Origin of the sequence: Actinocatenispora thailandica (assembly GCF_016865425.1) — a bacterium.
GTDB classification, from domain to species: domain Bacteria; phylum Actinomycetota; class Actinomycetes; order Mycobacteriales; family Micromonosporaceae; genus Actinocatenispora; species Actinocatenispora thailandica.
In genome coordinates this window covers 3,447,214-3,504,884 of record NZ_AP023355.1, presented here as the reverse complement: position 1 = coordinate 3,504,884, position 57,671 = coordinate 3,447,214, and the positions used below count along the sequence as shown (strand labels likewise).

35 protein-coding genes and 3 pseudogenes (2 of these 38 only partly in view) are annotated in these 57,671 nt (G+C 72.4%); 20 read left to right on the top strand and 18 right to left on the bottom strand.

Annotation, left to right across the window (positions count from 1 at the left end; translation table 11 throughout):
* The 11 genes and pseudogenes from Athai_RS15535 to Athai_RS15485 form a co-directional block, all read right to left on the bottom strand.
* Nucleotides 1–1,339 carry the start of a right-handed parallel beta-helix repeat-containing protein gene (locus Athai_RS15535; protein WP_203962135.1) on the bottom strand. Its footprint begins 1,991 nt before the window's first position, so only the first 1,339 of its 3,330 coding nucleotides appear in the window; the start codon lies at nt 1,337–1,339; the stop codon falls past the left edge of the window.
* A 76-nt stretch (nt 1,340–1,415) separates the two neighbouring features.
* Nucleotides 1,416–4,310: a hypothetical protein gene (locus Athai_RS15530; RefSeq protein ID WP_203962134.1), complete on the bottom strand. Its 2,895-nt coding sequence runs from the start codon at nt 4,308–4,310 to the stop codon at nt 1,416–1,418.
* Between the two features lie 3 nt (nt 4,311–4,313).
* Nucleotides 4,314–5,669 (bottom strand): type VII secretion protein EccB, encoded by a 1,356-nt coding sequence (gene eccB / locus Athai_RS15525; protein WP_203962133.1) that lies wholly within the window; start codon nt 5,667–5,669, stop codon nt 4,314–4,316.
* A 5-nt stretch (nt 5,670–5,674) separates the two neighbouring features.
* Entirely contained in the window at nt 5,675–7,087 is a 1,413-nt protein-coding gene (gene eccD / locus Athai_RS15520) for a type VII secretion integral membrane protein EccD (RefSeq protein WP_203962132.1), read from the bottom strand.
* Nucleotides 7,088–7,100: 13 nt separating this feature from the next.
* Entirely contained in the window at nt 7,101–11,045 is a 3,945-nt protein-coding gene (gene eccCa, locus Athai_RS15515) for a type VII secretion protein EccCa (RefSeq protein WP_203962131.1), read from the bottom strand.
* Complete coding sequence (locus Athai_RS15510; RefSeq protein ID WP_203962130.1) at nt 11,042–11,437, bottom strand: hypothetical protein; 396 nt, start codon at nt 11,435–11,437, stop codon at nt 11,042–11,044. The genes eccCa and Athai_RS15510 overlap by 4 nt, the downstream gene beginning before the upstream one ends.
* On the bottom strand, nt 11,430–13,466 hold the full coding sequence (locus tag Athai_RS15505; RefSeq protein WP_203962129.1) for a hypothetical protein: 2,037 nt from the start codon (nt 13,464–13,466) through the stop codon (nt 11,430–11,432). The genes Athai_RS15510 and Athai_RS15505 overlap by 8 nt, the downstream gene beginning before the upstream one ends.
* A complete protein-coding gene (locus tag Athai_RS15500) occupies nt 13,463–14,428 on the bottom strand; it encodes a hypothetical protein (protein WP_203962128.1) in 966 nt (321 codons plus the stop codon). The genes Athai_RS15505 and Athai_RS15500 overlap by 4 nt, the downstream gene beginning before the upstream one ends.
* Before the next feature lie 62 nt (nt 14,429–14,490).
* A complete protein-coding gene (locus Athai_RS15495; RefSeq protein ID WP_239157509.1) occupies nt 14,491–15,411 on the bottom strand; it encodes a hypothetical protein in 921 nt (306 codons plus the stop codon).
* A gap of 98 nt (nt 15,412–15,509) precedes the next feature.
* Nucleotides 15,510–15,806: pseudogene (locus Athai_RS34805) on the bottom strand (WXG100 family type VII secretion target); the annotation flags it as partial.
* Nucleotides 15,807–15,850: 44 nt separating this feature from the next.
* Nucleotides 15,851–16,180 (bottom strand): WXG100 family type VII secretion target, encoded by a 330-nt coding sequence (locus tag Athai_RS15485; protein ID WP_203962125.1) that lies wholly within the window; start codon nt 16,178–16,180, stop codon nt 15,851–15,853.
* A 331-nt stretch (nt 16,181–16,511) separates the two neighbouring features.
* On the opposite strand from Athai_RS15485, the gene Athai_RS15480 reads away from it, so the two are divergent.
* From Athai_RS15480 to Athai_RS15440, 9 genes are all read left to right on the top strand, one after another.
* Entirely contained in the window at nt 16,512–16,931 is a 420-nt protein-coding gene (locus Athai_RS15480; protein ID WP_239156959.1) for a YbaB/EbfC family nucleoid-associated protein, read from the top strand.
* Between the two features lie 61 nt (nt 16,932–16,992).
* A complete protein-coding gene (locus Athai_RS15475) occupies nt 16,993–17,913 on the top strand; it encodes a WXG100 family type VII secretion target (RefSeq protein ID WP_203962124.1) in 921 nt (306 codons plus the stop codon).
* 9 nt (nt 17,914–17,922) lie between these two features.
* Nucleotides 17,923–22,278, top strand: a complete 4,356-nt coding sequence (locus tag Athai_RS15470) for a WXG100-like domain-containing protein (RefSeq protein WP_203962123.1) — start codon at nt 17,923–17,925, stop codon at nt 22,276–22,278.
* Nucleotides 22,223–26,521, top strand: coding sequence for a hypothetical protein (locus Athai_RS15465; protein WP_203962122.1), 4,299 nt, complete (start codon nt 22,223–22,225; stop codon nt 26,519–26,521). Before Athai_RS15470 ends, Athai_RS15465 begins: the two co-directional genes overlap by 56 nt.
* A complete protein-coding gene (locus Athai_RS15460) occupies nt 26,425–29,736 on the top strand; it encodes a hypothetical protein (protein WP_203962121.1) in 3,312 nt (1,103 codons plus the stop codon). The genes Athai_RS15465 and Athai_RS15460 overlap by 97 nt, the downstream gene beginning before the upstream one ends.
* A 4,143-nt stretch (nt 29,737–33,879) precedes the next feature.
* Complete coding sequence (locus tag Athai_RS15455; RefSeq protein ID WP_338028143.1) at nt 33,880–34,455, top strand: type VII secretion system-associated protein; 576 nt, start codon at nt 33,880–33,882, stop codon at nt 34,453–34,455.
* Complete coding sequence (locus Athai_RS15450) at nt 34,452–35,096, top strand: type VII secretion system-associated protein (RefSeq protein ID WP_203962119.1); 645 nt, start codon at nt 34,452–34,454, stop codon at nt 35,094–35,096. The genes Athai_RS15455 and Athai_RS15450 overlap by 4 nt, the downstream gene beginning before the upstream one ends.
* A gap of 32 nt (nt 35,097–35,128) precedes the next feature.
* The gene (locus tag Athai_RS15445; protein WP_203962118.1) at nt 35,129–35,443 is read left to right on the top strand and encodes a YrhB domain-containing protein; all 315 of its coding nucleotides are present in this window, start codon (nt 35,129–35,131) and stop codon (nt 35,441–35,443) included.
* Nucleotides 35,440–36,360 carry a GlcNAc-transferase family protein gene (locus Athai_RS15440; protein ID WP_203962117.1) on the top strand — a complete coding sequence of 307 codons (921 nt, stop codon included), beginning with the start codon at nt 35,440–35,442 and terminating at the stop codon, nt 36,358–36,360. Before Athai_RS15445 ends, Athai_RS15440 begins: the two co-directional genes overlap by 4 nt.
* A 226-nt stretch (nt 36,361–36,586) precedes the next feature.
* Here Athai_RS15440 and Athai_RS15435 read toward each other — a convergent pair whose 3' ends face one another.
* Nucleotides 36,587–37,195: a TetR/AcrR family transcriptional regulator gene (locus tag Athai_RS15435; protein ID WP_203962116.1), complete on the bottom strand. Its 609-nt coding sequence runs from the start codon at nt 37,193–37,195 to the stop codon at nt 36,587–36,589.
* Nucleotides 37,196–37,278: 83 nt separating this feature from the next.
* Between Athai_RS15435 and Athai_RS15430 the strand changes: the two genes are divergently transcribed.
* Nucleotides 37,279–38,040 (top strand): SDR family oxidoreductase, encoded by a 762-nt coding sequence (locus Athai_RS15430; RefSeq protein WP_203962115.1) that lies wholly within the window; start codon nt 37,279–37,281, stop codon nt 38,038–38,040.
* Nucleotides 38,041–38,253: 213 nt separating this feature from the next.
* Here the strand turns inward: Athai_RS15430 and Athai_RS15425 are convergent, their stop codons facing one another.
* The 6 genes and pseudogenes from Athai_RS15425 to Athai_RS15400 all read right to left on the bottom strand — a co-directional run.
* Nucleotides 38,254–39,114, bottom strand: a complete 861-nt coding sequence (locus tag Athai_RS15425; protein ID WP_239156957.1) for an LLM class flavin-dependent oxidoreductase — start codon at nt 39,112–39,114, stop codon at nt 38,254–38,256.
* Nucleotides 39,115–39,268: 154 nt separating this feature from the next.
* Nucleotides 39,269–41,826: pseudogene (locus Athai_RS15420) on the bottom strand (ABC transporter permease).
* On the bottom strand, nt 41,826–42,602 hold the full coding sequence (locus Athai_RS15415; protein ID WP_203962114.1) for an ABC transporter ATP-binding protein: 777 nt from the start codon (nt 42,600–42,602) through the stop codon (nt 41,826–41,828). The pseudogene Athai_RS15420 and the gene Athai_RS15415 overlap by 1 nt, the downstream one beginning before the upstream one ends.
* Nucleotides 42,603–42,860: 258 nt before the next feature.
* Entirely contained in the window at nt 42,861–43,547 is a 687-nt protein-coding gene (locus Athai_RS15410; RefSeq protein WP_275422480.1) for a response regulator, read from the bottom strand.
* A gap of 46 nt (nt 43,548–43,593) precedes the next feature.
* Entirely contained in the window at nt 43,594–44,823 is a 1,230-nt protein-coding gene (locus Athai_RS15405; RefSeq protein ID WP_203962113.1) for a sensor histidine kinase, read from the bottom strand.
* Nucleotides 44,824–44,988: 165 nt separating this feature from the next.
* Nucleotides 44,989–45,882: pseudogene (locus Athai_RS15400) on the bottom strand (RecB family exonuclease); the annotation flags it as partial.
* Between the two features lie 425 nt (nt 45,883–46,307).
* Here Athai_RS15400 and Athai_RS15395 point away from each other — a divergent pair.
* The 10 genes from Athai_RS15395 to pafA form a co-directional block, all read left to right on the top strand.
* Nucleotides 46,308–47,483, top strand: coding sequence for a site-2 protease family protein (locus Athai_RS15395; RefSeq protein ID WP_203962111.1), 1,176 nt, complete (start codon nt 46,308–46,310; stop codon nt 47,481–47,483).
* Between the two features lie 2 nt (nt 47,484–47,485).
* A complete protein-coding gene (locus Athai_RS15390; RefSeq protein WP_203965762.1) occupies nt 47,486–48,397 on the top strand; it encodes a tRNA (adenine-N1)-methyltransferase in 912 nt (303 codons plus the stop codon).
* 214 nt (nt 48,398–48,611) lie between these two features.
* Nucleotides 48,612–50,387 (top strand): proteasome ATPase, encoded by a 1,776-nt coding sequence (arc, locus tag Athai_RS15385; protein ID WP_203962110.1) that lies wholly within the window; start codon nt 48,612–48,614, stop codon nt 50,385–50,387.
* 172 nt (nt 50,388–50,559) lie between these two features.
* Nucleotides 50,560–52,029, top strand: coding sequence for a hypothetical protein (locus Athai_RS15380; RefSeq protein WP_203962109.1), 1,470 nt, complete (start codon nt 50,560–50,562; stop codon nt 52,027–52,029).
* Between the two features lie 217 nt (nt 52,030–52,246).
* A complete protein-coding gene (gene dop / locus Athai_RS15375; RefSeq protein ID WP_338028140.1) occupies nt 52,247–53,764 on the top strand; it encodes a depupylase/deamidase Dop in 1,518 nt (505 codons plus the stop codon).
* A 189-nt stretch (nt 53,765–53,953) separates the two neighbouring features.
* Entirely contained in the window at nt 53,954–54,169 is a 216-nt protein-coding gene (locus tag Athai_RS15370; protein WP_203962108.1) for a ubiquitin-like protein Pup, read from the top strand.
* Nucleotides 54,170–54,213: 44 nt separating this feature from the next.
* A complete protein-coding gene (locus Athai_RS35295; RefSeq protein ID WP_420829785.1) occupies nt 54,214–54,732 on the top strand; it encodes an endonuclease domain-containing protein in 519 nt (172 codons plus the stop codon).
* Nucleotides 54,733–54,749: 17 nt separating this feature from the next.
* On the top strand, nt 54,750–55,493 hold the full coding sequence (gene prcB / locus Athai_RS15360) for a proteasome subunit beta (RefSeq protein ID WP_203965758.1): 744 nt from the start codon (nt 54,750–54,752) through the stop codon (nt 55,491–55,493).
* A 96-nt stretch (nt 55,494–55,589) separates the two neighbouring features.
* Nucleotides 55,590–56,438 (top strand): proteasome subunit alpha, encoded by an 849-nt coding sequence (prcA, locus tag Athai_RS15355; RefSeq protein WP_203962106.1) that lies wholly within the window; start codon nt 55,590–55,592, stop codon nt 56,436–56,438.
* 227 nt (nt 56,439–56,665) lie between these two features.
* Nucleotides 56,666–57,671: the 5' portion of a Pup--protein ligase gene (gene pafA / locus Athai_RS15350; protein WP_203962105.1), read on the top strand. It continues 353 nt past the right edge of the window; 1,006 of the gene's 1,359 nt are visible here — the first part of the coding sequence; its start codon is at nt 56,666–56,668; the stop codon falls past the right edge of the window.

Genomic DNA, 57,671 nt, shown 5'->3' with positions numbered 1-57,671 from the left:
GCACCTGGTGGGCGGTCGCCGTGCTGCCGGCGCCGACCCGCAACCCGTCCGCGGGCGCCTCGACCACCTCGACGTCGCGCAGCCGCAGGTCCGCCCGCTCACCCAGGTCGAGTCCGGCGCCGCGGAGGCCGGCCGATTCGAGCAGCAGTGACGAGCCGGCGCCGACCGTGACGCAGCTGTCGGCGGAGCCGGTGAACCGGGCACCGCGTACGGTGCCGCGGGCGTCGTCCTGCAGTTGCAGCGCGACCGCGCCGCCCGACTCGAACGTGAGGTCGGCGCCGGTCACCGTGGAGCCGTCCGTGGCCAGTACGCCGGCGCCGGCGGTGATGGTCGCCTGCAGCCGGCGCAGCTCGATCGAGGAGTTCTCGCCGACCAGCGCCACGTGCTCGGTGGTGCCCGAGACCGTCATGCCGTCGAACGTCGGCGCGCTGCGGCCGTCCACGGTGACCGCGAAGCGGGAGTTGGTGAAGACGCAGTCGACGAACCCCGGCCTGCCGCCGTCGGCGACGTGCACCGCGCTGTACCCGGCCGAGTCGAAGGTGCAGCGGCGAAACCGGGGCCGGGCCCCGTCCATCACGTACACCGCCTGCTGGCCGGCGCCGGACAGGTCTGCCTCGGACACGGTCAGATCCACCTCGCCGCGGCAGAACACGTCGGCGAGCGCACTCTGCCGTACCGTCAAGCCGTCCACCCGGGCCCGGCCCCGCTCGTCGACGACGAACGCCGGCTTGCCGGAGCCCACGATCGTGCACTGCTCGGCGACCAGGTTGCCGTCGCCGTTGACGCAGATGCCGTTCGCGGTCGGGTTGGCCACCCGGCAGCGCCGCAGCGTCAGGGCGCCCTGCTCGCCGACCACGACACCGCTGGTGCCGACGTCGTGGATGGTGGTGTCCTCGACCGTACTCATCGACGGCGACGTCAGCACGATCCCCACCCCGGTGGGCGCGCCGATCTCGCAGTTGCGCAGCGCGATGGAGCCCTGCAGTCGGCTGAGCAGGGCGGTCCACGCCGCGCCCTCGACCCGGCAGCCGTCCAGCGCCGCCTCACCCGAGTACACGTCGACGGCGGCGAGCTTCGCGTCGTCGCTGGACAGCGAGATCCCGTGCAGCTGGGCGCCCTCACCGCCGACCGTCAGCACGCTTCCCGCCGGTACGTGCACGTGCACCGTGCCGGGTTCGGCGGCACTGATGGTGACCCGGGTGGCCAGCACGAGCTTCTCCTCGTACCGGCCGGGGTGGACGGTGATCGTGGCGCCCGGCTCGGCGCGGGCGAGGGCGGCACCGATGGTCGGCAGCGCGCCCGGCATGCCACCGCCCACCGTCAGCAGTTGCGCACTCATCGGCGTTCCTCCTCCGTCGGAACACCGATGAGGCACCAAGGCAGGCAACGCCCACGGTTCGCTCGCTCACGCTCACTCATGGCAAGGCCACCTCCATCTCCCGCACCGGGCCGGCCAGGCCGGGAAGCACCCCGAACCGGGCCGCCGTCGCCGTGCCGGTACGTTGCCGACGCTCGCCGTCGGTCCACCGCTCCACGCTGCGCCGCAACGACTTGATCGCGAGCTCGTCCAGCGACAACCGGTTGCGGTCCACGTTGCCCTCCTCGTCGATCTCGCTGCTGCCGATCTCCCGGAGCAGGACCGCGCCGCGCCGCTCGGGCGTGCCCGCCTCGACCGCGAGCACCTTGAAGTTGGTACCGGGCAAGAAGACCACCCGGTCGTCGACGTGCTCGTCGCCGTCGGGTTCCAGCAGCGCGGTGCGCCGGGCGGTCATCGACCAGACCAGCACGTCGGTGTCGCCGCGCTGGTTCGCGCACGGCGCCGACAACATGTTGACGAAGCTCCAGTCGGTCACCAGCCGCCGGTCCCGGTAGAAGGCCCACTCGCTGTCGGTCAGGTCCGCCCGCAGCACGGCGGTGCCCCGGAACGACGGCAGCCGGCTCAGGCCGGCCGCGGTGCACCGGGCGAACGGTACGTGCGGGCCGCCGCGGCCGGACCGCAGTCCGGCGTCGATGCCGATGCCGCGGGAGCTGAGGTAGAGCCGGACCGCGACCGAGTCGACCAGCACGTCGTCGTTGTTCGTACCGGCGCCGCCGGTCATGCCGGGATGCTCGGACATGATCCGGGCGACCGAGCTGGCCAGCGTGTCGAAGTCGCGGCTCAGCGACCGGCGCAGCCAGCTCCGTTCGTTGTCGAGTCCGCGCCGCGGGATCAACGCCGACGCCTTGGCCGCCGGTACCGGCTGGGGCCGGGCCACGGTGCCGGTGGGCACGGTGGCCGCGGGCCCGCCGGCGGCCACGTCGCCCAGTACGGCCGGCGGGTCATCCGGCCGGATCTGCTGTGCGCCCGGCGGGGTTGGCGCAGTCCCGTCCTCGGTGGACGCCGCGCCGGGCGCGGTGGGCTCGGTACCGGCCCGGAGGTGGGCGCCGTCGCCGGGCGGCGCGGCACCGGTGTCGGGGGCGCCGTCACCGGCCGGCGGCGGGAACGGTGCGTCCGGCGGCAGGCTCGGGCTCGGCGGCCGGCCCAGGCTCGGCATCGGGTTCTGCTCCCGCGCCGGGTGGGCGGTCGTCGAGCCGGCCGCGTCCGCTTCGGCCGGGCGTCCGGCGTCCGGGGGCGGGTCGTCCCGGCTCCCGGTCGGTTCGGTGACCGCCGGGTCGGGGGCGCCCGGCCCGCCGGCCGCCGGGGCAGCGGCGGCACCGCCGGCGTGCCCCGCATCGCCCGGCTCCCGATTGTCGTCCTCGGGTGCCGAGCCGTCGGGCTGTCCGGCGGGAAGCCACTCCGGCGGCGCCCAGCCCAGGGCGGCGTCGCTCAGCACCGCCGGGTGCGGCTGTTCGGGCGCGGCGGGCGCGACCTGCGCTGGCCCGGCCGGCGTGTCCCGGCCGGCCGGGGCGTCGTCCGCACCGCGGGGGGACAGGGTGCCGTCGGCGGGGGCGGCCGGAGCGCGCGGCCCGAGGGTCGCCGGGGCCTGGTCGGCCGCCTCCAAGCGGGCCACCGCCGGCGCGGGCGCCAACGTCGCGAGGGCGGCGGCAACCGATGGCGGCAGCTCCCGCCTGGTCGCCAGGGCGGACGCGGCGCACAGCACGCTCGCCGCCCCGACGGAGCGGTCCAGCTGCCCGGCCAGGTCCTCGGCCAGCACCCGCATCCGCTGCGCGCGCGCCGGTACCGCGTCGTCGAAGATCAGCGCGGCGACATCGGGATCGAGCGGCACCGACCGGACCTGCGCCGCGTTGGTCGGTTCCGCGGGCGGCCGGACCCACAGCCCGGACTGGACGATCTCGATGACGGCATCCGGTGCGTACCAGTAGATCCGGGGGCTGACCTCCTCCGCTCGGGGCAGCGGGATGCGGTGACTCAACAGGGCCGGCCCGAGGCCCGCGGCGGGCGAGCCGTTGCGCGGTTGATAGCCCAGCTCCAGGACGAACGGGCGCCAGCCCGGCCGGGCGTTGGAGGCGATCGTCCGGATCTCGAACACTGCCGGCCGGCCGATCGGCATGCCGGTGTAGCAGACGATCCCGGTACCGAGGAAGTCGGCGAGTGCCTGCCCGAACGCCTCGCCACCGGGCACCCGCACGTCGCCGTACCGCACGAAGCGCACCCGCGCCCGGACCGACTCGTCCAGGCCGTGCCAGAAGCGGGCGGCGTCGTCGAGCGACACCGGCGCGGTACCGGGGCAGCCCAGCAGTACGGTCAGCACCTCCGGCTGGCACGGCACGTTGGCGCTCAACAGCCCGCGGTGCGCCGCGATCACCTCCGGCGCGCGGACATCGTGGATCCAGACGCCGCTCGGCATCGGTTCGATCCCGGTGGTGGAACTCGACGTCCAGTACTCCGAGGCGGCCGAGTCCCACCGCGGTGTCGGGTAACGCTTGGAGTCCCAGACCGGCACCCGCCCGGGGCGCAGCCGCATCCACCCGCTGTCCGGCTTGGAGTAGACGAACAGGACGCCGCCCGGGCCGCGCACCAGGTCGCCGTTGGGCGCGAGCACGGTGCGGTTCAGGCGCTGCGCCAGCCACTGACCGATCATGATCGACGCGCCGCGCTGGCCGCCGTGCGCCAGCAGCCGGATGCCGCGCCGCCGGCTGCGTGGCACCGCACTCGCCACCGACTCCCACGCCACGACTGGCAGCTCGTCCTGCAGGTCGAGCAGCACGATGTCGTTGTCCGGATCGGCGGCGAGGGGCAATGCGAGCGCCTGCAGCGCGCTGCTCGGCTCGCTGCGGGACAGCACATGGGCGTGCCCGACGGAGTGCTCGACGATCGGCTCGCCCGGCTCGTACTCGCCGTTGCGCAACAGTCCGCGGATGGACGGCATGCGCTAACTCCCTCCGAGCTGGGTGACGGCCGAGCGGCTCAGCGCCGGACCCTGCTGCAACGACGACAGCAACGCGGTCGGCAACGGGATCGTGGCCGAGGTGTCGAGCCGCAGCGCCTGGATGGTGTCGTTGCCGCGCAACGGGTACGCGACCCCGTTGTCCGAGATCAGGTAGGGGTGCTGCGCGCTGGTCCGGGTCACCGGTGCCGGCACCGCGAGCAGCCCGGTACCGGGCGCGACCAGCACCGAGGTACGGCCGCTGGCGGACACCCCGGCGTTCGCCCGGGTCGTGAACACCACCTGGCTGTGCACCGAGGTGCCGGCCGGGCGCTGCCGCACGCACAGCACGCCGCCGTCCGGGTGCTGCCAGTGCAGGCCGCTGAGGTCCGGTAGCCGGCCGACCAGCGAGCGGTCGCTGGAGCGCTGCGCGGCGACCGCGTCCACCGCGTTCAGCGGTACCGGTCGGGTGTGCGTCACGGCGGTCGCGAGCAGGAAGTCCATCCGGTCGATCGGGGCGAGCCCGTCGTCGCGCAGCACGAACAGCTGCTCCGTACCGCCCGTGGCGCGCTGCCGGAAGAGCGTGCCCACCGGGTACTGCCGGCCCGCCACCTTCGGCCCGGCCGCGCCGGCGTTCGGGATCTTCGGCGGGCTCAGCGTGGCGCCGGTGGGCAGCCACTTCAGCCAGGCGTCCGGCGCCACCGCCGGTCGCGCGCCGCCGGCGCCCAGCGCGGCCAACACCGCGTCGCCGGTCACCGGGTACTTGTGGCCCCGGGCGACGACGTAGGCGGTGCCGTCGCCGGACTGGGCCAGGGAGAACGAGTCACCGTGCAGCGCGGTGGCCGGTGCCGACGGGTTCAGGTTCAGGCCCATCCCGTCGCCCGGCCGCGCCACGACGGACCCGGGCAGGCAGGCCAGCCACGGGCCGCGCACCAGGTCCGCCGGCTGCGGGACCGTCTGCGGTGCGCCGGCGATGCCGATCGCCGGCCCGCGCGGTACGTGCTTGAGCGACTCCCGCGAGATGAGTTTGACGGTCGCCGACGGGCCCTGCACCAGCAGCGCCGAGGTCAGGTTCGGGACCGGATGCAGCTGCCCGTTCAGGTAGACGTAGCGGGTGCCGCTCTCCTTCTCCACCAGGATGGCGCCCTGCTGCTGGTACGCCTTGCTGCCGCCGGGTTTGATCCAGCCGTAGACGCCGAACCCGGCGACGATCAGCACCGCCAGGATCACCCCGAGCAGCAGGCCGGTCAGCGGCCGGCGGCCCGGGATCTGCGGGTTGGTCGAGTTACCCTCGACCAGCGCCGAGGAGATGCGGCCCATGTTGAACGAGTACGCGTGTACGTGGTCGCGCTGAGTCTGCATGGCGGCTACCCGAACAGCCCGCGGGCCCAGCCGTACAGGCCGAGCACCTGCGCGAGCACGGGCAGCACCGCGACCGCGGTGGCGACGTCGAGGAACCGGGCGGTGTACTCCCAGATCGGCAGCATCCGGCGCGGCCAGGGCCGCAGCGCCGACAGGATCAACGGCAGCACCAGAACGAACAGCAGGCTCAGCAGCAGCCAGCGGCCGGTCGACCCGGACGTCGCGGCGAGCCGCACGATCACCATCAGGCTGCCCACCACGCCGAAGAACACCAGCGCGCCGCGCTGCCAGACCCCCAGGAAGGTGCGCGCCCGCAGCAGCACCGAGACCGACAGCAGCAGCACGAACATCCAGCCGGACCAGCCGCCCACCCGCATGACGACGTGGCACAGCACCGGCGCCACCAGCGCGCCGCCGAGCAGCCCCACGGTCAGGTACGCATCGGCATCGCCGGTGCGCTGGTCGATGTGGGCCGCCGCATCGGGTTCGATGTCGTACGACATGTCCTCGCTGGTCTTCGGCAGCTGGGGGGCGCGCAACCCGGACAGCTTCACCGCCATCCGGGGTGCGAGTACGACCACGGCGAACAGCGCCAGGGTGACCAGCGCCGCGGCGTGCGGGGCGGTCAGGCCCGGGCCGAGCCACAACAACACCGTCACGGCGGTGACCACGCCGACGAAGCCGGGGATCACCAGCCCGGCCAGCGGGATGTGCGGGCCGAAGGTGCGCTCGGCGGTCAGCAACAGGACCGTCACCCCGATCACCGCCGCGGCGGCGGCCAGCAGCGGAGTACCACCGGCCGTGACCCGGCTGGCGTCACCGGCGATCCCGGCGGCGACGGCGATCGCCGCGAAACCGGCCGCGCCGTAGCCGAACAGCAACGCGAACGCACCGTCCCGCAGCGCGCGACCGCACACCAGCGCGGCCGCCAGATAGATCACCCCGACCACGATGCCGACGCCGACCTGCTGCCCGGTCGTTCCGTAGCCCACCAGCACCGCGGCGAGCGCGCCCGTGGCCACCAGCGACAGCAGCAGGAACAGGATCCGCCGGTACGCGGGGCGCCACCGGTCGGAGCGACGGTTGATGGCGTCGGCCACCCCGTCCGCGAGGTCGTCGTAGTCCAGGCTCGGCAGCGGATCCTCGGCGCGCCGCAGGTGCAGTTCCTCGCCCTCCAGCCAGTCCAGGCTGTCCGGGGTGCCGGTCGGCGGGAACGGCGACTGGCCCAGCCGCTGCAGCACCCAACCCGCGTCCGGCCTGCCATGCGCCGCCCGAAGCTGCGCGGGATCCACGGTGTGCTGCACCAGCAACGGCAGCAGCGCGGCCACCGTCGTGGTGACCGGTACGGCCAGGTCGATCCGACGATCGGGACCGGTCACGGTGATGCGGCACAGTTCTTCGCTCAACGTCGTACTCATCGGCGGCCTCCTCTCATACCACGAGTCCCGTCTGGATCAACCGGACGCCTCGCCGGGTCACCAGCTGGGCCCGGCCGGGCGGCAGCCGCCGTGGCGCCGCTTCGCCCAGGAACTTACCTTCCTCCCGGGGGTACGACAGCAGCGTGGCCGGCGTCCCCAGCTCCCACATCCGGCGGATCGCGGGCTCCATCACGCCGCGCATCGCACCCGAGGTACTGCGCGCGACGATCACGTGCAGGCCGATGTAGGTGGCCTGTGCCAGCAGCGGCAGGACCGGGTCCAGCACCGAGCCGGGCCGGCCGTGGCTCATCAGGTCGTAGTCGTCGACGATGACGAACAGTTCCGGACCGGTCCACCAGTCGCGTCGGCGCATCCGTTCCGACGAGATGTCCTCGCCGGGGATGCGCGGGTTCATCGAGACCGCGGTCTGCCCGGCCAGCTCGTACAGCTTGTCGCCGGTGAAACCGGAACCGACCTGGTAGTCCGCGGTGATGGCGGTGTCCAGGTCGCGCCGGGAGTCGCCGAGCACCACCTTCGCCTGCGCCGGGGTGTACCGGCGCTGGATGGCGCGCAGTACCAGCCGCAGGATGTTCGACTTGCCGGTCTCCGAATCGCCGAACACCAGCAGGTGCGGCGTGGTCGAGAAGTCGTGCCACACCGGCGCGAGCCGCCGTTCGTCCAGCCCGATGCAGACCTTGAACTCGGGCGTCGGCTCGGGCAGCTGTTCGACGGGCAGCTGGGTCGGCAGCATCCGCACCCCGGGCGCCGGGCGCCCGGGCCAGAAGGTACCGATCTCCTCCACGGTCGACTTGGTGGCCTCGGACAGGTCCTCGTTGGAGGAGCTGCCGTCCATCCGCGGCAGCGCGGTCAGGAAGTGCAGCCCGGCGGCGGTGAGGCCGCGGCCCGGCTGGTTGGGCACGGTGGCCGCCTGCCGGGAGGTCACCTCGGACTCCATCGGATCGGCCAACCGAAGTTCCAGCCTGGTACCGAGCATGTCCCGCAGCCAGGTGCGCATCTCCGACCAGCGGGTGGCCGACACCATCACGTGCACGCCGAAGGACAGCCCGCGCGAGACCAGCTCCTGGAACTTGCCGTCCAGATCCTCGAAGTCCTGCTTCATCGTGTACCAGCCGTCCACGACCAGGAACACGTGTCCGTGCGGATCCTCGATCTCACCGCGCGCTCGGGCCGCCAGGTACGCCGACATCGAGTCCAGGCCGTGCGCGGCGAAGATCTGCTCCCGGCGCTCCAGGACCTGCATGACCTCCTCGATGGTGCGCACCACCCGGTCGCGTTCCAGGCGGGTGGCGATCGAACCGACGTGTGGCAGCCCACCGATCGACGACAGCCCACCGCCGCCGAAGTCGAGGCCGTAGAACTGCACCTCGTCCGGCGTGTTGGTCAACGCCAGCGCCAGGATGATGGTGCGCAGCAGCGACGACTTGCCGCTCTGCGGTGCGCCGACGATACCGACATGGCCCTCGGCGCCGTCGAAGTTGAGCGTCAACAGTTCGCGCAGCTGGTCGGCGGGACGGTCCACCATGCCGACCGGCACCCGCAGCCGCCCCTGCGCCAGCGGGTCGCCGACGGTCATGCCCCGGGACGGATCCGGTACCACGCTGGGCAGCAGCGCATCCAGGCTCGGTGCCTCGGACAGCGGCGGCAACCACACCTGCCGGGCCGGCGGGCCGGAGTCGCGGAGCCGCTCCAGCAGCACGTCGACCAGGGTCGGTCCGGTCGCGCTGTCCGGGTCCGGCTCGGCCGGCGCCTCGGCCACCTCGACGGCGCGCTCCCGGGCCGGATCGTGCCGGACGTCGACCTGGCTGGTGACGAACGGGGACAGCCGGGCCGCGGTGTGCTCGACCTCCTCGGCGTTGCGCCCCGTCCCGGTGTACGGACCGGACACGTACGCGGACTTGAACCGCACCAGGTTGGTGGTGTCGATCTTCAGGTAGCCGTTGCCCGGCTCGGGCGGCAGCTCGTACGCGCTGCCGACCCCGATCACCGACCGCGACTCCATCGAGGAGAACGTCCGCAACGCCAGCCGGTACGACAGGTGGCCCTCCACCCGGTTGATCCGCCCCTCGTCCAGGCGCTGCGAGGCGAGCAGCAGGTGGACACCCAGCGAGCGACCGAGGCGCCCGATCGACACGAACAGGTCCATGAACTCCGGCTTGCTGGACAGCAGCTCGCTGAACTCGTCCACGATGATCAGCAGTACCGGGAACGGCACCAGCTGGGTACCGGCGGCACGCGCCTTCTCGTAGTCGTACAGCGAGGCGTAACCGCTGGCCCGCAACAGTTCCTGGCGCCGGGTCAGCTCACCGTTGAGCGCGTCCTGCATCCGGTCCACCAGCGGCAACTCGTCGGCGAGGTTGGTGATCACCGCCGAGGTGTGCGGCAGGTGATCCATGCCGAGGAACGTCGCGCCGCCCTTGAAGTCGACCAGTACCAGGTTGAGGATCTCGGACGAGTGGGTGGCGGTCAGCGCGCACACCAGGGTGCGCAGCAGCTCGCTCTTACCCGACCCCGTCGCACCGATGAGCAGGCCGTGCGGGCCCATGCCGCCCTGCGCGGACTCCTTCAGATCCAGCTCGATGACCTCGCCGCCGTCGGTGACCCCGATCGGTACCGCCAGGCGGTTGCGCTGCGGGCCGCGCTGATGCCACAGCGCGTCGACGTCGAAGGTGGCGGCGTCCCGGATCCCCAGCAACGTGGTCAGGTCGAAGTTCGCGTCCAGCGGCTCGTCCACCACGTCCAGCACGCCGCTGGTGCGCTTGGGGGAGATGATCCGCGCCAGCGTCTCGCACTCACCGACGCCGAGCGTGTCGATCTGCGCCGAGCCCACCCCCTCGCCGGCCGGGTACCGGACCTGGTCGGCGTCCACGGTCAGCCGCAGCACCTTCGGGCCGCCGGGCATCTGCCCGGTCAGGTCCAGCAGGACGACGTTGCGGATCCCGACCGTCAACAGCGGGGACTCGGCGGGCAGCGGGCTCCGGGCGACGACGACCACGAAGGGCTCGCTGGTGGTGGGCCGCGCCGACCTGTCGTGCTCGCCGCGCTCGGTGACCTCCGGCCCGAGCAGGTCCAGCAGCTCGTCGTGGCTGCTCGCGAACAGCCGTACCGGGCCGGCGGCGTCGAAGGCGGTCGGGTGCGCGTTGTGCGGCAGCCACTTGACCCAGTCGAACGCGTCGCGCTGGGCGACGTCTGCGAGTACCGCGACCCGCAGCTCGTCCGGCGCGTGGAACGTGACCAGGCCGGCCAGCATCGCCCGTACCAGGCCGACCGCCGGTTCGGCCTCGCCCTCGAACTCGATGCTGGTGAAGCTGCGCAGCCCCACCGAGGTGGGCACGTGCGAGACGGTCTTGTACGCCTCGGAGAACCGCCGCAGCGAGATCGTGGACAGCGGCTCCAGGTGGTCGATCGGTTTGGTTTCCGGCGGCAGGAATCGCAGCATGGCGTCCTGCCGGCCGAGCCCGATCCGGACCCGGCCGAAATCGTCCTGGCTGGGCCGTCGTTCCCACAGCCGGTCGCTCATCGCCAACGACCACAGCCGGTCCGGCTGCGGGTTGTTCCACAGCACCGCCTGGCGCTGCTGGTTCGCCGCCTCGCGTGCCTGCTGGCGGATCTGGGAGATGTAGCGCAGGAAGTCGCGCCGCTCGCCGTGCATCTTCCGCTTGCGGTCCGACGCGCTGCGGCCGATCTGCATCAGGCCCATGAACAGCATGCCGAACGCCATCCCGCCGCCGATGACGTACATCAACGGCGACCGCATGCTCATGCCGAACATCACCATCAGGCCACCGGTACTGAGGCCCATCGGTACGATCATCGCGAAGGAACGGAAGTCGAGCTGGGCCTCCTCGGCCATCAGCGGCGGCTCCTGCAGCTCGATCTGCCCCTCGGGCGCCTCCGGCCCGGCCGCGCGCGGCGGTCTCTTGACGGTGACGGTTCTCATCCGAGCTGGCCCGATCCCGCGCCCGCCCCGCTATCCCAGGCAGCGCTGTTGTTGCGCAGCAAACCGACCGAGTAGCGGTCGTCCCTGCGCGGCTTGGCCGGTGCCTCGTCGTCGGCCTCGTCGTCGTCACCGCCGAACGACGCCCCGCGGCGCTTGGCGTCGGCACGCTCGGACCGTTCCTGTTCCTCCCGGGCGAGCTGCTCGTCCATCTCGCGCTGCCGCTGGCGCATCAGCTCGAACCGCTCCGACAGCGTGTACTCCGGGCCACCGCAACGCAACGACGACATGAAGTCGGCGTCCAGGGGTACCGGCGTACCGGCCGCCGCGGCGGGCCGCCCGGGCTGCGCCCGCTTCCACCTGTTCAATTGCGGCGCCTCGGCCTCGTCAGTCATCCGCCCGTTCCTCCTGTCGCGTCCCGGTGCCGGTCAGCCACCAGGCGCCCTCGGCGTCGTCCCAGTCCGATCCGTCGTCGTCCTCGTCGGGCCGGACGACCGGGACGCGGTCCTGTGCCGCCGGCTGCTCACCGTCGCCGCCGGTCCAGCTCGATTCCGGCTCCCGCAGGGCGTCGCCGGACTCGGACTCGACCGGATCCTGCTCGCCCTCGTCTTCGTCGGCGGGTCGTACCGCCGGCACCGGCGCCACCGGGACTCCCGGCGCCGGCGCCACGGTCTCCGCCGCCGGCGTTACCGTCTCCGCCGGCGGCGGGCCGGGCATCGCCACCGACAACGTGACGCCGCCGGCCTCGGCCGCCGACGGCGCCGCCGGCGCCGGCGGCGCGGCACGGGCGCGCGGCGCAGTGGGCCGCGTCTCGGCCGCGCCGCCGGCAGCCACCGGTACGACGGGTACGGGCACGATCGCGGGAGCCCCGGTCGGTGCGCCCGCGACCTCGAGATCCGATCCGGGTTCCGGGCTGCTGTTGCCGGTTGCCGGCTGCCCCGCGTCAGGTCGGCCGGTGCCCCGCTCGCTGCCCGACCGGTCGCGTGGATCCGCCGTACCGGTCGGCTCCGGCGTCGCGGTCGGCGGCAGGCCAGCAGCCGTGTGCGTCGCGGCGCGATCGGCAGCGACCGGGTCGGTCGCAGGGCCAGCTGGCGCGGCCACATCGGCGGCGGGCGCCGTCGCCCCGTGCTCGGCGGCCGGCGGCTCGTCGAGCCCGGCGCCGCCCGGCGCGACTCCGGCCGGCGCGTCCGGCACGCCCGGAGCGACGTTCGTGCCGGACCAGACGTCCGGGTCACCGCCGATCAAGCCGGACGCGTCGGACGCGCCGGCCGCCCGGTCGGCCCTGCCGCCGCCACCGGTGGTGCCGCCGGCGGCCCCGGGCACCCCGGGAACGCCGTGCACCATCGGCACGCCGAGCGGCAGCCCGCCGCCGGTCGGTGCCTGCTCGGTGTTCTCGTCGGCGCGCAGGCCGGTGCCGCCGGCGTCGGCGCCGCCGGAGGTGTCGGGGAGGCCGACTGCGTCGATGTTGGGGGACCAGTCGTTGCCGTCGCCCTTGAGTAGGCCGGAGGAGTCGGGTGGTTCGACGGGCTTGCTGCCGCCGGGGCCGCCGCGGGCGCCGGGTGCCCCCGGGGCGCCGGGTGTCAGGGGTGTTTCGGTGGCGGCCGTGCCCGGTGGTTGCTGGGCGTGCAGTCCGGTGCCGCCGGCGTCGGCGCCGCCGGAGGTGTCGGGCAGGCCGATCCCGTCGATGTTGGGGGACCAGTCGTTGCCGTCGCCCTTGAGTAGGCCGGAGGAGTCGGGTGGTTCGACGGCTTTGCTGCCGCTGCCGGCGCCGGGGCCGCGGGAGCCGGGCATGCCGGGCATCATCGGCATGCCGGTGCCGTTGTTCTGCAGTCCGGTGCCGCCGGCGTCGGCGCCGCCGGAGGTGTCGGGGAGGCCGATCCCGTCGATGTTGGGGGACCAGTCGTTGCCGTCGCCCTTGAGTAGGCCGGAGGAGTCGGGTGGTTCGACGGCTTTGCTGCCGCTGCCGGCGCCGGGGCCGCGGGAGCCGGGCATGCCGGGCATCATCGGCATGTTGGTACCGGTCCCGCCGCCGGTTCCGCCGCCGGGCGCGGATGGCAGCACCGGCGCCGTGAACTTCGGCTGCCCGCCACTCCCGTACGGGCTGCTGCCACCGGGGGGCGAACCGACCGGCGGGATCTTTCCCGATCCGCCGCCCGAGCCACCGGAACTCGACGGCGGCGTCGGCACCTTCGGCGGCGCGTACGGCTGCACGTTCGGAACCGGCCCGACCGGCGGCACCTGGTACGGCTCGACCGGCGGGGTGGGAGTCGCGACCGGAGGGTTGCCACCCGAGGAACTCGGCGGCGCCCCCACCGGCGGCGGCTGGAAGTTGGGTCCGAACCGGTTTCCCGGGTTCGACGGGTCACCGTTGCCGGGCGGCCCCGACACCTGCGGCGGGGTGACGCTCGGCGTCCGCAGGTTCATGTTGCCGAGGGGCGGTGCCGGCGTCGTGACCGAGGGCGGGGCGTACTTGCCGCCCGGGGCGGGGTCGTCAGGTTGAACGGGGGCGGAGTCGTCACCTTGGGCGGTGGTGGTGCGGTGGTGATGTTCGGTGGTGGTGCGGTGGTGATCTTCGGTGGCGGCGGGGTCGTGACCTTGGGCGGTGGCTTCGGGGTCGTCAACGTCGGCGCCGGCGGGGTCGAGAGGGTCGGCGTCGGTTTCGTCACCCCCGGCGGGTCGTCCATGCCGCCGGAGTCGACCTTCGGCACCGTCGCGGTGTACTGGTCCGCCAGGGTCTCCGCGACCTGGAGCATCTGCTTGATCATCGGCTTGGCGTACTTGGACGAGCTGATCGTCACCAGGTCGTCGGAGTTGCTGTCGGTGCCGTGGTTGCTGGCGATCGTCGCCCAGGCGCGGTCCAGGTACTGGATCGTCTGCTGCGCCCAGGCCAGGTAGTTGGCGTCGGTGGTGAGCTGGTTGGGCAGCGACGCGCTCGAACCCATGCCAGCGCCGCCGGACAGTCGCTCCGCTTGGCGCCCGGCCCACTTGGACAGCGTCTTCATCTTGGCTCGGAAGGCGTCCGCGGCGTCGCCCTGCCAGGACTTCCCGTCCCCGGCGATGGCATCGGTCTGCTGGTCGATGAAGGTTTCCAGCCAGGTCAACGCGTCCATCGCGGTCTGGAACGCGCCGGCGGTGTCCATGATGCTCTGCGGGGACACCAGACTTGCCGCGTAGGCGGCGTCGTCGGAGGTGACCATCGCGGCGCCGCCCACGATCGCCGCTTCGATCTTCCGCCAGCTGTACCCGTCACCGGACGCCCACTGTTCGAGGTCGTTGGTGTTGCTGACGTCGATGTCGGTCGGCGGGTAGGTCCCCTTGTGCCCGAACGGGTCACCACGAAAATCCGAGCCGCTCGTCGAGTCGCTGTTGTTGCTGTCGCCAGACATGTGCAGAGACCCTTACCGTCGCAACGGTTCCGTCGTCGGGCACGAGCCCCCGGGACACCGGGTCACTTGTCGCCGCCCTTGCCGTCGCCGCTCCCACCGCTGCCGCTGCCGCTACCGCTGCCACCGCTCTCGGTACCGCCGTAGTCCTGGATGCCGTCGATGTCGGCGAACGGATCGGACATGAACTGGTTCAGCTCGTCTTCGGTCATGTCCTTGAACTTCTCGCCCTTCTTGCGGACGTTGGTCTCGTTGTCCTCGTATTCCTTGGCCATCGTGAGCAGCGCGTCGTGCAGCGTGAACAGGGTCATGTGGATCTGCCGCATCAGGCCCTGGGTGTCGCCGATCAGGCCGCCGTCATTGGGGCCGCTGCCGGCCAGTTTCTGGCGCAGGATCTCCGCCTTGGCGAACCGGCCCGGTTTGGGTTCGAGCTCGCCGAACTTGTTGTAGATGTCGTAGAATACGCCCTTGCCGTCGCCGGCGACGGTCCGCAACTGCTTGGCGAAGTACTTGATCGCGTCGGTGCTGACCACCATTTCGCCCTTGGCATTGTCACTGCCGCCCGTGTACGCCTTCGTGTCGGGCTTGTCGAAATCGCCGTCGTCCGGCGGCAGGTACTGCTTGTTCGGGTCGTACTTCGGGACGTCGACGTTGCTCGGGTCGGTCTGGTCGAACTGCTTGACGTAGTCGTTCCACTTGTCTGGCAGCTCGTCCTGATACCAATTCCAGAGTTCTTTGTAGTCTTTCAGCTCGCTGTCGCTGACATTGAGCTTGTCCCAGTGCACCTCCTGGTATGTCGACCGGTCCTTGCCGTTGGAGCCCTCGGTGGTCTCGGTGGCCTCGATCTGCTCGATGGCGGTCTCGGCCCAGCCGTTCGGATGCTTCTTGGTGTGCCCACCGATCTCGCCATTGTCGTAGTGGTCGTAGAGATGGAGAGCATCGATGGCATCATCGTTCTCGTAGCTGAAGTCGGTGTCGGAAGCCATGCGATTAGAGCCCTTCGAGCCGGCGGGATTCGGGGTACCGGAGCGCGGTCGCGGCGGGCCCGACCGGGCCCGCCGCGACCGGTTCGGTCAAGGTCAGCCCCGCGGACGTCGTTCCACAGCTTCGTGTGCCGCTGCTCCGTGGTGCCGTAGTTGTCCGAGATGTCCATCAGCACGAGCCGGGCCTGCTCGAAGTACGCGTTCATGTCGCCGGCGGACTTGTTCCACTGCGCCTTGGCGTCCCAGTAGGTTTCCTGCGCCGCGCCGGTCCAGTCCGCGAGGCTCTTCTCGACGCTGCTTTCCATGCTCTGCAGCGCGTCGCCGATCCTCTTGTTGATGGTCTGCATGTCATAGATCGTGGCGTCGGCCTGCGTGAAGTCGAAACGATAATCTGACATCGTTGTCACCTTTCTTGGGTTCCACCTGGATACCGCGATGTTGCTCAGACTCCGGGCAGCGGAGGAAGCGCGTCCATGAAGTTCTTCGCGGTGTTGCTCGCGGTGTCCTCGGCCTGGTGGTAACCCTTCGTGGTGGCGCCCATGACCTCCAGCATGCGAAGCAACTGGTTGATCACGTTCTTGAACGAGTTCTCCCAGTTGTCCATCGCCTGGTTGAACTGACCCGAGGCCTGGCCGGTCCAGCTCGCCTGCAACGTCGCCATCTGGTTGTTGACGCTTTGCAGGTGGCTATTGAATTCGTCGGCCGTTTGCGCGAACGTGTTGGCAGCCGATCGCATGCCCTCTTCAACGGTATTGACCGTTGGCATCGTCATGACGAACGTTCCTCTCGTGTGGCTGGGGCGCGTGGTGCTTCAGGCGCGGCTGGCTGGAACGGCGGGCCGAAGCCCCGAGCGGCGACAGCGGTCGCGCGCGCGAAACGCGCCCACCGGTCACGGTGCATGACAGCACAAGGTCTGGGGTGGAAGCAACCTTCTCGCATATAATGCCCTGATCCACGTTGCCTGTGTAACTTTCCAACATGCGGCCGTGTTGCGCGGTGGATCCGGTCGGGTACTCTTGCGAACGCTGTCGTTAGGTGACGTCGTGACCGGGCGTTTTGTGGACTGCGGGTTACGCGGAGGTTACTCCGAGAGGAGTGGGCACGTGCAGCTCGACGATCATGTGGCGAAACTGTTCGCCGAATACGAGCACGAGCGCAGCAGCCTCGGTGAACTCCAGGAGCGCATGCGTGCCCTCAGCGCCTCGGCGACGTCCCCGCGGCGCGAGGTGACGGTCACCGTCGGCCAAAGCGGCGTGTTGACCGATCTGCAGTTTCCCACCGGCGCCTACAAGCGAATGCCGCCCGCGGAGCTGAGCGCCGTCATCCTGCGTACCTTCCTCGAAGCCAAGGACAGCGTGCTGGCCAAGGCGGCGGAGATTCTGGCGCCGATCGTGCCGGCCGGCATCGACCCGGCCAAGCTGGCGCGCGGCGAAGCCGGCGTCGACATGTTCCTTCCCGAAGAGGGCCCGAGGATGACCAGCGAGGTGCGTTCGATGCTCGGCCTCACGCCGGATCAACCATGAGCGGGCGAATCCCGCGCGGCGCCCACCCCGGGGCTGCCGGGTGGCCGGAAAGGCGACGTCCATGAGTGAGAATCCATCCGGCTCGCTGTGGGTGAATCCCGAAGGCGTGACCAAGGTCGGCAATGCCTACCAACAACAGATCGCGCTGTACGAGACCCATCTTCACCGGTTGGAGAGCCTGCGCGAACGGTACCGGTCGGCATGGGGCGACGACTCGATGGGAAAGCAGTTCCAGGAGCAGTTCGACCCTCTGATCGACACGCTCAAAGGCATGATCACCGGCGTCATCGGCACCCTGGAGTTCACCGCGAAGGGACTGCGCACCGCCGGGGAGTCGTACCGTCGGGCCGACGAGGACGCCGCCACTGGAAGCAGGAAGCTGAACGCGGAGTTCAGCCGGGCACTGGTCCCGAGCGACCCGCCGGCATCGATCGAGGGCAGCGAGGCGGAGAAGGTGCGGCTCGCCGACCGGGTCGAGCTGACGCCGCTGCGGAAGACCGAGAGCGTGCCCGCCTCGTGGCGTGCCGCCGAGCCGCCGCACGCGCTGGAGGCCCGGCGGGCGGAGCTGCGATCCCGCGAGCACGTGGTGCGTAGGGAGCAGGGCGAGACGATCGAGGGCACCGTCCACCCTCTCGAACCGACGGTGTCGTTCCGGCGTGACCGGGAGTCCCTCCTGCCGCTCCGGGCAACGAGGTCGACCGTCTTCGTGCGGAACACCCGCGCCCCGGAAGGGGAGAGCGTGCTCGGCCGTGAACCCAGCCGGCTGCGATACGGCGTGCGCATTCCGGAGCGCCCGGTCCTGGCGCTCCGCCCCGGCGTCCTGCTCTCCCGGGAGGCACCGCACTCCGAACTGCCCGAGCGGGTCGCGTTCCGGCCCGCCGAACTCGACGTCGTCAGGTCCCGCAGCATCGAGGGCGAGCCGACGCAGGCGGAGACGTTCCGCCGGCTCGTCGAGCCGATCCCGGGCGAGCCGCGAGACTGACCGCGGGTCATGTTCGACTTCCACATCCCCGACGATCCGAACTGGCAATGGGCGTACGACGCCATCCTGGTGACGGTGGGCGAGCAGTACCCCAAGGGTGACCCGTCCGAACTGCAGGCGCTGAGCCAGGAGTTGCAACAGTTCGCCGCCGACCTGGAAAGCACGGCGGCCAGCACGCAGACGGTCGGCAGCCAGCTCGACGGGGTGCTGCGCGGACCCGCCGCCATCGCCTTCGGCCAGTTCTACCCGATGATCATCCAGCAGATCCCGCAGGCCGCGGCGAAGGCACGGGCCGCGGCCGACGTCGCCAACCAGGCCAACCAGCAGATCGACTACGGGCAGACGCAGATCATCGTCGCCGCCTTCACCATCGTGCTGGAGATCGCGTCCGCGCTCGCCAGCGGGTTCGGCGCCTCCCTGGTACCGGGCCTGATCAAGGTCGGCCAGGAGATCGTCGAGGCGCTGCTCTCCCAGTTGCAGAGCCGCCTCGCCCAACTCGTCGCCCGGCTGGCGATGGAGGCCGCCGAGGAAGCCGTGCAGGAGGGCGCCGAGGCCGTGGCCGCCCAGGCCATCCAGATGATGAAGGACAACCGGCACGGCTTCGACTTCAACGACATCCTGCAGAACATGGGTGCCGGCGCGATGATCGGCGGCGTCGCCGGCGGCGTGCACCACGTCGGCGGCCACTACTTCCCGCACTTCTCGCACTCGACCCATGGCGGCGGCGCGCTCGGCGCGATCGGCGAGACGCTCGGCGAGTTCCTGTACTCGGCCGCGACCGGCAACCTCAACCAGTTCAACCCGTGGGCGACCGCGAGTTCGTCGATGTTCGAGCACTACGCCAGCCATGGCGCGAACAACGTCGGCCGGGGCATCTCCGGCGGGCCGACCCCGACTGCCGGCCCCACCGGCAACGACGCACCGGACCCGACCGGCCCCAGGGACCTCGGGCCCGATTCCCAGGTCGGCCCAGGGGGTACCGGTGGGCACGGCTCGGGCGGCGGCCCCGACAGCGCCGGCGGCGAGCCGATCCCCGGTGCCGGTTCCACCAGCGGCCCCGGTTCCGCCGGGGGTTCTGGTTCCACCAGCGCGTCCGGCGGCGGGCCGGTCTCCCATGGACCCGGGGCGAGCAGCGGTCCTGGTTCCGGTGGTGGTTCGGCCCCGAACGGCGGGCCCGGGACGAGTAGCGGGCCCGGTTCCGGCGGTGCGCCTGGGGAGAGCAGTGGGCCCGGTTCCGGCGGTGGTTCGGGCCCGAACAGTGGGCCTGGGGCCAGCAGCGGTCCCGGTTCCACTGGTGGGCCGGTCCCGAACAGTGGGCCTGGAGCGAGCAGCGGGCCCGGGGCTAGTAGCGGGCCTGGGGCCAGCAGCGGGCCCGGGGCCAGCAGCGGGCCCGGGGCCAACAGCGGACCCGGAGCCGACAGCGGGCCTGGTGCCAGGGGTGGGCCACCCCCCAGTGGGCCTGGGGGGAGCAGCGGGCCCGGTTCCGGCGGTGGGCCCGGGGGGAGCAGCGGACCCGGGGCGAGCAGCGGGCCGGGTGCCGGACCAGGCGCAAGCGGCGGCCCGAACTCGGCTGGGGGATCGGCTCCGGCGCCCGGATCGGGCAACGACCCGAGCATCACCGGTCCGGGGCCGGCCAGCGGGCCGAATGCTGCGGGGCCCGGGCCCGCCACGGGCCCGGGCGTACCCGGACCTACCACCGGGCCGGGCCCGAGCGGGGGTCCCGGGCAGCCCGCCGGCGGCCCTGCGCCCCAGCCGATCGCGGCCGGACCGGGCCCGGCGCCGGCGCCACCCGCACCGGTACCACCGGTGCAGCCGCCGGCTGCCACGGGAGGGTTGCCCGGCTTCGGTCCGGGCGATCCGGTCGCACCGGTGTCGACGCCACCACAGGCCGACCCGGCGGATTCGCAACCCGCACCGAACCCGGTGGTGGCGCCCCCAGTGGCGAGCGCCCCCACGCCGGTCGCTCCCGCCGCGCCGGGCGGCACACCGATCGTGGCACCACCTCCGGTCGGCAACGGGGAGCCCGCCGTTCCACCGGTAGGCGCGCCCACCAGCCCGCTGCCCGGTTCCAGCGATCCGGCCGGAACGCAGCCCGGCGACGTCGACGGGCCGTCCACCGGCGTGCCCGCGGGCGGCGGGCCGTCGACCAGGTCCGGCCCGAGCTCGGCCACGCCACTCGCCAACCCGGTGCAGAGCGGTCAGTCCGTCGGTTCGGGTCCGCCGCCGTCCGCGACCCGGGAGAGCTTCGGCGGCCCGAGCGATGCCGCACCACCGGCCGTCCACCAGGTGAGCCCCGGACCGGGTCCGCAGAGCATGCCGGTGCACGGTTCCCCGACACCGAACCAGTCGAGCCAACCGGCATCCGGTCAGCCGGCCGCGAGTTCGCCGACACCGCGTTCGCCCGCACCGGGTTCGGGCACGACCGCCCGCACGCCGACTCCGGCGGGAGCGACCCCCACCGGGTTGCCGGGGAACCAGTCGCCGGTACCCGCCGAGCCACCGAACACCGCCACGCCCAACAACCAGCCGAGTCTCCCGCCGGATACCACCGTGGACTCGCTCACCGAGGGCATGGCGAACCTGAGCCTGGATTCGCCGACTCCACCGACTCCGTCCATTCCGCCGACTCCGCCGACTTCTGATGCGGTGGATGCCGTCACCGACGGGATCGCCAACCTCGACCTGAACGCTCCGACGCCACCGACCTCCCAGGACCTCGATGCCGTCACTCAGGGCATGGCGAGCCTGAGCCTGGATTCGCCGACTCCGCCGGCTCCTGATGCGGTGGACGTCGTCACCGACGGGATCGCCAACCTCGACCTGAACGCTGCTACACCGCCAGGTACCAGCCAGGCGCCGCCCGGTGGCAACCACCGCCCGCCCGGCGGAAGCCAGAGCCCGGCCCGGCCCGGCCCCGGTGCGAGCAACACCCCGAGCTCGCCGCCCGCAACGGATGAGTCCAGCACCACGCTCGCGCCGCATACCGACGACGACATCGAGATGTCGGAGGCGCCACCGAGCGACGAGACATCGCCCGGGCCGTCGGCGCAGCGACCGGCCCCGACCGCCGCGCAGGGCCCGACGTCTCCGGCGCAGCAGACTCCACCGGTACCGCAGGCGCGGCCGGCGCCGCCCGCACCGGAACAGGCCGCTGCCCCGCAGCAGGGCCCGCCGCAGCAGGGCCCCGGACAGCAGGGCCCGCCGCAGCAGGGCCCCGTACCGCAGGGCCCCGGACCGCAGGGCCCCGTACCGCAGGGCCCCGCACCGCAGGGGCCATCGCAACAGCCGCAACCAACGCCGGCCACGCAGGACTCGACGCCGACGGCGATGCCGCCGCCGGCACCGACCGCGCCACCGAGCGCGCTCGGAACCCGGTTCGTCGACCTGTCCCATCAGGCGAGCCCGTCGCCCGGTGTCGACGCGAGCGCGCAGCAGCAGCGTGACGGGGCCCTCGTCCAACTGCTCGACCACGTTTCCGCCTCGCCGGGGCCGAACCTGCCGATGGTGGTGACGAACAATCCGGTCGGCACCGTCGACCACAGCGGTGACCTGGCCATCATCCGCGACACGCTGTTCCCGGACCTGGCCCGGATCAACCCGGTCAAGCTCGGTCAGCAGGACAACAACTGTCACCTGGCCGTGCAGCACACCGATCGGTTGCTGGACGGCCAGCCCGCCCAACCCACTCCGAAGGCGACGCCGCAGCCGCTGTCCGGACTGGAGCAGGCGATGGGCAAGACGTTCGGCCCACCGATCGACAACCTCACCGACACGATCGCCACGCTGAGCACGCTGCCGCCCGGCTCTCGCGGCATTCTCGGCTGGTCCTTCCCTCCCGGCACCAACGGTCAGTCGCGCGTCGGTCACCTCGTCAACGTGGTTCGCCTGCCCAGCGGTCATCTGGTGTTCGTGGACGGGCAGGCCGGCGATCTGGCTACGCTGCCCGGTCCGTCCGACAACCCGCGCTTCCACTTCATGCCCACGCACGTCCCGACCGCGGCCACGCCCCCGGTGGCTCGACCACGACGCCCGGCCCGGGCACGGCGTCGAACTCCACGCCGAACCCCGGTACCGGGTCGGCGCACTCCCCGACGGGCGGCTCGAACTCGACGCCCCACCCCGACGCCAACGCGGGACCGGCGACACCGACGCCGAACCCGAACCCGAACCCGGCCCCACAGCCAGCGTCACCGCTCCCGAACGACGGCAGTACCGCCGGCCCCGGCGGTCCGAGCACGACACCTCGAACCCCACCGCCTCGGAGGGCAACACGTCGCCGGCACCGACCTTCGGCGCGCCGTCCAGTTCCGTGGCCCCACCGACCTCGCAGCACTCCGACAGTTCCGAGGACGAGCAGGGCCCTGAGGAGCAGGGCCCTGAGGAGCAGGGCACCGAGGAGCAGGGCCCCGAGGAGCAGAGCCCGGACGAGCGGACCGATGGCGTCGAGAACCAGCAGGACGATCCGAACCAGGAGCACGAGGACGAGTCGGAGGACGACGGCAGCCCACCGGCGGACCTCCTGCAGCAGAACCCGCCGGACCCCGAGCAGGAGTACATCGAGAACAACGTTCCGGCGCTGGCCGACTGGGCGAGCGACGACAACGAGGCCGCCGCGTACCTGTGGATGACCGACCACGGCATGCTCTGGGGTGGGCCGGGGCAGTCGGGGTTGCCGCAGGGGCGAGCGTTCGTCGCCGCCTACTCCCAGTTGAACATCGACAACATGCGCGACCAGCTCGGCCCGCCGCAGCCCTGGCACGACGAGGTGCGGCAGCGGGTCGAGGCCGCGCTCAACGACCGGGAGCTGCACCACTACACCACCCAGGACCGGGCCGACACGATCCTGGGCCCGCACGGTGCCGGCGAGATGAAATCCAAGATCAAGCTTCAGCACGACGATCCGAGCGCGCCCCACAACACCGGTGGATTCGACACCGACGACCTGGCCAACGACGGATTCGTCTTCTTCTTCGTCGAGGGTAAGAACACCCCGTTTCGCAACACGCGCTTCGCCACCGGCGACAACAGCGGTCCGGCGCGCATCGCCGTGCCGATGGACCAGCTGACCGACAGCGGCTGGATCATGCTCAACGACTTCCTGGACCAGGAGTTCCCGACGATCCGGTCCGACCAGGACGGGAACCTGCTCTCGTACCGGAGGGACGACTGGACGGAGTTCTTCGGTCCGGACAACCGGCCGAACGCGCCGGAGGCCAAGATGGTCGACGCGCAGGACCAGATCCGGCAGCTGTGGCAGGATCACACCGACTTGGACGGCCGGGCGCAGGATCTCGCGGACGAGCTGTCGGCCACGGTGGGCGCCGGCAACGGGCCGCTGACTCCCGACGACGCCCAGCGCATCATCGACATGATCGAGCTGCGCAACGACATCCGGCAAACGTTCCAGGACGATGGAATCGCCGACCAGTACCAGCGGCTCGTGGACACCGTGACGCGCGAGTCGGCCCGGTCGAACACGTTCGACCAGCAGGTACGCCGGTTCCGGCGACACCCGGACGGGCCGTACGGGACCGGGCAGATGCAGCACATCGACGGCGCCGCGCAGACCCGGGACGAGGCCGAGTACACCGGCCGGACCTCCGACCACGACGAGCACCTGGGCAACAACATCCTGGCCGGGCCGCACATCGTTCCCGGCCTGGCCACCCGCGTCGCGTTGGACATCGCCCGGATCGAGGCGCAGGGCGGCAACGACGCCCTGGTCGACCGGTTGAAGAACATGTCCGGCGACGAGTTGGTGGACCGGCTGCTCAAGGACTTCATCCGCCCCCAGGCGATGATTCCGTGGTCGGTGCCGGTGACCACCGACAACGTCCAGCACCCGCCAGCGCCCCCGGCCCCGCCGACCACCAACGACGGGCAGCACCCGCCGGCCCCGGCCGCGCCCCAGGCCCCGCCGAGCAGCCCGCCACCCTCGACCCCACCGGGCCAGCCGTCGACCGGCGGGATGGCGCCGCCCGACGCGCCGGGCGACGGCGGCCCGATGGACACGTCGCCGGGCGGCACGCCACCGGTTGCGGCGTCCGAGCAGAACGCGGCCCCCGACGAAACGCAGCCTGACGGCTCGACGTCGAGCGGCCCGGCCGGGCAGCAGGCACCGTCGGAGGCGGCCACGACCCAGAACGCCGGGGTCACCGAGGAGACCCCGGAGCCGGTCTTCGGTGCTCAGCCCTCCGCCGGGGCTACCAAACAGGACCCGTTCGGACCGCCGCCCGGCTCGAGCGGGTTCACCGGCTCGCCGTCCATCGAGCGCCCGCCGGCACCGAACCCGCAGGTGCAGCATCCAGACCAGCAGCCATCCGGGCAGCAGGATCGATCTGCGAAGGCGTCCGAGCACTCCACACCCACGCCGCGGACCCCGACGGAAGGCCCTCGGCCCGCAGCGACCCAGCAGCACCAGGACGCCCAGCACGAGCAGCACGAGCAGCACCAGGACGCCCAGCACGAGCAGCACGAGCAGCACGAGCACGCCCAGCACGAGCAGCACGAGCACGCCCAGCACGAGCACGCGGAGCAGCAGCCCGAACAGTACGAGCAGCGCCAGGACGAGCAGCCCGGCCCTGTGCGGCATGACGAGCGGTACGACGAGAAGCGCGACGTCGAGGGACACGACGAGCTCCAGCACGATGGCCGGCAGCAGCGTGCCGGCCAGGACGATACCCATCAGCAGGCCGGCGAGCAGCAGAACGAGCAACAGGCGGGCGAGCAGCAGGACGAGGTCGAGCAGCAGCACGGCGAGCGGCAGGACGCTGCCGAGCGGCAGGACGCTGCCGAGCAGCAGGCCGCCGGCGATCGGCACGGCAGCGAGCAGGCTTCGCCCGGAGATCGACACGAGCCGCCGCGGCAGCCGCAGGAGGCCCCCACCGTCACCGCCGCCTCCAACATCGAGCAGCACCAGCACGAGCAGGGTGACGACGAGCAGACGGTCACGCCGGCGGAATCGATGGACCGGGTGGTCAGCGACGGCATTCCGGTGTACCTCGGCGGTGCCCGGGTCGCCGCCGAAGCGAGGAGCAACGGCCTGCCCGATGACGTCGCCGCGCGGGTCGAACGGCTGATCCGGGACCGGCCGCAGTACCTTGCCGGCTCCGGCTACACGGTGAGCATGCTCGGCAAGGACGGCAAGCAGTACGACCTCACCGTGGCGGTCCGGCCGCCGACCACCTGGACCGAGCACCCGGACCCGAAGCCCGACGGTGCGACGCCGCCGGCCGGCACCGTGCCGAATCCGGTGGCCGCGACGCCGAGCCGGCCCACGCAACGCCGACCGGCCCCGCCGGCCACGCCCGGCACCGAGTCGAAGAATCAGGGCACCCTGGCAAACACCTCGTGGTCGGTCGGCGCCACCAACGGCACCACCGGCTCCACCGCGACCACCGACCGTACCGAGGTGGCGGCCATCCTGCCGGTGGACGGTGCGCACGGCGTCTTCGCCCGCATCCGGTTGCGGCTGGGACGCAGCCGCGGTTTCACGTCGAGCCAGGGTTTCCAGACGACCAGCGGCTCCGCGGTGTCGCAGAGCAAGCTCGACCGTACGGTGGTGGGCGACGCGCACTTCCAGGTCAGTGCCACCGTTGCCGGCAGCACCACCCGGTTCGACACCACCGTCCCCGGCGGGGCGACGCTGCGCCTGCCGCCGAAGGAGACCTCGGACCGTCGGGTGCCGTCCCGGCTGCGGCTGCGCCTCCGCTCCTGGTCGGATGTCACCACGTTGGGTACCGACTGGACGGCGACCGACCCCAGCAGCCCGACCACCGTGCCGGCCAGCCCGGCGGAGCCCGCGACCAGGCCGGTCGACAACGCCCTGCAGCGAGCGATCGACGAGGTGCCGGACCCGGCCGCACGGCAGGCGCTGCGCGAGTTCGCCACCCCGGACCGGGTGGCCGCTCTCGGCCCCGACCTGCTGGCCGGCCCCGTGCAGGTGCCGGGAACCAGCTTCACGCTGTCGTTGCGGGCCACCGGCCGGGCCGGTTACGTGCGGCACGACCGGTCGACCGGTACCACGTCGACCCGATCGGTCGACGCCAAGAACACGTCCACCAACAAGGTGTCCAGTACCCGGGTGATCGGCGTCGCCGTCTCTCTCGGACCGAGCCTGACGGCGGGCCTGGCCAGGGTGCGGGCGGCCGTCGTCGGCGGGTTCACCCGCTCGTCGGAGCACGCGGTGACGGTCGGGGGCGACGCGACCAGCAGCGCGGCGCGGACCAACACCGCCACGGCCGTCTACCGGGCGCCGATCACCCTGACGTTGCACGACACCGCCGCGGGCACCAAGGTGGACGTTCCCGGACGGGGCTGGTTCCGGCTGCCCCAGTCGACCGCGCGCGAGCTGGCCGGGTGGCACAGCGACCGGGCCGGCGCCAACCGGCAGCTGGACCCCGCCCCGGGCGCGATCGCGCTGTCTCCCGGGATGCAGGTGACCGGGGTCCAGGGGCGTCGACGACCGGGCCGCAGCCGTTGCGGCGGTTCGCCGACCAGGTGGTCGGATCGGTGGCTAGCGAGTATCGGGGCCTGCTGGCCGACCCGGCGACCGGCGAGGGATCGCAACTGGCGCAACGAAACCTGGACACCCTGCGGACGGCGTTGAGCGAGGCGTCGTTGCTGGCCCAGATGGACCGGATCACCGGCAACGGGTTGCCCGTCCGGCTGGTGCGGCCGGGATTCTTCCGCCAGTCGACGGTGACGGTGATGGTTCGCGGTGACCTCACCGGGCCGACGTTCCTCGGCACCGACGCGCACCTCCAGGCCAAGAACGGCACCGCCGGCTCGGTGAAGCTCGATGGTGCCAGTTCGCGAACCAACCAGGGCGAACTCGGCCCCGAACTGGTGGCGAGCACCTCGTCGCCGGTCGGGCCGGTACGGCTGGCCGGCAGCGCGTCGGCGAAGATCTCGAAGGCCCGGACCGCGGCGTCCTCGTACGGGTCGAAGGCCGCCTCCGGACACACCAGCAGCAGCAACCGCCCCGCCCAGCAGTGGTCCGCCGACGTCGTACTGCGCGCCGACGCGCGCGCGAAACACCAGACCGCCCAGTGGTTGTTGGGCAGCCTGCCGGTGCTGGGTGCGGCGGCGGCGCGCGGCGACCGGGTGGCGGTACGGGGCGCGCGGCGCGAGCTCGGCAGCGTCCGCGGGACCGCGCGGATGACCGCGCCACCGGATGCGCCGAACCCGGTCTCGAAGAGCGCCGTCGCCGCGGACCCGCCGGTGTCGATCGATCCGGCCGACCCCACCCGGCACCGGTTGATCGACGGCAGGCTTCCGTTGCCGCGTCCCGGTAACGAGGGCAACCGGCGCTGGCTGTCCGAACCGTACGCGGTGGAGCAGGTGCTCGGCGCCGACCAGCTGGCCAGCAGCGCCGCGCGGGTCCTCGCGCAGGCGACCGGGCTGACCACCGACGAGCATCCGGCCAGCGCGATGGCGGAGGAGTTCACCCCGTCCCAGCTCGCCGGGAACCTGGGTCGGCAGCTCACCGGCGGCCGGGACGTGTCCGGGCTGCAGGGCAAGGGGGTGTTCACCGACCGGTTGGCGCGGGTGGTGGTCGAGAGCGAGATCGACCCGGCCAGCCTGCGACCGGTGGGACCGATCTCGACCACGCACGCGTTGGAGTCCGCCACCGAGCAGGAGACCAGCTTCGGTGATCCGGTGACCACGGTGACCGACCTGTCGGCCAGTACCGGACTGAGCGTCTTCGGACCCGCGCAGGGCAGCCCGGTGGTGGAGCGGGGGGCCGTCCAGGCCACGGCGGGCCGCAGCTGGTCCAACACCGTCGGTAGCTCGGCCGCGGTCACCGCGAAGAGCACCCGCTCGGTCACCGAGCCGACGATCGTGGTGCAGGGCGCGGTCACGCACCACCTGCACGCGGTGTCCGGCCGAACGGGGTGGCTGCCGCGGGTGCAGCACTGGGCGCGGCGGCTCGTCGGGGCCGGCCGTACCTCGGCTCGCTACGCGGGCGAGTCGGTCACCGTGCCCGACGGGGTACGGGTGCGGATCCCGGTGCGGGTCGCCCGCGAGCTCGGTCTGTTCGACCCGCCCGGCGCGGCCACCACCGCACCGGGGCAGTCGTCGCCCTCGGACCGGCCGGTAGCGCAGGAACCTTCGACGCCGGCCCCATCCACGGCACCGCAGGGGCCGGCCCCGCAGGAACGCTCCGGCTCGCCGCGATCGGCCCCGCAGCAACGCTCCGACTCGCAGCGATCGGCCCCGCAGGAACGCTCCGACTCGCCGCGATCGGCCCCGCAGCAACGCTCCGACTCGCAGCGATCGGCTCCGCAGGAACGCCCTGGCCCGCAGGGGACGGCCCCTCAGCAAGGCTCCGACTCGCAGCGGCAACCCGTTGTCCGGGACCAGCCGGCGCAGCCGGTTCCGGGCGACCCGACGGGTCCGGAGCCGAACCGGACGTCGCCGTGGCGCACGGACCCGAGCGACGGCCCGTTCTCGGGCGGGTTCGTCACCGGTCAGGTGCAGGGCGAGGAGCTGCTCGACTCGCTGCTGCGCGACGCCGCGACGAACGGCGTGCCCGGCCTGGACGATGCCGACGTCCGCGCGGACGTGAAAGCGAACCTGAGCCGCATCTCCGCTGCGCTGTCGGACACCGGCGTCGGTGGCTTCGCCGCCACCATGGCACGGCACGGACTGTCGCTGCGGATGGACCGCTCCGGCTTCTGGCGGCTCGGCGCGGGTCGCGTCACGCTGTCCGTGGAGTCGGTGGGAGCCGACGCGGAACTGGTCGAGCTGCTGCCCGCGGTGAAGCTGTCCGAGAAGCTGACGGTGAGCAGCAAGGACGAGTCGTCCCGGCAGCAGACGACCAGCGCCGGAGTCGGCTCCGACGCGATCACCACGGCGATCACCGGTGACGGCAGGCCGTGGGTGTCCGGCGGCACCAGCGGGACCAGCGGAACCGCTGCCGCCGGCCACGGCGGGTCGGAGACCACGACGAGGCAACAGGAGCTGAGCCTCGGCACGGACGAGCCGGTGGCGCGGTTCCGGCACCGGATCAGGGCGCGGGCGACCGTGCGGATGGCAGACGGCACCTCCTTCAGTACCACCGGCCCGACCACCGAGGTGCACGAGGACGTTCCGCTGAGCCTGACCCGGCTCGACCAGCCGGAGGACGCGGCGGCGGCCACCCACGTCGGCCAGCCCGGCGATGACCGCTCTGGGACGACCGGCACTGCGGGGACGACCGGCACTGCGGGGACGACCGGCACTGCGGGGACGACCGGCACTGCGGGGACGACCGGCACTGCGGGGACGACCAGCCCGGCCGATGCCGCATCGGTGGAGTTGAATCCGAGTTCGCGGCTGCCGCAGGGGACCGGGCTCAGCGGCCACACGTTCCCGCAACGGGTGCACGGCGTACCCGAGATCCGGTCCGGTGCGGAGCAGGCGGTACGCGCGCTCGGCCCGGACACCGGTACGAAGGTCGACCCGAAGTCCCGGGCCGATCTGCTCGGCCCCGGCAGTCCGGGCGCAGCGATGCTGGACAACGCGTTGAGCGAGAACGTCCTGCGCGGCAACACGCCAGGGCTGTCGAGCAACGCCTCGGCGCTCAGTGTGACGCTGCGCGGTCGGCATCCGGTACAGCTGCGGACGCAGCTGTACCTGCACACCGACGGGGCGCGGCTGTTGCGGGTCGGCGGTGGGCGCACCCTGGGCAATCCGAGCCGGGGCCGGCCCCGGACTCGAACCGGCCGGAGACCATCGCGTCCGACCGGAACGCCAACACCCGGTCCGACGCCTCGCAGGGTGCCGGTGAGACGACCTCGCAACGCCTCGAACCGACGCCCGACGGCGCGGTGCCGATGACCTTCTCCCCCCACCTGTCGATTCCACTGGGTACGAACGGCCGTACCGACGGCGCGCAGACCGCGCACGACACCAGCGCCGGGATCGACCTGACCGAGGACAACGGCCGCGCGCTGCTGATCCGGATCCCGGCGACGTGGAGACACACCGCGACGCGGCTCGGCGCGAAGCCCGGCGCTCCGTCGTCGGTGGCCGACGTGCATTCCACCGTGGACGTGTGGATGTCCGAAGCGGAGGCGCTGTCGGCGGGGCTGATCACCGCGGACAGTTTCACCCCCTCCGTGTCGAGGGCCTGGGACCAGGTCGATCAAGCGGTCGAGCACTGGACCAAGGCCGCAACGCGACAGCAGGAACTGCGCGGCCGGGCCGACTCGCTCGCCCACGAGCGGCAGCACGCGGCACCGGACGAGCTGGCCGGCGTCGATGCCCGCATCGCGCAGCACGCCAGCGAACTCGATCGCGCGCAGGCCCGGGTCACCGCCCTGGCCGCGCAGCTGGTCTCGGCGCGGCGGGCCGCCGAGGCGCAGACCAGCTGGGACGCGACGCCGGCGGCCGACCGGGCCGGTGACCCACCGGCCGAGTTCACCGCCACCGACCACGACCCCGAGCCCACCGCGCCGCGCTACTCGACGGTGGCCGAGGCCCTCGTCGATCCGGCCGGCCGGCCGGTCCGGCAGTTCGGTGACTGGCCGGCACGCGACTCCCAGCTCGCGGCGCTCGGTTACGCGCTGCACGACCACACCGGGCTCGATCCGGCCGCGCTGCGGGAGCGCCTCGCGGTGCGGCTCGGCTCCGATCCGCGCCTGCGGGACTTCACCGCACCGGACCCGAGCGAGCGCTTCGACCGCGCCGAGTTGCACCGCGCCGGGGTCGAGTGGGACGAGCTGCGGTGGGACGAGTACAACGACACCCGGTTGCTGCCCGACCTTCCGGACGATCCGGCCCTCGCCCCCGACGTCCGGTCCGCGCTCGCCGCCTCGTCGCTGCGCCGGGGCGCCGTCGATCCCGGCGCCGGTACCGGTGGCGACCTGGTGATCGCGGCGGCGGTCGACGAGTTCGGCGTCCCGATCCGGGTGGTGCGAGTGGACGGTGGCTACCAGGACTTCACACCCGGCGGTACCGGGCCGGTCGGCGAGACGCCGCCGGTGGTGCTGCATCTCGACGGCGACGGCAGGTACACGGTGCTCCGCCCGGACGAGCCGGGCGCCGAGCCGCCGACACCCCGCACTCGCCCGGCCGAGCAGCCCACCACCACGACCACGGGCGGCACCGAGCCGGCGACCGGCGTCCAACAGAAGACCGAGACCTCCGGCGCGGAGACCACGAGCGCGGAGATCAGCAACGCGGAGATCAGCAGCGCGGGGGCCAGCAGCGCGGAGGTCGCCGGCGCCGAGGAGGCGAGTGCCGAGGAGGCGAGTGCCGAGGGCACCAGTACCGAGACCACTGCCCCGGATCCCGCCCGCCCGGCCACGGCCGGAACCAGCGACACCCGGGCGGCGGCCGGGTCGCCATCCCGGCGCTCCGGGGCAGAAGCGGCGAGCGGTCCGGTTGCGTCCGCGCCGAGACCGCGGCCGGTACCGCCGGGCGCCGGCGCACCCATCACCGCCGGCCAGCAGCGGTATCTGTCCGAGCACGACCTGTCGGTTCGTGACGTGCCGGCCGACGGCGACTGCTGGTACAACTCGGTGATCGTCGCCGCGCAGAATGCGGTGCGGGCGGGTGCGGCCGATCCGAGGCTGACCCGGATCGCGTCGTCGAGTGCGACCGAACTGCGGAACCGGATCGCGGACGCGCTCGACGCCGATCACGGCTGGTTCGAGGGGCATGCACCGGTCCTGCGGGCGCTCGATCCGGACCTGACACCGGCGACGCTGACCGCGGCGATCCGCACCCCGGGGCGGTGGAACGACGATGCGTCGGACGTGGCCTTCGAGCAGGCCGTCGGGCTGCTCGGAATACGGGTCACCACGGTGTTCGCGAACGGGGGCAGTACCTCCTTCGGCGACCCGGCCGGGCCCGCGCTCGTGCTGGTGCAGAACGGCAACCACTACCAGGCTGCGCTGCCGAACGGTTCCGAGCCCGTCGCACGGCCGGCGACCACGCCCGGGGCCGGGTTGTTCGGCGCCGCCGAGGGCGGTCGGGCCGAGTCGCTGTTCCCCGGGCGGAACCAGCGCACCGAGCCCGCACCACCGCGGGCCACCGCGCCCCGGCCGGTACACCACACGCCGCAGGCGACCCCGGCTCCGCAGCCGCACCAGGCACGGCAGGCGCCCCCGGCTCCGCAGGCGCATCGGGCAACTCAGGCGCCCCCGCCGCCGGCGAGCCTGGCGCACGATCCGAACACCGACACCAACGAGGCCTTCCGCACGCTGGTCGACGACGCCACGGATGCCTCGTTGTCTCCTCGGGCCTATGAGGACTTCGTCGCCGACAGCGTGCGGGACAACCGGCCGCTCGGGTACGTGGTGAACCTGATCGCACCGATCGACGCGCACCCGCGGCTCGGCGCCACCATCGAGGCGATCACCGCGGGGATGCGGGCCCATCAGGGGCGGGTGGCGTTCGTGGTCGGCTTCAACCGGCCGACGCACCGCGGCCCGGACGCCGGGAAGCAGCAGGAGATCCGGCAGCAGCTTGCCCAGCTGCCGGTGCCGGTCGCGGTGGTGTGGGACGCCTGGACACCGAGCAAGGGCGAGTTCGGTGCGCCGGGCACGATGCGCAACAACGTGCTGCACAGTCAACCGACCCGGCGGGCGTTGCATGCGCTGATGGCCCGCGGTCACCACCCCTACCTGTCCGTTCAGGACTTCGACACCGGCTCGCGCACGGTGCCGTCCGGCGCGCACGTGTTCGAGCACTTCGAGAACCTGTTGCGATACCAGGACTCCGACGACGTCGAGCGTCCGCTGATGTTCGCGGGCGGCTACCGGGCGCCGGACCGGCCCGCGGAGATCGACGCCTTGATGGCCGAGTACGCGCGGCTGCACGGGTCGAGGCTGAACGCGGCCGGTCTGGCCGAGGTACGCGCAGAGGTGGCCCGCGACATGCGGGAACGTGACGCACAGGCCCGGCTGCACCCCCTGCTGCCGTACGCGCCGGAGCCGAACCTGTTCCTCGACGGCCCGGCGGCGCTGCTGACCGACCCGGTGGACCCGGACCGGTGGTGGCTGGAGTTCGGCCCGGGCCAGTCCGAGTTCAGCGCATTGGGTGAGCGGCTCAACGAACTGCATGCCTGGGAGCTGGAACAGCATCACCAGGCGGTGCTGCCGGACGGCGCCGAGCAGGCCGGGCCGGAGTGGGACGAGGTCGTGACCCGGTTGCAGATCGACGCGGAGAACGGTCGGCTGCCGCAGCGGCAGAGCCGGGCGTTCGTGCTGGACTTCGAGGCCGGCGCCGTCGTGACCGACCTGGCCCGGCTGATCGGGAAGGTACCCGGCTCCTCGCCCGAACGGCATCAGAGCTGGTTGAAGCAGAACCACATCAACCTGACGATCCTGCGCAGCCGGTACTTCCAGCGCCTGAGATCCTCGGGTACGTCTCTCGCCGAGGTCCGGAACGACGCCCTGACCAGCGGCGTCATCGACGATCCCCGGATGCCGAGGTACCCGCACGAGCCCGGGCCGCCGGGCGACCCGCAGCAGCTGGCCGACGACCGGCGGCGACGGGAGCGGCGCGAGCAGCGCCTGGGCAGCTCGTCCGAGGTGGAGCTCAACCCGGCGATCAGTACGCCGATTCGCGGCCGCTTCGCCGGTGCCGGCATCCGCGCCGGCGTCAGCTCCAGGCACAAGGTGGACGTCGCGTACGAGCTGGCGTTGGCGGTGAGCACCCTGCGGCAGGCGCGGCGTGCGGCGCTGGTCTCGGCCGACCGGCAGCGTCGCGGCCGGGTACCCCTGGCCACCGCGCACGGTGCGGTCGGGATGGCGTTTCCCCGGCTGGCGACGCCGCCCGACGAGCAGCCGACGGAGGCGCCGGGGCCGATCGGCGCGGGCGGCGTACCGGCCGGCGACGGGGTGGATCGCACCGGACCGGGCCTGCCGAACCCGGGTCTGCCACGACGTACGCTGCTCAAGCGCGGCCGGCCGGTCGGCGCGGGGTTCGACCGCGACGCCGTGCACAAGCGCCGGCGCTCGGGGGAGGCGCGACATGAGCGAGGTGACCCTGCTCGGTCCTGGCGACGAACCGGTGGCGATGCCCGTCGACCTGGTGGCCGCCGCGACGCCGGACAAGCCGCTGCGGCTGGTCGACCCGTACTGGGACGGCTCGGGCCCGGTGCCCGAGTGGGCGGTCGTCGGGCAGTGGCCGTGCGCCACCGCGGGTCGGCCGGGTGCGTTCGAGGCCAATCCCGGTCACCGACCATCGCCGTGGTCGCTGGGTTGGCCGGAGCCGACCGACCCGGTGGACGCCGCGGCCTACCGGCTCGCCACCGAGTACGGCGACCTGGACGCCCTGCTCGGGGCGCTGGCCGCGGCGCAGGTGGCGGTCCTGGTCGACGCGTGGGGTGAGCCGGTACGGGCGATCGATCCGGAGGGCGGCCCGGTCGTGCCGGTCTTCACCGCCGAGGACCAGGCGGCGGCCGTCTCCGGCCTGGGCACGGTGGTGTGCGCGGTGCGCGAGCTGGTGCCCCGGCTGCCCGACGGGCACGATCTGCTCCTCAACCCGGCCGGCGCGGCGACCACCAGGGTCCCGGCCGACGCCCTGGTGGGGGTGCTGGGACGGTGAGCGCGGAGGGCGCGGAGGGCGCGGTGAGCGCGGAGGGCGCGGAAGGCGTGGAAGGCGCGGAGTGCGTGTTGCTGGTCGACCCCGACCGGGCGGCGGGGCCGGCGGACGCCGTCCCGGCGACCGAGGCCGTGCTCGGCGCCTGGCCGGTCGGCCCGGACGGCGAACTGGCGGGGTGGCGCCCCAATCCCGGCTTTCGGCCGCTGTCGGCCGAGCCGACCACCGATCCGCTGGACGCACTGTTCCGGCTGGCGGTGGCCGAGGCGGCGACCGCCGAACAGATTCAGGTGGTGTTGCGCGACACCGCCCTGGAACTGGCCCTGGACGCGGCCGGCCGACCGTTGATCGCCCGCTCGCCCGACGAACTGGACTGTGTGGTCGTTGCGACGAGCGCCGCGCACCGGCAGCAGGCCGGGGCGGTGAGCTGGCGACGGGTCGACCCGATGGAACTGGTCACGTTGTTGCCCGACCGCATCGACGTGCTGTTCAACCCGGCATCCCCGGTGGCGTTCCGGTTGGCCGGCGACTTCGTGCGCGACACGGTGCTGATGAGCGACGAGGAGATCGCCGCCGGCCATCGGGCGATCCGGGCGGCGTTCCCGGTCGGTAGGCTCGCGGCGGCGTGGCCGGCGGGGGCCCGGTGACGGGCCCGGATTCGAGCACGGAAGGCGGAGTGATGGACGCCGAGCAGGCCCGGGCCTGTGCCCAGGCGCGACTCGACCAGTTGCAGGACCCGGCGGCGCCGCTGCGGCTGTCCGAGGCGCCGCCGACCGGCTACCGGTGGTGCTGGGCCTTCACCTACAACACGGTGGCGTGGTACGAGACGGGCGTGTTCCGCGACGCGGTCGTGGTCGGCCCGCTGGTGGTCGACCAGGATGGTGAGGTCTGGCAGGCACCGTCCGCGCCGCCGCTGGAGCGCTGGCTCAACGAGCATGCCCGCCAGCGCGGGTTCCCGGAGATCCCGACGCCGCCGCCGGCGAGCCTGTGGTGAGCATCTTCGTGTCCGTCGCGTCCTATCGCGACCCCGAGCTGGTGCCGACCGTCCTGGACTGCCTGGCCAAGGCGGCCGCCCCGGACGAGCTGCGCATCGTGGTCAACTGGCAGCACCGGGGCGACGAGGACGTGTCGGCCCTGCGCGGCGACGAGCGGGTCACGATCCTCGACTTCGACGCCCGCGAGAGCCGGGGGGCCTGCTGGGCGCGCGCCAGGATCCAGCAGCACTACGTCGACTCCGACTGGTACCTGCAGGTCGACAGCCACACCCGCTTCGCCCCGGGCTGGGACGAACGGCTGGTCGCGATCGCGGCACAGACCGGCGCCGCGAAGCCGATCGTCACCGCCTACCCCGCCGCCTACGACCCGGCGCGGGAACTCGACGGCGCGACCCAGCCCACCGCGATCGTGCTGGCCGGCTGGACCGAGGACGGCCTGCCCGAGGTCGGCCAGGTCTTCCTGGCGGCCGACCCGCAGTCACCCAAGCCCGTACGGGCCCGGTTCCTTGCTGCCGGCTTCCTGTTCGCGCCGGGCTCGTTCGTCCGCGAGGTCCGCTACGACGAGAAGATCTACTTCATGGGTGAGGAGATCAACCTCGCCACCCGCGCGTTCACCCACGGATACGACCTGTTCCACCCGGGCGAGATCCTCGCGTGGCACTACTACATCCGTGCGGACCAGCCACACCACTGGGACGACCACGCCGGCGCCGACGAACCCTGGTACGAGCTGGACCGGGCCGGCCGGCGGCGGGTGCGCACCTTGCTGACCTGGCCGATGTTCGGCGAGCTGGCCGCGGGGGAGGAGCGGACGATGGCCGACTACCAGGCGTACGCGGGCATCGACTTCCAGCGGCGCACCGCTGCGGAGGCGGCCAGGCTCGGCACCGAGCCACCCGCTCCCGCGCTGCGCTGACGCAATCGGCCCGGCGGCGCACCGATCGGGTACCGACCGGGCGGGCGGTGTGCCTGACGCGTCGTCGGCGCCGCGCCGAGCCTGCGCCGACGACGCTGCCGCGGCGTCGGCAGAGTACCGCGGAGCCAGGTGAGGCGCCGCAGCAGTCGGCAAGCCGCCGCAACCGCAGCCGCCGCAACCGCAGCCGCAGGGTGCCGGGGCGCGCGGCGGGCTGTCGACGCCGCGGTCAGCGGGTTGGCTCGGCGGGGAGCGCGGCGAGGGCGAGATCGGCGATGGCGTGCAGTTCGGCGGTGCTGGCGCGATCCCGGGCCCGTTGCGACATGCCCTCGACCACGGCGGCGAAGAACCCGGCGAGCGCGGCCGGATCGGTGTCGGCAGGCAGCTCGCCGCGGCGCATGGCGGCGGCGAACCGTCCGGTGAACACGTCCAGGTTGGCGGACCGCCGGCGGCGCAGGCTCTCGGCTACCTCCGGGTTGTCCGGCCCGCACGAGTTCGCGGCGGTGATGACGAGGCAGCCGCGGGGTTGGCCGGGGGCCGTGTAGGCATCGGCCAGAGCGTGCAGCATCGACCGGAACGCCGGGCGCACCTGCTCAGCCGAATCCAGCGCGCGCTGCAGCACCGCGCCCTCGTTCGCCCCGTAGGTCTCGACGACCTCCTCGAACAGCCCGCGCTTGTCGCCGAAGGCCGCGTACAGGCTGGGCGGCCTGATGCCCATCGCCGTGGTCAGCGCGGCGATCGAGGTCGCCTCGTACCCGTGCTCCCAGAACAGTCGCTGGGCGGCGGCGAGTGCCGCGCTGCGATCGAAGCTGCGCGGACGCCCCTTCGTGGTGGCCATGCCGGCAGTCTATAGCGATCGCTAAATAATCTGCTACGGTGCAGTCGCCATAGTGATCGCTACAGAATTGGAACGGATGCGACATGAGCATGCTGACGGGCAAGACCGCGCTGGTTACCGGGGCGAGCCGGGGCATCGGGCGGGCCATCGCGGAGCGCCTCGCGGCCGACGGCGCGATCGTGGCCGTGCACTATCACCGCAGCGCGGGTGCCGCCGACGAGGTGGTGGCCGGGATCCGGGAGCGCGGCGGCGCCGCGTTCGGCGTCCGCGCCGAACTGGGCGTACCTGGTGACGTCGACACGCTGCTCGCGGCCTTCGACACCGGGATCACCGAGTACGACCGGCGTGGTGGCCTGGACATCCTCGTCAACAACGCGGCCATCGGCACCAGCGACGATCTCGCCGGACTGACCCCGGCGGGCTTCGACGCGCTGTTCGCGGTCAACGTGAAGGCGCCGATGTTCCTGGTCCAGCAGGCGTTGCCGCGGCTGCGGGACGGCGGCCGGATCGTCAACATCTCGTCGGGTGTCACCCGGATCGCGCTGCCCGACATCATCGGGTACGCGGCGACGAAGGGTGCGGTGGAAGCGTTCAGCCGTAACCTGGCCAAGCAGCTCGGCCCGCGCGCGATCACCGTGAACGCGGTGTCGCCCGGCATCGTCGAGACCGACGTCAACCCCTGGTTGGCCGACCCCGAGCGCGCCCGGTGGGCGGCGGACTTCTCCGCGTTCGGCCGGGTCGGTCAGCCCGGCGACATCGCCGACGTGGTCGCGTTCGTGGTCGGCGACGACGCGCGCTGGGTGACCGGGCAGGTCCTCGATGCCACCGGCGGATCGGCCCTCTGAGCCGGCGTGCAGAACCGTCCCGCGCGCCGGCCCGACGTACGGCCTGGGCAGGTGGCGCGGGTGTGCGCGGCGGGGGAGGTGGTCGCCTCGGCGACCCGGCACGGGCGGGTGGAGCGTGCGGCTCGGCGGCCAGCGGTAAGAGGCGGTCACGCTCGACCAGGTGCTCTCGATGGGGCCGCGAGCGGGGTCGCCGACCGAGCGGCGCCAGCAGCGTCAGCGGCCGAGGGCGGCGAGCAGGGCGCGTACCTCGGCGATCGGATCGGCGGTGAACGGCCGGACCGCGACGGTCCCGGCGCCGGCATCCCAGAGCTGCCGGACCCGGTCGGCGGCCGTGGCCGGGTCGCCGGCCGCCGAGTGCATCGCGTCGGGCGCTACGCCGAGCCACCGCGCCTGGTCGGTCACCATCTCGGTGAAGGCGGGCGCGTCGGTGTCCAGCGACAGGTAGGTGAAGACGGTCAGCTCGTGCGGTGCCGTCGCATCGATCCGCGCCAGCGCGGCGGTGACCCCGGCCGGGCCGATGCCCTCCGGCAGGATCGTGCCGTCGGCGACCCGGCCGGCGAGCGCCAGCGAGCGTGGCCCGACGACGCCGGCGACGACCGGCGGCACGACGGACGGCGGGTGCACCAGCGTCACCCCGTCGACATGGATCACCTCGCCGCGCAGGGTGAGCGTCTCGCCGCGCAGCAGCGTCTGCACCGCGGTGATGGTCTCGCCCAGCAGCGCCAGCTTGTGCGGGGTGCCGGCGCCGACCTGGTCCATCCAGCCCGGTACGCCGTGGCCGATGCCGGCGATCAGCCGCCCTGGGTGGACGCGGGCGAGGGTGGCCAGCTCCATCGCGAGCAACACCGGGTTGCGCAGCGGTGCCGGTGCGATGCCCAGGCCCACCCGCAGCCGCTCGCTGGCGCCCAACGCGATCGCCGCCGAGGTCACGCCACCGGCCCAGCTCAGGTCCTCGACCACCCACAGGTCGTCGACGGGCAGCTCGTCCAGCGCGCGGGCGAAGGCGGGCAGGCCCTCCGGGGCACGGTCCCGGTCGTACATGACGCCCAGCCGGCGCCGGCTGCTTTCGCTCACCGTGCGACCGTAGCAACCGGCTCCGACATCCGGTGCTGCCGTGCCGGTGCCGTGGCCGGCCGACCGGGCCGTTTCGGCCGGTTCGGGGTATCGGCGTCGCGGAGCGAGGTCGACGGCGGGCCGGCCATCCTGGCCCGCCCGCCGCCACCAGCGCCTACTCGTACGCGATCGCGTTGAGCACGTTGAGCCGGGCGGCGCGAATCGACGGCAGGATCGCCGCCAGCACACCGATCACGGCCGCGAGGATCAGGTACGCGACCATCAGCCCCAGGAGAAGCTGAGCTGGGTGATCCCCTGGTCGTGCAGCGCCCGGACCACCGCCGCGCCCAACCCGGCGCCGACGACGAGGCCGAGCACCGCGCCGAACACCGAGATCGTCACCGACTCGACGGTGATCATGCTCATCACCTGCCGGCGCTTCATCCCGATCGCCCGCAGCAGCCCCAGCTCCCGGGTCCGTTCGATCACCGACAGCGCCAGCGTGTTGACCACGCCCAGCGCGGCGATGATGATCGCCAGGGTCAGCAGGATCTGGATCATGGTCTGCACCGTGTCGAACGTCGACGTCTGCTGGTGCACGTAGTCGCTGCGGTCCGCCACCGTGATCAGCGGGTTGTCCGCGAGCAGCGCGTCGACCTGCTTCTTCACCGCCGCGGTCGAGCCGGAGCCGGCCACCGTGAGGTAGGCCGAGGTCGGGCTGGTGAGACCGAACCCGCGCACTGCGGCGTGCGGCAGCAGCCAGCCGGACATCCCGCCCTGACCGGACTTGTAGATCCCGGACACCGTGTAGGTGCCGCCACCGCGCGGCAGCCGCACCCGTACCGTGTCGCCGACCTTCAGGTGGTCGGACTTGGCGGTCTTGCTGTCCACCATCGCCTGGTGGTCGCGCAGCCCGGAGATCGAGCCGGACGAGCGGCGGATGCTCAGCGACTTCTCCAGCGCCGGCACGTCGTCGGTCGCGGCCAGCCCGGTCGTCTTGCCGTCGACCTGCCCGCTGGTGCGGTAGATGCCGGCCACCGAGGAGACCCCGGAGATGCCACGCATCTTGCCCAGCAGCGCGGAGTCGAAGCTCGGCGGTACCTCGGAGGTCTGCTGGCCGGACACGATCAGATCGGCCTTGATCTGCTCGTTGGCCAGCCTGTCGATGCTGCTCTGCACCGAGGACAGCACCGTGGACACGCCGGTGATCAGCGCGATGCCGACCATCAGCGCCGCGGCGGTGACCGCGGTACGCCGCGGGTTGCGCGCCGAATTGCGCCGGCCGAGCTTGCCCGCCGTGGTGAACGACATGAGCCGGCCGATGCCGCCGACCACGGGCCGGGCGACCAGCGGCGTCAGCAGCGCCACCCCGATGAACGCGATCAGCACACCGGCGAGGATCGCCCACAGCGTGGCGGTCCCGGACAGCGAGCCGAACAGGCCGAGGCCCAGCACCGCCGCGCCCCCGAGGAACACCACGCCACCGATCACGCTGATCCGGGTCAGCGGCCGGTCCGGCGTCGCTGCGTCCCGCATCGCCGCCACCGGCGGGATCCGGGAGGCGCGCAGCGACGGGAACAGCGCCGCCACCACGGTGATCACGATGCCCACCGCGAACGACGCGATGACCGCGCTGGCCGGTACCCCGATCGACAGCTGCAGGTTGCCGCCGCCGACGTGGGTGAACACGTAGCCGAGCGCGGCGCCGACGCCGATGCCGGCGAGCAGCCCCAGCGCGCCGGCCAGCACACCGATGACCACCGCCTCCAGCAGCACCGAGCCGATCATCTGCCGCCGGCTGGCGCCGAGCGCCCGCATCAGGGCCAGCTCCCGGGTGCGCTGCGCGACGATGATGGAGAACGTGTTGAGGATCAGGAACGCGCCGACGAACAGCGCCACCCCGGCGAAGCCGAGCAGGATGTAGTTGAGGAACTTCAACCCCTGCTTCAACGAGTCCGTGGTCTTCTTCGTCAGCTCCTTGCCGGTCTGCACCTGGTAGCCGTCGCCGAGCCGGCTGCCGATCCGGTCGGCCAGCGCCTGCTGCGACACGCCGGAGGCCGCGGTCACCGTCACGTCGCTGTACACCCCGGTCCGGCCGAGCAGCAGCCGCTGCGCGGTGGCGGTGGTGAACTGCATGCTCGTCTCGCCGCCGAGCGAGTCCCGGTTGCCGGAGTAGCCGTAGATGCCGACCACTCGGAAGGTGTGCGTCTTGCCGCTGATGATCGCCTTGATCGGGTCGCCGACCCGGAAGCTGCCGGTCTTGGCCAGCCCGGCGTTGATCACGACCTCGTCGGGTGCCCGCGGGCCGTGCCCGGAGCGTAGCTGCACCACGCTGTTGGTGCCGGTCCAGTTCCCGCCGTACTGCTGGCCGGTGGTCGACGGGATCGCCTTGCCGTCCGAGCCCAGCGGCACGGTGCCGTTGGTCATCACCTGACCGTGCGCGGCCCGTACCCCGTCGACGCCCCGCACGGTGCGCACCACCGACTCGGGTACCGTCGCGCCACGTGCCGCGGACGGTCCGGAGTTCGCGTTCTGCCCCGGCGCCGGCTTCGGCGCCACCTGCACGTCGGTGTTCTGGTACGCGGTGGCGAACAGGTTGCTGAACGAGTCTCCCAGCGAGGTGGTCAGCACCAGCGAGCCGGCCACGAACATCACGCCCAGCACGACCGCGAGGCCCGACAGCACGAGTCGGATCTTGCGGGCGAGCAGGCTCTTCAACACGGCCCGGAACATCAGGCGTCACCCCGCGGGTGCTCGCCGACCTTGTCCAGGTTCTTCATCTTCTCCAGCACCGCGTCCGCGGTCGGGTCGTGCAGCTCGTCGACGATGGCGCCGTCGGCCAGGAACACCACCCGGTCGGCGTACGACGCGGCGTTCGGGTCGTGCGTGACCATCACGATGGTCTGCCCGAACTGGCGTACCGAGTCGCGCAGGAACCCCAGCACCTCCTGGCCGGACCGGGAGTCGAGGTTGCCGGTCGGCTCGTCGGCGAACACCACCTCGGGCCGGGACACCAGGGCCCGGGCACACGCCACCCGCTGCTGCTGGCCGCCGGACATCTGCGTCGGCCGGTGCCCCAGCCGGTCGCGCAGCCCGACGGTGTCCACGATGGTGTCGAACCACGCCTGGTCCGGCTTGCGGCCGGCGATCGACAGTGGCAGCAGGATGTTCTCCTGCGCCGTCAGTGTCGGCAACAGGTTGAACTGCTGGAAGATGAAGCCGACCTTGTCGCGCCGCAGCTCGGTCAGCCCCTTGTCGCCGAGCCGCGTCACCTCGGTCTCGCCGATGTACACCGAGCCCCGGCTGGTCGAGTCCAGCCCGGCCAGGCAGTGCATCAGCGTCGACTTGCCGGAGCCGGACGGCCCCATGATCGCGGTGTAGCGCCCCCGCTCGAACTCGACGTTGATGTTGCGCAGCGCCGCGATCTGGGCCTCGCCGGTGCCGTACAGCTTCCACACGTCCACTGCTCGGGCCGCGACGCCCGTCGCCGTGGTGACCGTTGTCGCCACGATCCTCCCCCATCACCGATTCGGCGGGCCGACCCCGCCGACCTGTACCTGACGCTACGGGCAGTGAGGGCTGGATGCGTCGTACGTGGGAACTGTCGTCGGCTCCGTCCACCGGGGGAAGCGGGCCCCGGTATCTCGTCCGGCCCGACCCGTAGCCCGCATCGGGGGACGACCCCGACTCCTCCTCAGGCAGGAGACGCGTCTCGCCCTGGCGGTGCGCGGCGCTCGCGGCTCGCCGGTGGCCGGGCGGGCCGCGCGTCAGCTACCGGGCCGGACCAGGCCCGTCTCGTACGCCAGGACCACGGCCTGCACCCGGTCGCGAAGGTCCAGTTTCGTCAGCAGATGCCCGACGTGCGTCTTGACCGTCGTCTCCGACACCGACAGCTGGCGGGCGATCTCGGCGTTGGACAGCCCGCGCGCCACCCACACCAGCACCTCGCGCTCCCGCTCGGTGAGCACGTCGACCCGCGCCGGGGGAGCCGCGTCCGGATCCGGCAGGAAGGTACCGAACTGGTCCAGCAGGCGGCGCAGGATCCGCGGCGCCACCACCGCCTCGCCGGCGGCCACCGTGTGGATCGCGGTGACCAGATCCTCCGCCGGTACGTCCTTGGCCAGGAAGCCGCTGGCCCCGGCGCGCAGCGCGCCGACCACGTACTCGTCCAGGTCGAAGGTGGTCAGGATGAGCACCCGTACCGGCAGCTTGGCCTGCACGATCGCCCGGGTCGCCGCGACCCCGTCCATCCGCGGCATCCGGATGTCCATCAGCACCACGTCGGGCTGCAGCCGGCGGGACAGCTCGACCCCCTCGACGCCGTCGCTGGCCTCGCCGACCACGTCCACGTCGTCCTCGGCGCCGAGCACCATCCGGAACCCGGTCCGCAGCAGCGGCTGGTCGTCCACGAGCAGCACCCGCACCGGACGCGTCGCCTGCTCCACCTGCTCCACCCACCGATCCCGCCGGTTCACGCCCGCCCCTGCGGCGAGGTGTCTGTCACCGGCGGCCGCCCGCCGGCTCCGGGCAGCCGCGACAGCCCTTCCAGAGTGTCCATGGGAATCCTCGCGTACACCCGGAAACCGCCGCCCGGCCGGGGCCGGTGACAAGCTCCCCGCCGTAGAGCGCGACGCGCTCGCGCATCCCGACCAGGCCGTGCCCACCGCGGCGGGTGGCGTCCGCGGCGGGCCCGCGGCCGGTGTCGAACACCTCCACGCTCAGCGCGCTCGGTCCGAACCCCAGCCGTACCTGCGCGCTGGCCGGCCCGGCATGCTTCACCGCGTTCGTCAGCGCCTCCTGGATCAGCCGGTACACGGCGAGACCGATCCCGGCGTCGACCGGGTACGGCTCGCCGTCGAGCTGCACGTCGACCGGGAGCCCGGCCCGCCGTACCGACTCGACCAGGTTCGCGATCGCCGGCAGCCCCGGCGCCGGGGCCAGCGCGTCGGACTCGGCGGCGGGTTCCTCGTCGTTGCGCAGCACGTCGAGCAGGCGGCGCAGTTCGCGCAGCGTGGTCCGCCCGGTCTGCTCGATGCTGCCCAACGCCTCGGTGGCCGCGGCGGGGTCCCGGGTCAGGCTGCGCCGTGCCCCGGTGGCGAGCACCCCCATCACGCTGACGTGGTGTGCCACCACGTCGTGCAGCTCGCGGGCGATGCGCCGGCGCTCCTCGGCGACGGCCTGCCCGGCGAGCACCCGCTGGTTGCGCTCCGCCTCGACCGCCCGCGCCTCCAGGGCCTGCAGGTAGGCGCGCCGGGTGCGCTGGTACTGCCCCAGCACGAAGCAGATCATCGCGATCAGCACGTCGACCAGCAGGCCGAACAGCACCGCGCTCGCCGACGACCGGTGCACCGCGCCGACCAGCATCGACGCCGGCCACAGCGCGAGGAACGTCGGTGCGGCCCGGCGCCACGGAAGCCGCGCCGCAGCCCGGTAGGTCAACACGATCACCGCGAGGCCCTGCGTCTGCATCGCCACCGGCCAGGCCAGGCCGGGCAGCATCAGCAGCAGTGTCGCGAGCACCGACGGACCGGGCCAGCGGCGCCGGGCGGCGATCGGCAGCACGCCCAGCACCGACCAGACCGCGACGGCGGGCGTCAGGCGGGTTCCGGCCGACTCCGGCGCGAGCGCCAGGACCAGCAGGTAGACCAGCAGCACGACCGCGGCCAGGATCGCGTCGACCGGCAGCGCACCAGGCGCCAGCCGCCGCCTCACCGAACCCAACGCCGCCACGTACCGACCGTATCGGGGCCTGCCGGCGACGGGTCGTCACGCAGGCCGATCTGCGTCTCCTCCGCGCGAAGGAGACGCGCTCGCCGGCTCGCCGACGAACCCCACCGTGCCGGCAGCCGTCGCCCCGTCGGCCAGGACGCCGGACCCGGCGGAACCGGCGGCCGGAGCGCCGGCCGGATCGGTCGCGGGCATCCCGGTCGCACCGGCACCCGGCTCGGCCGCCGGCTCCGGAAACGGCGGCGGCGTGCCGCCGAACTCCGGGCACCTGGCCTGGTGCGAGCACCAGTCGCAGAGCCGGCTGCGCTTGGCCGGGAACTCCCGGGCCGCGGTCGCCCGCTCGATCGCCGCCCACAGGGCGCCCAGATTGCGTTCGAACCGGGCCAGCTCGTCGGCGTCCGGGCTGTAGTCGCAGGCTTCCCGGTCCTTGAGGTAGAGCAGCCGCAGCGACCGCGGCACCACACCTCGGGTGCGCCACAACACCAGCGCGTAGAACTTGAGCTGGAACAGCGCGCGCGCCTCGAACGCCTCCCGCGGTGAGCCGCCGGTCTTGTAGTCGACCACCCGGATGTCACCGGCCGGGGAGACGTCGAGCCGGTCCACGAAGCCGCGCAGTCGCAGCCCGGTGTCGAGCACCACCTCGATCAGGCTCTCCCGCTCGGCCGGCTCCAGCCGTTGCGGATCCTCCACCGTGAAGTAGCCGTCGAGCAGCTCGCCCGCCGAGGCCAGCCAGGCCTCCAGCCCGGACGCGGCGTCCCCGGCGAACAGCTCGGCCGTCGCCGGCTCGGCCTCGGCCAGCCGCTGCCACTCCGGCTGCAGCAGCGCCAGCGCCGCCGCCGGGGTGCGCTGCTCGGCGGGCAGCTCGTACAGCTTCTCCAGCACCGCGTGCACCAGGGTGCCGCGCACCTGGTCGGTGGTCGGCACCTCCGGCAGCCGGTCGATCGTGCGGTAGCGGTAGAGCAGCGGGCAGGTCTTGAAGTCGGCGGCCCGAGACGGCGACAGCGAACCCCGCACGTCGGCCAGCTCCGTCGCGGACAGCGTGCTGGTGCGGTGCCGGCGCAGCGGATGCTCCGACCCCCGCCCCCCGTCACCGGCGCCCGCACCGTCCGACCGGTCGGCGCCGGACTGCGGGCCGGTGTCACGGGGAGCGGGGACGCCGGTGGGGGAGGTCTCGACCGTCATGGCCGCAGCCTAGGCGAGGGGTACGACGCGCACCCGGTGGCGCGGCCGGTCGGCGTGCCGCGTCGGCACGAGCACTCGGTGTGCCGGGTCGGCACGAGCCCTCGGCGTGCCGGGCCGGCACGAGCACTCGGCATGCTGCCGGGCAGCCGGGATCGTCGCGTCCGGCGGCACCGGCGGCACCGGCGGGTACCGGTCGGCGGTCCGGTCGCCGGTCCGCCCACCGGCCCGGGAGCGCCGCCCGACGGGCCTCGGGGCCGGCACGCGCGACACGCCGGTGGTACCGGCCGATGCGTAGCATGGTGGCGATGGATGACACCTCGCGCGCCTCGGCACCCGCCCCGCCGGGCGTCCGGCTCGGCCGGGTGTTGGGCATCCCGGTGCACGTGTCGGTGTCCTGGCTGATCCTGGCCGTGCTGATCACCCTGTTCTACAGCAGGGTCGTCCAGTCGAACCTGCCCGGTCTGCCCGTCGCCGGTGCCTATGCGGTCGGCTTCGGGTTCGTCCTCTGTTTGATGATCTCGGTGTTCCTGCACGAGCTCGGGCATGCGGTGGTGTCTCGCCGCGCCGGCATCGGGGTGCGTGCCATCAGCCTGGAGATGCTCGGCGGGTTCACCGAGATGGAGCGCGAGTCGCCGACCCCGCGCATCGAGCTGGCGGTCTCCCTGGTCGGCCCGGCGGTCTCGGCCGTCCTGGGGCTGCTGAGCTGGGCGTTGCTGCTGGTGCTGCCGCCGGGCACGGTGGCGCACGAGCTGGTGTTCCAGCTGACCGCGAGCAACCTGATCGTCGCGGTGTTCAACGTGCTGCCGGGGCTGCCGCTGGACGGCGGCCGGGCGTTGCGCGCGGTGATCTGGGCGGCGAGTTCGGACCGCTACCTCGGTACCCGGGTGGCCGGTTACGTCGGCCGCGGCGTGGCGGTCGCGACGATCCTCGCGGCGGTCTACAGCTACGCCCACTGGTACGTCGGGGTCAGCGGGTTCTACATCGTCGTGGTCGGCGCGATGATCGGGATGTTCCTGTGGTTCGGCGCCGGCCAGGCGATCCGCGGCGGGCGGCTCGCGGCCCGGTTCGAGCTGGTGCACGCCGGGCGACTGGCCCGGCCGGCCCTGCAGGTGCCGGCCGGCATGCCGCTGGCGGAGGTGACCCGCCGGGTGGTGGAGACCGGCGCCGGCGCCGCCGTCGTGCTGGACGGCGGCGGCAACCCGGTGGGTCTGGTCAACGAGCACGCCGCCGCGGCGGTGCCGGCGGAGCGGGCGCCCTGGGTGGCGGTGGACACCGTGGCCGCGACGTTGCGCCCGGAGCTGGTGCTACCGGCCGGCCTGGCCCGCGAGGACGTGATCCGGGCCGTCCAGGCCAGCCCGGCCAGCGAGTACCTGGTCGTGGACGGCCCGCCCGGGCAGCGGCCGGCGGCGGCACATATCGTCGGTGTGCTCACGGCCGACGACCTGGCCAACCTGCTGGACCCGAAGAGGACGATCCGTTGACCCTGCCCGCCACCCCGACCGATCCGACCGAAGCACCCTCCGGCGCCCGCCGCGGGCCGTTCGGCGTCGGTGACCGGGTCCAGCTCACCGACCCGAAGGGTCGGATGCACACCGTCGAGCTGGTCGCCGGCAAGGTGTTCCACACCCACCGCGGCGGCGTCGAGCACGACGACCTGATCGGCCGCCCGGACGGCTCGGTGGTCACCTCGTCCGGCGGCACGCCCTACCTCGCGCTGCGGCCGCTGCTGAGCGACTACGTGCTGTCCATGCCGCGCGGCGCGCAGGTGATCTACCCGAAGGATTCGGCGCAGATCGTCGCGCAGGGCGACATCTTCCCCGGCGCGCGGGTGGTCGAGGCCGGCGCCGGCTCCGGCGCGCTGACCTGCTCGCTGCTGCGCGCGGTCGGCCCGACCGGCCGGGTCCATTCGTACGAGCAGCGGCCCGAGTTCGCCGAGATCGCCCGGCGCAACGTGGAGCGCTTCTTCGGCGGAGCGCACCCGGCCTGGGAGCTGACGGTGGGCGATGTCGCCGACGCCGCCGACACCGAGGTCGACCGGATCGTGCTGGACATGCTCACGCCGTGGGAGATGCTGCCCATGGTCAAGCGGTCGTTGCTGCCCGGCGGGGTGCTCGTCGGCTACGTGGCGACCACCCCGCAGCTGTCCGAGCTGGTCGAGGCGCTGCGCGAGGACGGCGGGTTCACCGAACCGCACGCCTGGGAGTCGATGGTGCGCGACTGGCACGCCGAGGGGCTCGCGGTGCGGCCGGAACACCGGATGATCGCGCACACCGCGTTTCTGGTGACGACCCGCCGGCTGGCGGACGGCGTCGTGGCGCCGGCCCGGCGCCGCAAGCCCAGCAAGGGCGCCGAGGCGTACGCGGCGCGCCGCCGCGCGGCCGAGCCGACCAGCTGAAAGACCGGTACGGTGGGTCGCCCCGGTCGGTACCGGTGCGGCCCTCCACCGCCGGTACGTGGCGGTCCGGTGACCGCCGCCCGGTTCCACCGCGGGTGCCGGGCGGCGCTGTGGTCATGATCTCCACATCGACCCGACGGCGTTGAGACGAGCCCTAACCGGGCATCACCGGTTAGGGTTTAGGAGGAAACCTCGAGCCAGGGGAGGTGGAGACGTGGCACGCAGCGAAGATGCGGAGAGCCGCGCCGCGCGCTGGGAAAAGGAGGCCCACGACCTCTCCACGCAGGTCGCGTTCCTGCAGGAGGAGCTGGCACTGGTCCGCCGCCGGCTGACCGAGAGCCCACGACAGGTCCGTTTGTTGGAGGAGCGCCTGGCCGCCGCGCAGGCCCAGGTGCAACGACTCGGTGACCAGAACGAACGACTGGTCTCGACGCTCAAGGATGCCCGCGAGCAGATCGTCACGCTCAAGGAAGAGATCGACCGGCTCGCCCAGCCACCCAGTGGCTACGGCGTCCTGCTCGGTCGCTACGACGACGGCACCGTCGACGTGTTCACCGGCGGGCGCAAGCTGCGTGTCGCGGTGTCCCCGGCGGTCCCGCTCGACGATCTCCAGCGCGGTCAGGAGGTGCTGCTCAACGACGCGCTCAACGTGGTGCAGAGCCTCGGCTTCGAGCGCGCCGGTGACATCGTCATGATCAAGGACCTGTTGGAGGGGCCGGAGGGCCGTTCCGACCGCGCCCTGGTCGTCTCGCATGCCGACGAGGAGCGCGTGGTGCACCTCGCCGACACGCTCATCGGTGCGCCGCTGCGGGCCGGTGACGCGCTGATGATCGACTCCCGCAGCTCGTACGCCTTCGAGCGGATTCCCCGCAGCGAGGTCGAAGAGCTGGTGCTGGAGGAAGTTCCCGACATCAACTACACCGACATCGGTGGGCTGGACTCGCAGATCGAGCAGATCCGGGACGCGGTGGAGCTGCCGTTCCTGCACGCCGACCTGTTCCTCGAACACCAGCTGCGGCCACCGAAGGGCGTGCTGCTGTACGGCCCGCCCGGCTGCGGCAAGACCCTGATCGCCAAGGCGGTCGCCAACTCGCTGGCCAAGCAGGTCCAGGAGCATCGCGAGGGGGAGCGGGCGCGCAGCTTCTTCCTCAACATCAAGGGCCCGGAGCTGCTCAACAAGTACGTGGGCGAGACCGAGCGGCACATCCGGCTGATCTTCCAGCGGGCCCGGGAGAAGGCCGGCGAGGGCGTCCCGGTGATCGTGTTCTTCGACGAGATGGACTCGATCTTCCGCACCCGTGGCTCGGGGGTGTCCTCCGACGTGGAGAACACGATCGTGCCGCAGCTGCTCTCCGAGATCGACGGCGTCGAGGGCCTGGAGAACGTCATCGTCATCGGCGCCTCCAACCGCGAGGACATGATCGACCCGGCGATCCTGCGGCCGGGTCGGCTCGACGTCAAGATCAAGATCGAGCGTCCGGACGCCGAATCGGCCAAGGACATCTTCGCCAAGTACCTGACCGCCGAGCTGCCGCTGCACCCCGACGACCTGGCCGAGCACGGCGACTCGCGGCAGGCGTGCATCGCCGCGATGGTGCAGGCGGCGGTCGAGCGGATGTACACCGAAAGCGAGGAGAACCGGTTCCTGGAGGTCACCTACGCCAACGGTGACAAGGAGGTCCTCTACTTCAAGGACTTCAACTCCGGCGCCATGATCGAGAACATCGTGGGCCGGGCCAAGAAGATGGCGATCAAGGACTTCCTCAGCACCGGTACCAAGGGGCTGCGGCTGGCCCACCTGCTCGACGCCACCGTCGACGAGTTCCAGGAGAACGAGGACCTGCCCAACACCACCAACCCGGACGACTGGGCACGCATCTCCGGCAAGAAGGGCGAGCGGATCGTCTACATCCGCACCCTGGTGTCCGGAAAGAGCGCCGAATCCGGCCGATCCATCGACACGGTCAGCAACACCGGTCAGTACCTCTGACCGCAGCGAGGTCCGGTCCGCGCACCGGGGCGACCCAGCAGTTCGGTCGCCCCGGTGCGATTTTTTTGTCGACGTTGGCCAACTTCGTACCGGAGGCCTGCCATCATCGTCGGGGAAACCCAGAGCACCCTGTCTGACCCCCTCCATCAGGGTTGACCCGAGGAGGGGTGCAGTGCGCGGTCAGATCGTCGGCTCCCCGGCCGTGAGCCCGACCGCGGCGCCCGGCTCCGGCATCCGGCTGCTCCGCCGACCCGGGTTCTGGCTCGTCGTGGTCGCCGCCGGCTACACCGCCGCGATGCTCGTCCTGGTCGCGCCACACCTGCCGCTCGGCGCCGACGAGTCGCTGTACGCCACCCAGGTCAGCCCGCGGGTACCGGCGCTGAACTGGACCGCCGCCCGGGCGCGCGGCATCACCTACCTGATCGCGCCGATCCTGCAGGTCACCGGTTCGGTCACCGCGCTACGCAGCTATCTCGCCGTGCTGTCGGGCCTGGCGCTGACCGCCGGGTACTGGCCGTGGTTGCGCGCGGTGCGCCGGCCCGGCACCGTACCGGTCGCCGCACTGCTGTTCGCCGGGCTGTGGTCCGGCCTGCTGTACGGCGCCGCGGACCTGCCGAACATCTGGGTCGGCTTCGCCGCCGTCGCCGCCGCCGGCTGGTTCGTCCGGTACGGCCAGCACCCCACCTGGCCGGCCGCGCTCGGCGTCGCCGTCCCGCTCGCGGTGATCGCACTGATGCGACCCTCCGACGCCGCCTGGGTGGCGTTTCCGCTGGTCGCCGCGATGGTCCTGGTGCGCCGCTGGCGGCGTCCGGGCCTGCTGCTCGCGGTGGTCGGCGGCTGCCTGGTCGGCGCCGCCGAGTGGATGATCGAGGCGCAGCTGCGGTACGGCGGCGTCGCCGCGCGGCTGCACGAGGCCAGCCGCCAGCAGGGCGGGCTCGGCTGGCACCCGATCGGCGTGGCCTACCAGCTGCGCGCGCTCAACGGCCCGCTGCTGTGCCGTCCCTGCAGCCTGCATCACCTGGCCAGCCCGCAGGCCTGGCTGATCCGCGGCTGGTGGCTGGCCATCCCGGTACTGGTCGTCGCCGCGCTGGTCGTCGCCTACCGGCAGCGGCAGCTCGCCGCGATCGCGCTACCCAGCGCGGTCGGCGCGAGCATCGCACTGGCGTACCTGGTCACCATCGACTACGCGGCGCCCCGGTTCCTGCTGCCCGCCTACATGCTGTTGGCGCTGCCGGTGGCGAGCCTGTTCGCGGCGCTGCCGGCGATGGTGCCGCGACGTGCCCGGCCGGTGCTCGTCGTCGGGTTCGTCCTGCTGTTCCTGGCACACGAGACGGCGCAGGTCGGCACGCTGTGGCGGATCGTGCACCGCGCCGACCCGTCCGCGGCCGGCGCCGCCGAGCTGCATCGCCTCGGTGTCCGGCGTCCCTGCGTACTGGTCGGGGTGCGCCGTACCCAGATGGCCTACCGGCTCGGCTGCACCACGTCCATCCCGGCGGAGATGTACGGCTACCTCGGCCGCGAACAGGTGGTCTTTCTCACCTGGCACCGGAACGACCCGCGCGGCCGGGACTGGCAGCGCCACCCGATGCCGCGCCCCACCGGCGTCGCCCCGTGGTACGCCTTCGTCGCCCCGCCGCCGTGACCACCGCGAGCGGTGCCGATGCCGGCCACCGGGCGTGACGGCCCCGCATTGGGGCTAGGCTCGATGCGAGCACCGCCGATCCGGACACCGGGGACCGGACGCGAGCCGAGACGGCGAACGGGATCGCCGGCCGGCACGCCGGGTCCCGGTCGGCCACCCGGGCCGGCAGACGCGAGCCGATTGCGCCGGAACCGAGTCACGCGAGCAGGGAGCGGGCATGAGCAGCCGACGGGTCATGGGCACCGAGGTCGAGTACGGCATCTCCGTGCCCGGCCGGCCCGGCGCCAACCCGATGGTCACCTCCTCGGCCATCGTCAACGCCTACGGCGCCCGCCCCGAGCTCGACCGCGGTGGCCGCGCCCGCTGGGACTACGAGGAGGAGTCGCCGCTGCGTGACGCCCGCGGCTTCAGCTACTCCGGGGCGCTGTACGACCCGGCCGAGGCGCTCGCCGACGAGGACCTGGGCCTGGCCAACGTGATCCTCACCAACGGCGCCCGGCTCTACGTCGACCACGCGCACCCCGAATACTCGGCGCCGGAGTGCACCAACGCGCGCGACGTGGCGCTGTGGGACAAGGCGGGAGAGCTGGTCATGGCCGAGGCCGCCCGCCGCGCCTCCGCGATCCCGGGCGCCCAGCCGATCAACCTGTACAAGAACAACACCGACAACAAGGGCGCGAGCTACGGCACCCACGAGAACTACCTGATGCGGCGGGACACCCCGTTCGCCGACATCGTCGCGCACCTGACCCCGTTCTTCGTCACCCGGCAGGTCTTCTGCGGTGCCGGCCGGGTCGGCCTCGGGCAGGACGGCTCCGGTGTCGGCTTCCAGCTGTCCCAGCGCGCCGACTTCTTCGAGGTCGAGGTCGGGCTGGAGACGACGCTGAAGCGGCCCATCATCAACACCCGGGACGAGCCGCACGCCGACGCCGACAAGTACCGCCGGCTGCACGTGATCATCGGTGACGCCAACCTGTCCGAGATCGCCACCTACCTCAAGGTCGGCACCACCGCGCTGGTGCTCGCGATGATCGAGGCGAAGGCGCTGCCGGGCGATCTGGGCATCGCCGACCCGGTCACCGAACTCAAGAACGTCAGCCACGACCCGTCGCTGACCCACCGGCTGCGGATGCGCGACGGGCGGGAGCTGACCGCTCTCGACATCCAGCGCGCCTACCTGGAGCACGCCCGCACCTTCTGCGCCGAGCGGTACGGCGACGACCTGGACGAGATCACCGCGGACGTGCTGGACCGCTGGGACGAGGTGCTGCGCAAGCTCGCCGACGACCCCAACACCCTGGCCGACCAGCTCGACTGGGTGGCCAAGCTGCGGCTGCTCAACGGCTACCGGCAGCGCGAGCAGCTGGACTGGTCCTCGCCGAAGCTCGCCCTGGTCGACCTGCAGTACTCCGACGTGCGGCCGGGCAAGGGGCTGTACCACCGGCTGGTGGCGCGCGGCGCGATGCGGCGGCTGTTCACCGACGACGAGGTGGTGCGGGCGGTCGGTGAGCCGCCGACCGACACCCGGGCGTTCTTCCGTGGCCGGTGCCTGAAGAACTACCCGGCCGAGGTCGTCGCGGCCAGCTGGGACTCGGTGATCTTCGACGTGGGCCGCGAGTCGCTGGTGCGGGTGCCGATGATGGAGCCGTTGCGCGGCACGAAGCGGCACGTCGGCGAGCTGTTCGACCGGTGCGTCAGCGCCAAGGACCTGCTCGCCGAGCTGACCGCCGACTGAGCCGGGCTCGACCGTTCGCTGTTCCGGCCGGGTGCGTTCGAGGCACCGGCCGCATCACTCTGGCGTGAAGTCCGTTTTGCCACCGGGTTTCGGCTGCCCGGCGAGGTAGATTTTGATCGACGGCACCGGTCCGGTCGGCTCGACCGGACCGGGGTGCGTGTACGGGTTCGTCGGCGAGGGGAGCATCCGATGGCGACGCGAGACAGCGGTGGGCAGTCCCAGTCCCACCGCAGCCACACCGAGGAAGACGCAGTCGACGAGGCCCCCGCGGTCGACCCCGAGGTCGCCGAGCGGCAGGAGAAGCTCACCGAGGACGTCGACGACCTCCTCGACGAGATCGACGGCGTCCTGGAAGAGAACGCCGAAGAATTTGTCAAGGGCTATGTGCAAAAAGGGGGAGAATGAGGCATTTTCAGCGATATGTCCGATTCTGATTGGAGATTTCGCCGATGCCTCTGCCGAATGACGACCGTGATGGTCGGCGCAGATGCCGGGATTGTGGCGAGTGGAAGCCGCTCGATGAGTTTCACGTCAACTCCAGGCGTCCGACTGGTCGCGGTTCCTACTGCAAGCCCTGCTTCGACAAGCGGTCCAACGCTAGTTACGAACGACGGGGCATCGCGGCGGGCCGGACCGTGCGGCCGCGTGAGGAGCTTCGCGAGGGGACACGTCGGTGTCCGGACCGTCGCGCTCTCAAGCCGTTGGACGACTTTCCGAAGAGTCGATCCGGTCGCAACGGCTACGGGCGCTATTGCAAGCACGTGGACCACGATCATGTGACCGGCGGGGTCCGTGGCATTCTGTGCTTCAACTGCAACGGCGGGCTCGGGCACTTCCGGGACAACGTCGAGCACCTGGCCAAGGCGATCAGCTACCTGAGAGGAACCACTCCGTGGGTCGAGATCTCCCCGGGCGTCTACCGGTCGAGTTCGCTTACACCGGCGGCTCGTCGTTCACCGACTATCTGAGGGTCGCGGCGCCCGAGATGTTGCCGGGTCGCCGCCCGCTGCCGCCGTCCGACGCGCTCGGCGACCTCGCCCCGCACGGTACGACGATCGTTGCGATGACGTACTCGGGCGGTGTGCTGCTCGCCGGTGACCGGCGGGCGACGATGGGCAACCTGATCGCCCAGCGCGACATCCGCAAGGTGTTCCCGGCCGACACGTACTCGGCGATCGCGTTCGCCGGCACCGCCGGCATCGGGCTGGAGCTGATGCGGCTGTTCCGGGTCGAGCTGGAGCATTACGAGAAGATCGAGGGCACCTCGCTGTCGCTGCCGGCGAAGGCGAACCGGCTGGCCGCGATGGTGCGCGACAACCTGGGTGCGGCGATCCAGGGTCTCGCGGTGGTGCCGCTGTTCACCGGGTACGACCCGGCCGCGGCGGATCCGGCGACCGGCGGCCGGATCTACTCCTACGACGTGACCGGCGGGCCGTACGAGGAGCGTGACTTCCACGCGGTCGGTTCCGGCTCGCTGTTCGCCAAGTCGGCGCTGAAGAAGCGCTACTCGCGGGACGTGGACGCCGACGGCGCGGTGCGGCTCGCGGTCGAGGCGCTGTACGACGCGGCCGAGGACGACACCGCCACCGGCGGACCCGACCTGGCCCGCAGCATCTTCCCGATCGTGGCGCTGGTGGACGCGGACGGCTTCCGCGAGCTGCCCGAGGAGGATGTGGCGGCCGTGGTGCGTTCGGTGGTGGAGGAGCGGATGCAGCAGCCGGGCGGCTGAACGCCGCGCCCGACAGCCGGTACGAGCAGTGTTGAAGTCTCAAGTCGCGCACCGATCGTCGGTGCGCGCACCGACGGGAACCGGAGAGTCTCAGCCGTGACGATGCCGTTCTACGCCTCGCCCGAGCAGCTGATGCGCGACAAGTCCGAGTACGCGCGGAAGGGCATTGCGCGGGGCCGCAGTGTGGTGGTGCTGACGTACGCGGACGGCGTGCTGTTCGTGGCGGAGAACGTCTCCACCGCGCTGCACAAGGTGGCGGAGATCTACGACCGGATCGGGTTCGCCGCGGTCGGTCGGTACAACGAGTTCGAGAACCTGCGCAAGGCGGGCGTGCGCTATGCCGATGTGCAGGGGTACGCCAACAACCGCACCGACGTGCGTGGCCTGGGCCTGGCCAACGTGTACGCGCAGGCGCTCGGGACGCTGTTCACCGAGCAGCCGAAGCCGTTCGAGGTGGAGGTCTGTGTCGCCGAGGTGGGCGACAGCCCGCAGCGCGACCAGCTGTACCGGCTGACCTACGACGGCTCGGTGGGTGACGAGCCGGGCTACGTGGCGATGGGCGGCCAGGCGGACGCGATCTCGGCGGTGTTGCGGGACCGGCATCGGGCGGACATGACGCTGGCGGCTGCGCTGCACCTGGCGGTGGACGCGTTGAGCGGCACCGGCGCCGACCGGCGCGAGCTGACCGCCGCGCAGCTGGAGGTGGCGGTGCTGGACCGGCGCCGGTCGGGTCGCACCTTCCGCCGCATCACCGGCACCGCGCTGGACGAGCTGGTGGCGCAGGGCGCCGCGGAGTCGACGGCCGACGAGCCGCCCGCCGACGAGGCGACCGGGGCGGACGAGCCGGCCGACGCGGGTACGCCCGAGGCGGAGTCGGCCGCCGGCAAGGGCGAGGAGCCCTCGAAGGGTGCGGACGATTCCACCGGTGACGCCGACGACAAGTGACGTCCGGCGCCCGGGTTACCACGACCGGCGCCCCCGGGGCACCACCCGATGCGATGTGCGGTGGGCTGCCCCGGGCTGCGGGCTGCGGGCTGCGGGCGGCGCCGGCCCGGCCGGCCGGGCCGATCGACGCGCCGGGCGTCTTTCGGCACTGCCGGGTAGGAAACTCGTCCGCGATCGTGACCGTCCGACGGCAGCGCGGAGGCGGTCGGTGAGGCTAATGTCGGTACATGGATCGGCGCATCTTCGGGATTGAGACCGAATACGGGGTGACGTGCACCTTCCGCGGGCAGCGGCGGCTGTCCCCGGACGAGGTCGCCCGCTATCTGTTCCGCCGCGTGGTGTCGTGGGGGCGCTCGTCCAACGTGTTCCTGCGCAACGGTGCCCGGTTGTACCTCGACGTCGGCTCGCACCCGGAGTACGCGACGCCGGAGTGTGACTCGGTGCAGGATCTGGTCACCCACGACCGGGCCGGTGAGCGGACCCTGGAGGGGTTGCTGATCGACGCGGAGCGGCGGCTGCACGACGAGGGCATCGCCGGGGAGATCTACCTGTTCAAGAACAACACCGACTCGGCCGGCAATTCGTACGGATGCCACGAGAACTACCTGGTGTCCCGGCACGGCGAGTTCGGCCGGTTGGCCGACATTCTGATCCCGTTCCTGGTCACCCGGCAGCTGATCTGCGGCGCCGGCAAGGTGCTGCAGACCCCGCGGGGCGCGGTGTTCTGCCTGTCCCAGCGGGCCGAGCACATCTGGGAGGGCGTCTCCAGCGCCACCACCAGGTCGCGGCCGATCATCAACACCCGGGACGAGCCGCACGCCGACGCCGAGCGGTACCGCCGGCTGCACGTCATCGTCGGTGACTCGAACATGAACGAGGTCACCACGCTGCTCAAGATCGGTACCGCCGATCTGGTGTTGCGGATGATCGAGGCGGGCGTGGTGATGCGCGACCTGACGCTGGAGAACCCGATCCGGGCGATCCGCGAGGTCAGCCACGATGTCACCGGTCGCCGCACGGTGCGGCTCGCGTCCGGCCGGGAGGCCAGCGCGCTGGACATCCAGCAGGAGTACTACACCAAGGCGGTCGACTTCGTCGCGCAGCGCGGCGGTGACGAGGTGACCAAGCGGATCCTGGAGCTGTGGGGCCGGGTGCTCGGCGCGGTCGAGTCGGGCGACCTGACCAGCGTGCGGCGCGAGATCGACTGGGTCAGCAAGTTCGACCTGATCGAGC

Coding starts and splice junctions, on each gene's coding strand:
- Athai_RS15530 (WP_203962134.1), bottom strand. CDS start 4,310: ATGCCGTCCATCCGCGGACTGTTGCGCAACGGCGAGTACGAGCCGGGC.
- eccB (WP_203962133.1), bottom strand. CDS start 5,669: ATGCAGACTCAGCGCGACCACGTACACGCGTACTCGTTCAACATGGGC.
- eccD (WP_203962132.1), bottom strand. CDS start 7,087: ATGAGTACGACGTTGAGCGAAGAACTGTGCCGCATCACCGTGACCGGT.
- eccCa (WP_203962131.1), bottom strand. CDS start 11,045: ATGAGAACCGTCACCGTCAAGAGACCGCCGCGCGCGGCCGGGCCGGAG.
- Athai_RS15510 (WP_203962130.1), bottom strand. CDS start 11,437: ATGACTGACGAGGCCGAGGCGCCGCAATTGAACAGGTGGAAGCGGGCG.
- Athai_RS15505 (WP_203962129.1), bottom strand. CDS start 13,466: ATGAACCTGCGGACGCCGAGCGTCACCCCGCCGCAGGTGTCGGGGCCG.
- Athai_RS15500 (WP_203962128.1), bottom strand. CDS start 14,428: ATGTCTGGCGACAGCAACAACAGCGACTCGACGAGCGGCTCGGATTTT.
- Athai_RS15495 (WP_239157509.1), bottom strand. CDS start 15,411: ATGGCTTCCGACACCGACTTCAGCTACGAGAACGATGATGCCATCGAT.
- Athai_RS15485 (WP_203962125.1), bottom strand. CDS start 16,180: ATGACGATGCCAACGGTCAATACCGTTGAAGAGGGCATGCGATCGGCT.
- Athai_RS15475 (WP_203962124.1), top strand. CDS start 16,993: ATGAGTGAGAATCCATCCGGCTCGCTGTGGGTGAATCCCGAAGGCGTG.
- Athai_RS15470 (WP_203962123.1), top strand. CDS start 17,923: ATGTTCGACTTCCACATCCCCGACGATCCGAACTGGCAATGGGCGTAC.
- Athai_RS15455 (WP_338028143.1), top strand. CDS start 33,880: ATGAGCGAGGTGACCCTGCTCGGTCCTGGCGACGAACCGGTGGCGATG.
- Athai_RS15445 (WP_203962118.1), top strand. CDS start 35,129: ATGGACGCCGAGCAGGCCCGGGCCTGTGCCCAGGCGCGACTCGACCAG.
- Athai_RS15435 (WP_203962116.1), bottom strand. CDS start 37,195: ATGGCCACCACGAAGGGGCGTCCGCGCAGCTTCGATCGCAGCGCGGCA.
- Athai_RS15430 (WP_203962115.1), top strand. CDS start 37,279: ATGAGCATGCTGACGGGCAAGACCGCGCTGGTTACCGGGGCGAGCCGG.
- Athai_RS15395 (WP_203962111.1), top strand. CDS start 46,308: ATGGATGACACCTCGCGCGCCTCGGCACCCGCCCCGCCGGGCGTCCGG.
- dop (WP_338028140.1), top strand. CDS start 52,247: ATGAGCAGCCGACGGGTCATGGGCACCGAGGTCGAGTACGGCATCTCC.
- Athai_RS15370 (WP_203962108.1), top strand. CDS start 53,954: ATGGCGACGCGAGACAGCGGTGGGCAGTCCCAGTCCCACCGCAGCCAC.
- Athai_RS35295 (WP_420829785.1), top strand. CDS start 54,214: ATGCCTCTGCCGAATGACGACCGTGATGGTCGGCGCAGATGCCGGGAT.
- prcB (WP_203965758.1), top strand. CDS start 54,750: ATGTTGCCGGGTCGCCGCCCGCTGCCGCCGTCCGACGCGCTCGGCGAC.